Source organism: Methylomonas lenta (genome assembly GCF_001644015.1).
In the GTDB taxonomy this organism is placed as follows: Bacteria; Pseudomonadota; Gammaproteobacteria; order Methylococcales; family Methylomonadaceae; genus Methylomonas; species Methylomonas lenta.
On record NZ_LUUI01000111.1, the window covers coordinates 57,672 to 115,342 of the forward strand.

The 57,671-nt window shown below is 46.9% G+C and carries 48 protein-coding genes (2 of these 48 cut by a window edge); 15 read left to right on the forward strand and 33 right to left on the reverse strand.

The genetic code is table 11. From position 1 onward, the window contains the following. Positions 1–1,840 carry the 5' portion of a phosphoenolpyruvate carboxylase gene (gene ppc / locus A1359_RS12560; RefSeq protein WP_066983291.1) on the reverse strand. 959 nt of this gene lie to the left of the window's left edge, so 1,840 of the gene's 2,799 nt are visible here — the first part of the coding sequence; the start codon lies at positions 1,838–1,840; its stop codon lies off the left edge, out of view. 109 nt (positions 1,841–1,949) lie between these two features. Between ppc and nhaR the strand changes: the two genes are divergently transcribed. From nhaR to A1359_RS12575, 3 genes are all read left to right on the forward strand, one after another. Continuing rightward, positions 1,950–2,870, forward strand: a complete 921-nt coding sequence (gene nhaR, locus A1359_RS12565) for a transcriptional activator NhaR (RefSeq protein ID WP_066983294.1) — start codon at positions 1,950–1,952, stop codon at positions 2,868–2,870. A gap of 253 nt (positions 2,871–3,123) precedes the next feature. Then, positions 3,124–5,538: an EAL domain-containing protein gene (locus tag A1359_RS12570; RefSeq protein ID WP_066983298.1), complete on the forward strand. Its 2,415-nt coding sequence runs from the start codon at positions 3,124–3,126 to the stop codon at positions 5,536–5,538. A gap of 222 nt (positions 5,539–5,760) precedes the next feature. Further along, positions 5,761–8,694 (forward strand): bifunctional diguanylate cyclase/phosphodiesterase, encoded by a 2,934-nt coding sequence (locus A1359_RS12575; protein WP_269747919.1) that lies wholly within the window; start codon positions 5,761–5,763, stop codon positions 8,692–8,694. Positions 8,695–8,701: 7 nt separating this feature from the next. Here A1359_RS12575 and A1359_RS12580 read toward each other — a convergent pair whose 3' ends face one another. The 9 genes from A1359_RS12580 to A1359_RS12620 form a co-directional block, all read right to left on the reverse strand. Next, positions 8,702–9,202 carry a phosphatidylglycerophosphatase A family protein gene (locus A1359_RS12580; RefSeq protein ID WP_083960621.1) on the reverse strand — a complete coding sequence of 167 codons (501 nt, stop codon included), beginning with the start codon at positions 9,200–9,202 and terminating at the stop codon, positions 8,702–8,704. Further along, positions 9,186–10,121: a thiamine-phosphate kinase gene (gene thiL / locus A1359_RS12585; protein ID WP_066983304.1), complete on the reverse strand. Its 936-nt coding sequence runs from the start codon at positions 10,119–10,121 to the stop codon at positions 9,186–9,188. The genes A1359_RS12580 and thiL overlap by 17 nt, the downstream gene beginning before the upstream one ends. Then, entirely contained in the window at positions 10,121–10,564 is a 444-nt protein-coding gene (nusB, locus tag A1359_RS12590; protein ID WP_066983307.1) for a transcription antitermination factor NusB, read from the reverse strand. Before nusB ends, thiL begins: the two co-directional genes overlap by 1 nt. Then, entirely contained in the window at positions 10,564–11,040 is a 477-nt protein-coding gene (gene ribH, locus A1359_RS12595) for a 6,7-dimethyl-8-ribityllumazine synthase (RefSeq protein ID WP_066983310.1), read from the reverse strand. The genes nusB and ribH overlap by 1 nt, the downstream gene beginning before the upstream one ends. A gap of 58 nt (positions 11,041–11,098) precedes the next feature. Next, positions 11,099–12,211, reverse strand: coding sequence for a bifunctional 3,4-dihydroxy-2-butanone-4-phosphate synthase/GTP cyclohydrolase II (ribBA, locus tag A1359_RS12600; protein ID WP_066983313.1), 1,113 nt, complete (start codon positions 12,209–12,211; stop codon positions 11,099–11,101). Continuing rightward, positions 12,208–12,864 carry a riboflavin synthase gene (locus A1359_RS12605; RefSeq protein WP_066983317.1) on the reverse strand — a complete coding sequence of 219 codons (657 nt, stop codon included), beginning with the start codon at positions 12,862–12,864 and terminating at the stop codon, positions 12,208–12,210. Before A1359_RS12605 ends, ribBA begins: the two co-directional genes overlap by 4 nt. Positions 12,865–12,881: 17 nt before the next feature. Next, the gene (gene ribD, locus A1359_RS12610; protein WP_066983320.1) at positions 12,882–13,970 is read right to left on the reverse strand and encodes a bifunctional diaminohydroxyphosphoribosylaminopyrimidine deaminase/5-amino-6-(5-phosphoribosylamino)uracil reductase RibD; all 1,089 of its coding nucleotides are present in this window, start codon (positions 13,968–13,970) and stop codon (positions 12,882–12,884) included. Next, complete coding sequence (gene nrdR, locus A1359_RS12615; protein WP_066983323.1) at positions 13,967–14,419, reverse strand: transcriptional regulator NrdR; 453 nt, start codon at positions 14,417–14,419, stop codon at positions 13,967–13,969. The genes ribD and nrdR overlap by 4 nt, the downstream gene beginning before the upstream one ends. A gap of 85 nt (positions 14,420–14,504) precedes the next feature. Further along, positions 14,505–17,897, reverse strand: coding sequence for a mechanosensitive ion channel domain-containing protein (locus A1359_RS12620; RefSeq protein ID WP_066983326.1), 3,393 nt, complete (start codon positions 17,895–17,897; stop codon positions 14,505–14,507). 33 nt (positions 17,898–17,930) lie between these two features. On the opposite strand from A1359_RS12620, the gene A1359_RS12625 reads away from it, so the two are divergent. Beyond that, on the forward strand, positions 17,931–18,590 hold the full coding sequence (locus A1359_RS12625) for a class II aldolase/adducin family protein (RefSeq protein WP_066983329.1): 660 nt from the start codon (positions 17,931–17,933) through the stop codon (positions 18,588–18,590). Positions 18,591–18,625: 35 nt separating this feature from the next. Further along, entirely contained in the window at positions 18,626–18,880 is a 255-nt protein-coding gene (gene grxC, locus A1359_RS12630) for a glutaredoxin 3 (RefSeq protein WP_066983332.1), read from the forward strand. Positions 18,881–18,886: 6 nt separating this feature from the next. On the opposite strand, the gene A1359_RS12635 is transcribed toward grxC, so the two are convergent. From A1359_RS12635 to dmeF, 7 genes are all read right to left on the reverse strand, one after another. Beyond that, positions 18,887–19,465: a PilZ domain-containing protein gene (locus A1359_RS12635; RefSeq protein WP_066983335.1), complete on the reverse strand. Its 579-nt coding sequence runs from the start codon at positions 19,463–19,465 to the stop codon at positions 18,887–18,889. A gap of 161 nt (positions 19,466–19,626) precedes the next feature. Then, positions 19,627–20,814 carry a primosomal protein N' (replication factor Y) - superfamily II helicase gene (locus A1359_RS12640; RefSeq protein ID WP_066983339.1) on the reverse strand — a complete coding sequence of 396 codons (1,188 nt, stop codon included), beginning with the start codon at positions 20,812–20,814 and terminating at the stop codon, positions 19,627–19,629. After that, on the reverse strand, positions 20,815–21,921 hold the full coding sequence (locus A1359_RS12645) for an SPFH domain-containing protein (RefSeq protein ID WP_066983457.1): 1,107 nt from the start codon (positions 21,919–21,921) through the stop codon (positions 20,815–20,817). Between the two features lie 21 nt (positions 21,922–21,942). Next, a complete protein-coding gene (locus A1359_RS12650) occupies positions 21,943–23,115 on the reverse strand; it encodes a toxic anion resistance protein (protein ID WP_066983342.1) in 1,173 nt (390 codons plus the stop codon). 32 nt (positions 23,116–23,147) lie between these two features. Continuing rightward, complete coding sequence (locus A1359_RS12655) at positions 23,148–24,005, reverse strand: 5-bromo-4-chloroindolyl phosphate hydrolysis family protein (RefSeq protein WP_066983345.1); 858 nt, start codon at positions 24,003–24,005, stop codon at positions 23,148–23,150. Beyond that, positions 24,005–24,148, reverse strand: a complete 144-nt coding sequence (locus A1359_RS22815; RefSeq protein ID WP_198159344.1) for a hypothetical protein — start codon at positions 24,146–24,148, stop codon at positions 24,005–24,007. The genes A1359_RS12655 and A1359_RS22815 overlap by 1 nt, the downstream gene beginning before the upstream one ends. A 79-nt stretch (positions 24,149–24,227) precedes the next feature. Then, positions 24,228–25,187, reverse strand: a complete 960-nt coding sequence (gene dmeF / locus A1359_RS12660; protein WP_066983460.1) for a CDF family Co(II)/Ni(II) efflux transporter DmeF — start codon at positions 25,185–25,187, stop codon at positions 24,228–24,230. Positions 25,188–25,336: 149 nt separating this feature from the next. Here dmeF and A1359_RS12665 point away from each other — a divergent pair, with 149 nt between their 5' ends. From A1359_RS12665 to A1359_RS12680, 4 genes are all read left to right on the forward strand, one after another. Continuing rightward, the gene (locus A1359_RS12665) at positions 25,337–25,768 is read left to right on the forward strand and encodes a YeeE/YedE family protein (protein WP_066983350.1); all 432 of its coding nucleotides are present in this window, start codon (positions 25,337–25,339) and stop codon (positions 25,766–25,768) included. Beyond that, a complete protein-coding gene (locus A1359_RS12670; RefSeq protein ID WP_066983353.1) occupies positions 25,765–26,178 on the forward strand; it encodes a YeeE/YedE family protein in 414 nt (137 codons plus the stop codon). Before A1359_RS12665 ends, A1359_RS12670 begins: the two co-directional genes overlap by 4 nt. Positions 26,179–26,180: 2 nt before the next feature. After that, complete coding sequence (xseA, locus tag A1359_RS12675) at positions 26,181–27,524, forward strand: exodeoxyribonuclease VII large subunit (protein WP_066983356.1); 1,344 nt, start codon at positions 26,181–26,183, stop codon at positions 27,522–27,524. A 610-nt stretch (positions 27,525–28,134) separates the two neighbouring features. After that, complete coding sequence (locus tag A1359_RS12680; RefSeq protein WP_066983359.1) at positions 28,135–29,316, forward strand: pyridoxal phosphate-dependent aminotransferase; 1,182 nt, start codon at positions 28,135–28,137, stop codon at positions 29,314–29,316. A gap of 59 nt (positions 29,317–29,375) precedes the next feature. Here A1359_RS12680 and A1359_RS12685 read toward each other — a convergent pair whose 3' ends face one another. Together A1359_RS12685 and folP are read right to left on the reverse strand one after the other, a co-directional pair. Continuing rightward, complete coding sequence (locus A1359_RS12685) at positions 29,376–30,308, reverse strand: 1-aminocyclopropane-1-carboxylate deaminase/D-cysteine desulfhydrase (protein WP_083960622.1); 933 nt, start codon at positions 30,306–30,308, stop codon at positions 29,376–29,378. Then, entirely contained in the window at positions 30,284–31,102 is an 819-nt protein-coding gene (folP, locus tag A1359_RS12690; protein WP_066983361.1) for a dihydropteroate synthase, read from the reverse strand. Before folP ends, A1359_RS12685 begins: the two co-directional genes overlap by 25 nt. A 111-nt stretch (positions 31,103–31,213) precedes the next feature. Here folP and A1359_RS12695 point away from each other — a divergent pair, with 111 nt between their 5' ends. After that, positions 31,214–32,872: an ATP-binding protein gene (locus A1359_RS12695; protein ID WP_066983364.1), complete on the forward strand. Its 1,659-nt coding sequence runs from the start codon at positions 31,214–31,216 to the stop codon at positions 32,870–32,872. Positions 32,873–32,879: 7 nt separating this feature from the next. Here A1359_RS12695 and nqrM read toward each other — a convergent pair whose 3' ends face one another. From nqrM to A1359_RS12735, 8 genes are all read right to left on the reverse strand, one after another. Beyond that, on the reverse strand, positions 32,880–33,089 hold the full coding sequence (gene nqrM, locus A1359_RS12700; RefSeq protein ID WP_066983367.1) for a (Na+)-NQR maturation NqrM: 210 nt from the start codon (positions 33,087–33,089) through the stop codon (positions 32,880–32,882). Between the two features lie 98 nt (positions 33,090–33,187). Beyond that, on the reverse strand, positions 33,188–34,408 hold the full coding sequence (gene nqrF, locus A1359_RS12705) for an NADH:ubiquinone reductase (Na(+)-transporting) subunit F (RefSeq protein WP_066983370.1): 1,221 nt from the start codon (positions 34,406–34,408) through the stop codon (positions 33,188–33,190). A 10-nt stretch (positions 34,409–34,418) separates the two neighbouring features. Further along, entirely contained in the window at positions 34,419–35,027 is a 609-nt protein-coding gene (gene nqrE / locus A1359_RS12710) for an NADH:ubiquinone reductase (Na(+)-transporting) subunit E (protein ID WP_066983373.1), read from the reverse strand. After that, positions 35,027–35,695: an NADH:ubiquinone reductase (Na(+)-transporting) subunit D gene (locus tag A1359_RS12715; RefSeq protein WP_066983377.1), complete on the reverse strand. Its 669-nt coding sequence runs from the start codon at positions 35,693–35,695 to the stop codon at positions 35,027–35,029. Before A1359_RS12715 ends, nqrE begins: the two co-directional genes overlap by 1 nt. A gap of 22 nt (positions 35,696–35,717) precedes the next feature. Next, entirely contained in the window at positions 35,718–36,581 is an 864-nt protein-coding gene (locus tag A1359_RS12720; protein ID WP_066983380.1) for a Na(+)-translocating NADH-quinone reductase subunit C, read from the reverse strand. Then, complete coding sequence (locus A1359_RS12725) at positions 36,574–37,773, reverse strand: NADH:ubiquinone reductase (Na(+)-transporting) subunit B (RefSeq protein WP_066983382.1); 1,200 nt, start codon at positions 37,771–37,773, stop codon at positions 36,574–36,576. The genes A1359_RS12720 and A1359_RS12725 overlap by 8 nt, the downstream gene beginning before the upstream one ends. Then, positions 37,774–39,120 carry a Na(+)-translocating NADH-quinone reductase subunit A gene (locus tag A1359_RS12730; protein ID WP_066983385.1) on the reverse strand — a complete coding sequence of 449 codons (1,347 nt, stop codon included), beginning with the start codon at positions 39,118–39,120 and terminating at the stop codon, positions 37,774–37,776. 175 nt (positions 39,121–39,295) lie between these two features. Then, positions 39,296–40,024 carry a metallophosphoesterase gene (locus A1359_RS12735; RefSeq protein ID WP_066983388.1) on the reverse strand — a complete coding sequence of 243 codons (729 nt, stop codon included), beginning with the start codon at positions 40,022–40,024 and terminating at the stop codon, positions 39,296–39,298. Between the two features lie 102 nt (positions 40,025–40,126). Between A1359_RS12735 and ispG the strand changes: the two genes are divergently transcribed. Then, positions 40,127–41,347, forward strand: a complete 1,221-nt coding sequence (gene ispG / locus A1359_RS12740) for a flavodoxin-dependent (E)-4-hydroxy-3-methylbut-2-enyl-diphosphate synthase (RefSeq protein WP_066983391.1) — start codon at positions 40,127–40,129, stop codon at positions 41,345–41,347. Positions 41,348–41,806: 459 nt separating this feature from the next. Here ispG and A1359_RS12745 read toward each other — a convergent pair whose 3' ends face one another. Continuing rightward, a complete protein-coding gene (locus tag A1359_RS12745) occupies positions 41,807–42,982 on the reverse strand; it encodes an NnrS family protein (protein ID WP_066983394.1) in 1,176 nt (391 codons plus the stop codon). After that, positions 42,975–43,778 (reverse strand): ferritin-like domain-containing protein, encoded by an 804-nt coding sequence (locus A1359_RS12750; protein WP_066983396.1) that lies wholly within the window; start codon positions 43,776–43,778, stop codon positions 42,975–42,977. Before A1359_RS12750 ends, A1359_RS12745 begins: the two co-directional genes overlap by 8 nt. A gap of 446 nt (positions 43,779–44,224) precedes the next feature. Between A1359_RS12750 and A1359_RS12760 the strand changes: the two genes are divergently transcribed. From A1359_RS12760 to A1359_RS12770, 3 genes are all read left to right on the forward strand, one after another. Beyond that, positions 44,225–46,654 carry a tetratricopeptide repeat protein gene (locus A1359_RS12760; protein WP_232322201.1) on the forward strand — a complete coding sequence of 810 codons (2,430 nt, stop codon included), beginning with the start codon at positions 44,225–44,227 and terminating at the stop codon, positions 46,652–46,654. A 381-nt stretch (positions 46,655–47,035) separates the two neighbouring features. After that, positions 47,036–51,316 carry a PhnD/SsuA/transferrin family substrate-binding protein gene (locus A1359_RS12765; protein ID WP_066983402.1) on the forward strand — a complete coding sequence of 1,427 codons (4,281 nt, stop codon included), beginning with the start codon at positions 47,036–47,038 and terminating at the stop codon, positions 51,314–51,316. Positions 51,317–52,065: 749 nt separating this feature from the next. Continuing rightward, entirely contained in the window at positions 52,066–52,302 is a 237-nt protein-coding gene (locus A1359_RS12770) for a DUF4398 domain-containing protein (RefSeq protein WP_066983405.1), read from the forward strand. A gap of 107 nt (positions 52,303–52,409) precedes the next feature. On the opposite strand, the gene draG is transcribed toward A1359_RS12770, so the two are convergent. The 4 genes from draG to nifL all read right to left on the reverse strand — a co-directional run bounded on the left by draG (position 52,410) and on the right by nifL (position 57,370). Then, positions 52,410–53,294, reverse strand: a complete 885-nt coding sequence (draG, locus tag A1359_RS12775) for an ADP-ribosyl-[dinitrogen reductase] hydrolase (RefSeq protein ID WP_066983409.1) — start codon at positions 53,292–53,294, stop codon at positions 52,410–52,412. 8 nt (positions 53,295–53,302) lie between these two features. Continuing rightward, positions 53,303–54,112, reverse strand: coding sequence for an NAD(+)--dinitrogen-reductase ADP-D-ribosyltransferase (locus A1359_RS12780; RefSeq protein WP_066983412.1), 810 nt, complete (start codon positions 54,110–54,112; stop codon positions 53,303–53,305). Positions 54,113–54,204: 92 nt separating this feature from the next. Continuing rightward, positions 54,205–55,740, reverse strand: coding sequence for a nif-specific transcriptional activator NifA (nifA, locus tag A1359_RS12785; protein WP_066983415.1), 1,536 nt, complete (start codon positions 55,738–55,740; stop codon positions 54,205–54,207). After that, complete coding sequence (gene nifL / locus A1359_RS12790; protein WP_066983418.1) at positions 55,733–57,370, reverse strand: nitrogen fixation negative regulator NifL; 1,638 nt, start codon at positions 57,368–57,370, stop codon at positions 55,733–55,735. The genes nifA and nifL overlap by 8 nt, the downstream gene beginning before the upstream one ends. Positions 57,371–57,658: 288 nt before the next feature. On the opposite strand from nifL, the gene rsxA reads away from it, so the two are divergent. After that, positions 57,659–57,671: the beginning of an electron transport complex subunit RsxA gene (gene rsxA, locus A1359_RS12795; protein WP_066983421.1), read on the forward strand. It continues 569 nt past the right edge of the window; the window shows 13 of its 582 coding nt (coding positions 1–13); its start codon is at positions 57,659–57,661; its stop codon lies off the right edge, out of view.

Genomic DNA, 57,671 nt, shown 5'->3' on the forward strand with positions numbered 1-57,671 from the left:
CGGAAATTTTTACCACCTGTTGCTGCGCCCGATACAAGCCCCAGGCGGAAGCAAGCGTGCCGCCGTCTTTACAGGAATCCGAATAACCCAGCATGACTTCCTGACGCAAGTTGGAGGCTTGCAACAAAGCTCTATAAACCGGCTGTGACAAAAGGCCTCGCAGTACGCTATCAATATGGTTGAGGTCATCGATAGTTTCAAATAATGGACTGACACCAATATGGCAATACCATTGTCCACTGATGCGCCCGGCCAGGCCGTTTTGTGCCGCCAGCAGTAACACTTCCATGATATGGCTGGCAGAGTGCGTCATGGAAATCACATAACGACTAAAGCAGTCGTGGCCAATCTCACGCCGCATCTGCGCCATAATCTGAAACACTTCCAGAGTCTCCGCGGTGACAGGGCTCAAAGCACTGGCGTCATAACCCAGACCACCCGGAATCGCTATCGCTTCACTCAGCACTTGCAAGCGCTGGGTTTCGTCCAGATTCATGTAGTCGATATTCAGCGCTGCCGATAGAATCTCCGCTACCGCCTGACTGTGGCGAGTCGATTCCTGACGCACATCCAACTGCATCAGGTAAAAACCAAACACATCAACCAAACGGATTAAATCCTGTAAATCGCGATTGGCGAGCGCTTCATCACCATGACTAATCAGTGACTCTCTGATCAATATCAGATCGGCATGAAAACTTTGAATGTCATTGTAGGCATGGGCGTCGGTTTGCGAACTATCGCCTACGATACGCTGTTCGATTAACTCCAGGCGCTTATGCATGCGCAGCTTCATTAATGAAAGCTTGTGTCGATAAGGTTCCTGCAAGCAGTTACGTTCAATTGCAGCTGCACTTTCGCCCAGCATCTCCCGGTCATTTTCCAGACTGTGCAAAAAAGCCTCAGTGGGTTGACACAAGCCATGAGAATACGCCAACTGCTCGCGCAACAAATCAATCCGGCGTAGATATTCCTGCGTAATGGTGCGAGCTTGCAGGCGAAGGGCCAAGGCGGTAGTTTGCGGTTTGACATTAGGGTTGCCATCGCGATCGCCGCCAATCCAGGAACCAAAATTCAAAAAGCTGGGAATATGTACTTGCGCTGCGGCGCTACTACCATAGACATCTACCAGCGCGCGCTGCAGATTTCGATATACCTGAGCGGTGGCTTCGAATAAGGAGAGCGGAAAGTAAAACATGCCTGAGTCGATTTCATCGATTACGCCCATGCTATGTGCGCGCACTTCGTCGGTTTTCCAAAGTAATTGAATTTTGTTTTGCAAACGATCAAGTACTTCCTCGCGAAAATAGCCTTTGATACCGGTGTTTTGCAGCTTCTCATGACTGATAAACACACTACGCAGGGCGCCGCGTACGGTGCGACGCTTGGCTTCAGTCGGGTGAGCCGTCATCACCGGCAAATAATGCAGATCATCCAGCAAGGGCTGCAATTGCTCGACAGTCACGCCGGATTGCTTGAATGCCAGCAGCGTGTCATGAAACGATCCTCGCCAATAATGCTTGTTTTTTTCAATTTGTCGCCGACGATGTTGCAGTTGAGTTGATTCTTCAGCGATATTCAGCAAGCTAAAATATAAGCTGAAGGCACGTATCACTTCGCTTAAGGTTTCTGCTGGCAAGTCTTCCAAAGTCTTGAGTAATTGCTGGCGACGAGCTGGATTACCGTCACGTTGCAAGGCAGAAAACTGACGTTGCAATTGTTCAACAATGGCCGCCACTCTTGGGCTGGCCTGATGCTTAAGCACTTTATCCAACATCACTTTTAATAAGCGGATATTGGCACGCAAGGTTTTGTCGTCGTATTCAGCTGTGCGGGACATAAAGACTCTCTAGGGTTTACAGATGCTGAATAAATTACATCAGATGCAAACAATAGTAAAATAGAATAAATAAATATTTAATATAGTTTTTTACTATACATAAAGCAGCATGGAACGAATCAATTACCAGCATTTATATTATTTCTGGACTGTGTCCAAACAAGGTAGCATCAGCGCAGCCTGCGAAATCTTACACTTGGCCCAACCGACTATCAGTGCGCAATTAGCCGTTTTCGAGCAATCTGTGGGGGCTAAATTAATCCGCAAAGAAGGTCGAAAGTTGGTGCTGACTGATACCGGACGGGCCGTATTTCATTACGCGGATGAAATTTTTACTTTAGGCCGCGAAATGACGCATATGCTAAAAGGTCGCACCAGCGAGCGTGGCCTGCGATTAAATATTGGCATCAGCGATGCTCTACCCAAACTAATTGCCTACCGCTTGATAGCACCCTTATTAAAGATAGCGGAACCGGCGCAGATTCAATGCCTGGAAGATAAAACAGAGCGCCTGCTTACAGAAATTGGCTTACATAATATAGATATGATGCTGTCTGATGTACCCGCCACACCAGCCAGTGGCGCCCGAGTATTCAATCATTTTTTAGGCGAATCGGCAGTAGCGATTTTTGCAGCACCGGAATTGGCTAAACGTTATCAGCAGGATTTTCCGCGCTGCTTGAATGGTGCGCCATTTTTGTTGCCCACGACTAATACCGCATTGCGTCGATCGCTGGATCAATGGTTTGATACCCAGCAAATCAGCCCTGTGATTCAAGCCGAAGTAGAAGACAGTGCTTTGTTGAAAACTTTTGGCGCCGCTGGTGCCGGGCTATTTTTTTCACCACACACGGTGGCAAGTGAAATCCAGCGTCAATACGGCACCCAGATGCTAGGGCCAGCGGCGGGGGTGAGCGAACGTTTTTATGCCATCACCGCACAAAGACGCATGAAACATCCTCTGGTATCAGCCATTTTAGAAAATGCTCAGCATGGCTTGTTCGATTTACTGAACAAGCCGAAAGTTTAACAAAATCCAGCCAGCTCAATTCAGCGTATTCAACAACGCTGAATATTGCCTGTTATTACTTCAGATTTGGAGTACCCTCTTCTCAGCTAGAATAAAAATGAGATTCCCTGAACAAAAGATGCAGCCCCATCCAACCTTCTATGAGTTGCTCAATATTTGGTAAGGATTCTAATTCAAATGATTGCTATCCTTAGCGGTTAGTTAAAGGGATGTTGCAAAAAAGTGACTAAGAATATCAATTATTTAGCTTTAAATGACTAAACAAAAACCAAACATGGACGCACCTTTTCATGCCGACTTTTACGGCTTTGTCATTGACAGCGAGAAAGGCTTAACTTTCGCAGGCAAGCCCGTTAGCCTACATCCCAAAGAATTTAATCTGCTGCTTGAATTAATCAAGCAAGCCGGCAATCGGGTTTCAAAAGAAGACTTGATTGCTACTGTTTGGAACAATGTACCCACTTCCGATGAGAGTATTTCCCGCTGCCTATCGATTTTAAAATCAACCCTGCGCCAGGTCAGTCCGGGCACGGAATTGCTAATAAAAACCGAATACGGCCAAGGTTATCGATTTATTGGTCAAATCGGGAAGCCGGCAACCTTTGTCAATGAAGAAAACTTCTTTTTACTTATCAACACTACTCGCAATTTAGTAACCTTACAGGATGGCCAGAATCGATGGCAAATTGCCAACAACGCTAGCCTCAAGCTTTTTGGATTAGTCGCCAAACCCTGGCAAGGGAAAACCTATGAAGAATTGACTGCACTTTGTGACGCCCATTGTCGCCAACATTTTGAAACCTGCATGCAAATTGACGAGCAGGCTTGGCAATCAAAACAAGTAATTGAATTTATCGTAAGCACAGAAACTGAGAAACACAAAGGCCAACAAAGACGTGTTTTTGAAATCACCAAGACACCTATTTTCGAAGCAAACGGCAGCCGAAAAGCCTTAATTACATTGGGGCAAGAAATTACCGATCGGATTGAAAACGAAAGACAGGGCCGATTGATTAGTCAAGTACTGGCCAATAGCGATGAAGCGGTTTTAATCAGCGACCAAAATAACAATATTGTCTATGTGAATAATGCTTTTACGTGTATCACAGGCTACACGCTTGAAGAAGTCGCAGGACAAAACCCGCGCATACTGTCTTCGCAACGTCACGACCTAGCTTTTTATGAAGACATGTGGCATCAGCTCATTAATGAAGGTACTTGGCACGGTGAAATATGGGATGCACGAAAAAATGGCGAAATTTACCCTAAATGGCTAAATATCAGCACTGTGCACGACAGTGAAGGCGTCATATGTAATTTTGTGGCTATTTTCAGCGATATTTCCAAACGTAAAGCCGATGAAGAGCTGCTGGCCTTTCTGGCCTTTCATGACCCACTGACAAAATTACCCAATCGATTATTATTAAAAGATCGATTTGATCAGGCCGTCGGCCAATCTCATCGACAATATACCGGGTCGGTTGCCTTGTTATATTTAAACATCGATCAGTTTAAAAAAATTAACAACACATTAGGGCATGAAGTGAGCGACCGCTTCCTTGTCGCGGTCGCCAAACGTTTAGAAGCCTGTCCGCATGAAATCGATACAGTTAGTCGATTAGGCAGTGATGAGTTTGTCGTCGTGCTAAATGACATACCCGATACACATGCCGTTTCTTTAATCGCTCAAACCATCCTGAATCATTTAGCCGAGGTATTTGAGATTGACGACTACCGACTAACATCTTCTGCCAGCATAGGCATCGCGTTATATCCCATTGATAGCGATAATTTTGAAACACTTTTAAAGCTTGCCAATAGCGCCATGTATCATGCAAAAGATAGCGGTTGTAATACTTATCGCTTCTACACCGATAAAATGAATATCGATGCCATGGAGCGTTTACGTATGCGTAACAGCCTGACTGTTGCGTTACGTGAACAAGAATTCGAATTATTTTATCAACCGCAGTTCGACTTGATTTCTTCCCAATTAACCGGCTTAGAAGCATTGATTCGTTGGAACCATCCCGAAAACGGATTAATGCAGCCCAGCAAATTTATTCCAATTGCAGAGCAGACTGGACAAATTGTGCAGATTGGGGAATGGGTCATTCATGAGGCCTGCCGCCAAGCCAAGGCATGGCAGCAGCAGGGTTTTCAGCCAGTAAGAATTGCCGTTAATCTGTCATGCATGCAATTTAGGCGCGGCGACATCCTCAAGATGGTGACCGACCTTACCGATGAACACGAACTTGATCCTAAATATATCGAACTGGAACTCACTGAAACGATACTTTTGCAGGATGTTGAGCATATTCTTGAGGTTGTGGAAAAGTTTAAAAACCTTCGATTTACGCTATCTATTGATGATTTTGGCACCGGTTATTCCAGTTTGGCTTATCTCAAACGTTTCCAGGTGGATAAACTCAAAATTGATCAATCGTTTATCCGCAACCTGGAGGTTGATCGACATGATTTAGCGATTGTGCGTTCCATTATTCAACTGGCGAGCGGCTTTGAGATGAAGACCATTGCTGAAGGCATAGAAACTCAAGGACAGCTTGATCTATTGCGTAAGGAAGGATGCCATGAAGGGCAAGGTTATTTCTATAGCCATCCATTACCGGCTGATCAAATCGTTCAATATCTACCAGCCTCAGCTTAGGCCAATAAAACCTGCTTGCTAACAATCCTAACATTGCGTTTATTACTCTAACTTTTATTTAGCTTGTACCGGCCACTTTTCTAGCTAACGCCAGAGAATGAGTGGCCTAGAAATGCTTGCTAGCAATTTCCATGTATAGAATAATGTAATGATTTCGTAAGTATTCATGCAGGCAAATGCCTACCGATACTTACGCGTATTCATTTAGCTTAAGCATTCATTTTGAATCAGAACCGTTTCAATCCGATAGAAAGCATATCTCGATTTTTTGGGTTATCGGCATTCTACGCGCTTAGCGCATTACTAATGTCTGTCCTATCAGCAGACAACGAGTATGTCTCTGTCTTCTGGCTCCCAAGCGGTATCGCATTTGCTTATTTATTGCTTTGGGGCAAACACTACTGGCCCGCCATTGTGATCGGTTCATTGGCATCTGACCTGGTAATGCACCACCCGATGCACTCATCCGTATTCCTGGCTTTTGGCCATGCACTATCAACTTATTGCGCAGTCTGGGTATTTTGCAAACTAAAGGATGACTTGGATAATCTGTTGAATGACAGCAAGGATTTTTTAATAATTTTGGCTATTGCAAGCATAACTTCCTGCATCAATGCCTTATTTAGCGTTCTATCAGATCATTATTTTGATCCAAACAATATTACCAACTCTAACGGCTATGGCTTTCAGGTCTGGCAGGCCAACATGCTGGGTATTACGGTAGGCACGCCTTTAATTTTAATTTGGCAACAGTTACCACGAGGATGGTTTAGCCAGCCCAAACGTATTCTGGAAACCTTGGCTTTCTTATCCCTAACAATTTTGCTGACATCAATAGTCTTTTTAGGCGTTTTCCATGAATTAATCGGCTGGATTGCAAAGGGATACTGGATATTTCTGTTGGCTATTTGGGCCGCATTTCGGTTTGGCTGTCACGGTATAGTATTGCTAATACTTTACTGCTGTTTAACAGCCATTTGGGGGACCGAACACGGGAAAGGGCTATTTGGCAGCGATATCCAAATCGGTTTACAGAATGTTTGGCTATATCAACTAAGCCTTACCCTATTCGGTCTTTTGACTGCCCTAAATTTGCGTGGTCGCCAACAAATCAAGCAGGCACTTCTGGATAAAACAGAAGAATTAGACACCTATTTCCACAATGCTTTGGATTTATTTTGCATTGCAGATATGAATGGCTATTTCCTTAAAATGAATCAGCAATGGCAAAATTTCTTGGGCTATGACCTCGCTGAACTAGAAAGCAAACCCTTTCTTGAATTTGTGCATCCAGACGATATTGCCGCCACCAAACAGGCTATGGCTGATTTAATGTCACATCTTCCGGTTAAAAACTTTGTCAATCGCTATCAACATCAAGATGGTTCATGGCACTGGATACAATGGAACTCCTGCACCAAAGGCGACCTCATCTACGCGGCAGCACGCGATATCAGCGAGCAAAAAAAGACCGAAGACGAGTTACGCTTAGCCGCGCTGGTATATCAAAACAGCAGCGAAGCCATGATGATTACCGATGCTGAAAATTGCATTATTTCGGTAAATCCTGCGTTCACCCAGTGTACTGGCTACGCCCCAAATGACGTACTGGGCAAGAATCCCAAAATATTGAGTTCAGGTAGACAGTCGCCCGAGTTTTATCAAGCAATGTGGCATGCACTTAACACCACCGGCCGCTGGCAAGGCGAAGTCTATAACCGTCGCAAAAACTCCGATATTTTTGTTGAATGGGTCATCATCAATACCGTTTTTAATCAGGATGGCTCCGTACAGCGTCGAGTAGCTTTGTTTTCGGATATTTCGGAGAAGAAAAAATCCGAAAAATTAATTTGGTTTCAAGCCAATTATGATCCATTGACCAAACTCCCAAATCGTCGGTTATTTGTTGATCGATTGCAGCAGGAATTAATTAAAGCCCAGCGGGATCAGTTATCAATAGGATTATTGTTTATCGACCTTGATCGCTTCAAAGAAGTAAATGATGGCTTGGGTCATAGCATGGGTGATGAATTACTGATTAAGGTCGCCAACCGGATCAGCAGGTGCGTGCGCAAGTCGGATACTGTAGCCCGTTTGGGCGGCGATGAATTTACCGTGATCGTGACTGAATTAAAGGACAATACCGATATCGATAAAATTGCCAAAAACATACTCACCGCCTTGGGGCAGCCATTTAGCTTAGGTAACAGCCAGGCTTACATTACCGGCAGTATTGGGATTGCCTTATCTCCCGTCGATGCGGATAATTTTGAGGATTTAATCCGCTACGCCGATCAAGCCATGTATGCCGCCAAAAACAAAGGCCGCAATGCCTATTGTTATTTCACGCCGTCGATGCAAGTCATGATGGAAAAACATTTGCATCTTACGCAGGATTTGCACATTGCAGTAACTGAAAATCAATTTATTGTGCACTATCAGCCCATTGTCGATTTAAATAAAAATCAAATTGTGAAAGCGGAAGCACTCATTCGCTGGGCTCATCCTGTTCATGGCCTGGTGATGCCGAATGAATTCATTTCGGTTGCCGAAGAAACCGGACTGATTAACGACATGGGCGACTGGATTTTTAAACAGTCGGCAATTCAAGCCAAGCGCTGGCGCCAACATGACCCGGATTTTCAAATTAGTGTCAATAAGTCACCCGTACAATTTCACACGCATGACAACGTTCATAATCATTGGACGGATTACCTGAAAAACATGCAGTTACCCGGTGATTGCGTTGTGATTGAAATAACCGAAGGCTTATTATTGGAGACGGCAACTCAAGTCACAGAAAAACTTTTACATTACAGAGACTGTGGCATCCAAGTGGCTATTGACGATTTTGGCACCGGGTATTCCTCGCTCGCCTATCTTAAGCAGCTGGATATTGATTATCTAAAAATCGACCAATCCTTCACTCGAAATATAGCAAGCCATACAAGTGATTTAGCCTTGTGTGAAGCTATCATCGTGATGGCGCACAAATTGGGTATTAAAGTTATCGCTGAGGGCATAGAAACGCCTGCACAATGCGAACTACTAATACAGGCAGGTTGTGATTATGGACAAGGCTATCTATTCTCCAAACCAGTAGCAGCTGCTGAATTTGAAACCTTATTGACCCCTCGTGTTTCAGCTGACAGTTAGAGGGTTTTTATAAAAACCAAAAATACATCAGCAAATTAGCAAAAATACCTGCCACCACATCATCCAGCATAATGCCGAACCCGCCCTCAACATGCTGATCCAGCCATTTGATGGGCCAGGGTTTTAGAATGTCGAAAAAACGAAACAGCGCAAAACCCAGCAGCAGACTTTCCCAAGAAAATGGGATCCAGCACATCGTGATTAAAAAGCCGGCAATTTCATCCCAAACGATGCCGCCGTAATCATGCACTTGCAGCTTTTCAGCAGCTTTATCACAAATCAGAATACCCACGACTATGCTAATCAAAGTGATCGCCAGATAAATCCAGTCAGAAGCTTGAACAAGCGCCAGATAAAGCGGTATTGCTGCAAGCGTACCCATGGTGCCCGGCATCTTTTTTGACAAACCGGAACCAAAGCCAAACGCCAGCAGCAAGATAGGATCTTTAAGAATTTGTGTCGCTGTCAACCGACTATTACCGTAATGCTCTCTAAGAAAAATGCTCAAAACCTTTCGCCTCAAATACTTCAATCATGCCAGCCCGATCGACACGCAAACCCGGCTCAGCTTCGATCACGCCAACGCACTGACAGCCCACGGGCAATTTCGGCACAAACTCGGCTGGCACGGTAAAACACAATTCATAATCATCGCCTGCTATCAATGGCATACGCCAATCGCCGGTTTGCTCGATATAATCCGATACTTGCGCTGAAAGCGGCAATTGCTGCCAATCCAGACAAGCACCGACTTGGCTTTGTTGCAGAATATGCCGCAAATCTGCCGCCAGACCATCGGAAATGTCGATGCAGGCATTCGCTATACCGCGCAAGGCCAAGCCTTCAGCGATACGCGGTTGAGGCTGATTAAACCTGGCCAAGGCTGACTCAGGATCGTTGCAAGCATAACCTTGGTTGATTTTCAGCCCTAAACCGGCGTTACCCAATTCGCCAGTAACACAAATCAGATCGCCCACTTTGGCTTCTGAACGCAATAGCGCCCTGCCCTGTGGCACAGTCCCCATGGCCTGCACTGTTAGCGTCAATGGGCCAGAAGTGGTATCACCACCGATCAAATCCACATGAAATTGTTGGGCTAAACCAATAAATCCGGCAGCAAAAGCTTGCAGCCAGGATTCGTCCACTTTAGGCAAAGTCAAAGCCAAGGTCACCGCAAACGGCTCCGCACCCATGGCAGCCAAATCACTCAAATTGACTGCCAGTAACTTATGACCCAACTGCTGAGGGTCCACATCGGCAAAGAAATGCACGTTTTCCACCATGGTATCGGTGGTAACGGCCAGCTGATGATTAGCGGGTAAACTTAACAAAGCGCAATCATCGCCGATGCCCAGCTGATTAAACGGATGCTGCGGCTTATGCAGCGCAAAATAGCGCTTGATCAGATCAAATTCCGCTAAAGCCATTAACTTTGTGACTTTGCCTTTTTAGCAGCAATTTCAACCGCACGGTGTTTCTGAGACACTTTATCCAGGATGCCGTTGATGTATTTATGACTGCCTTCGGCACCAAAATCTTTCGCCAAGTTGACGCCTTCATTGATAATCACCTTGTAAGGTGTTTCCAATCGTTGCATCAATTCATAAGCGCCGATGCGTAAAATGGCCCGCTCCACCGGATCGATTTTTTCCACCGGTCTGTCAACAAACTCGGCTAACGCTGCATCGATCTCAATCAATTGCTTGGGTACGCCATGAAAAAGCTCTGAAAAATAGGTTTTTTGCGCACCTTTTAAATGCTCTTCTTCCAGAAAATAGGTTTCGATGCGCGTCAGACTATCGCCGCTCATTTGCCATTGATACAGTGCCTGCACGGCACATTTGCGGGCATTGGTTTTAGCTTGACTCATTAAACACTCATATTTTTGAAAAGACTGACCATTTCGATCGCAGACAACGCCGCTTCGGCGCCTTTGTTACCGGCTTTGGTACCGGCGCGCTCAATGGCCTGTTCAATGCTATCGACGGTTAACACACCAAAGCTGACTGGAATATCGTACTGCAAAGCCACCTGGGCAATACCTTTTACACATTCGCCCGCCACGTATTCGAAATGCGGTGTGCCGCCACGAATCACAGCACCCAAGGCTATGATGGCATCGAATTTATTGCTGGCTGCCACACGCTGCACCACCATAGGCAACTCGAATGCGCCCGGCGCTTTCACCAAAGTAATCTCATTTTTATCGGCGCCATGTCGTACCAAGGCATCGATAGCACCGCCTTCCAATTGTTCGACGATAAAACTATTAAAACGGGATGAGACGATGCAAAATTTGCCGCCTTGTGCGGAAAAATGACCTTCCAGGGTAGTGACTGCTGTCATAAGGTTACCTTCGATTAATGGTTAAAATGATTAAATGAATGAGCTAGCCGGTATATTTTTAATGGGTGGTGCCGATATGTTCGACTACTTCCAAATCAAAGCCCGACAAGCCGATATATTTTTTCTGAGTGCCCATGACTTTTAACCTATGCACACCCAAATCGGACAAAATTCTGGAGCCCGTGCCCGTGGTACGCCAATCTGCGTCGGCCGTCAGATCGTGACTATGTTTAATACCGTTATCCTGCATCTGATAAGCGTGTATCAGTTCGACCAAGGCCTTGTTATTCTCTTTTTGCCGAATGATCACCAGTACACCACAGCCGGCTTCGGCAATTTTCTCCATGGCTACACGCACCGGCAAACTGCAATCGCTACGCTGCGAAAAAAACAAGTCGTCTACTAAATTACGCGCATGCACCCTGACCAGTACTGGCTCTTCACCCGCCACATCACCCATCACCAGGGCCAGATGCACATTATCATCGTTGCGATCCTGGTAAGCATATAGCTTAAACTCGCCAAACTCGGTCGGATAGGCGCATTCACTGATGCGTTCCAGAGTGTTTTCGTGTTTGATGCGGTAATGAATCAAGTCGGCGATGGTGCCGATTTTTAAATCATGTTGCTCGGCGAACACCTCCAGATCCGGCCTTCGCGCCATCGATCCATCGTCATTCAGAATTTCGACAATCACCGCCGCCGGTTCCGCGCCTGCCAGGCGCGCCAAGTCACAGCCGGCTTCGGTATGTCCGGCTCGATTCAATACTCCACCCGCTTGTGCCATCAATGGAAACACATGCCCCGGCTGTACCAGATCGCTGGGTTGCGCATCTTTGGCTACCGCAGCCTGTATCGTCAAAGCACGATCCGCCGCCGAAATACCGGTGGTAACTCCACTAGCGGCCTCAATCGATACGGTAAAATTAGTGGTATAAGGCGTATTGTTGTCGGCAACCATCAAGGGTAGCCGCAGTTGCTGACAACGCTCGCGGGTCAAGGTCAGACAAATCAAGCCCCGGCCGTATTTAGCCATGAAATTGATATCTTCCGGGCGGGCAAAAGTTGCCGCCATCAATAAATCGCCTTCGTTTTCTCTATCTTCATCATCCATGATGATGACCATTTTGCCTTGGCGCAAATCGTCGATGATCTCTTCTATGCTATTCATTTAATAAAGCCTGCGTTTTGTAATAAGGCCTCGGTGACACCAGACGCACTGTGCGCGGCTGCTTCACCTTGCATCAAGCGCTCCAGATAGCGGGCCAGTAAATCCACTTCCAGATTCACGGCAGAACCCACTTCGGTGCTGCCCAAGGTAGTTTCCTGCAAGGTATGCGGCACAATGTTGACGGAAAAATGAGCACCATCGACACGATTGACGGTCAAACTGATGCCGTTGATGCAAATCGAACCTTTTTCGGCGATATATTTTGCCAAATTATCCGGGGCTTTGAATCTAAACCGAATCGAGCGTCCATCGGCTTTTTTTTCCACCACATGGCCGATACCATCCACATGGCCACTGACGATATGCCCACCCAGTCGGCTGGATGGCGTCATGGCCAGTTCCAGATTGACAGCCGTACCCGTGCGCGCTGTGCTTAAGGTCGTGCGTGACAAGGTTTCGTTGGAGACATCGGCGCTAAAACCATGCTCACCCAGCTCGATGGCCGTAAGGCAGACGCCATTCACAGCGATGCTATCGCCCAACGCACAATCAGCCAGCGACAACTTGCCGGTATTGATTTGTAAACGACAATCGCCACCGCGCGGCTGAATAGCGGCTATGCTGCCGACCGCTAAAATGATGCCAGTAAACATCGGCTTCCTCTGTAAGGTTATCGTGACAATGTCAGACGCAGATTGGGACCCACCTGTCTGACAGCATTAAATTTAAAAGCTTTTTTCTCCGCCATCGCTTGCAACTCGGCAAAATGAAACAAGCCTCGGGCTTGATCACCCAACACACAGGGAGCAACATACACCAGCCACTCATCGACCAAATCGGTATCAAGCAACGCCCCATTCAAGGCGGCGCCCGCTTCGACCCAGACGCTATTGATCTGCTGCTGCGCCAGATATTTAAAAGCCTGTAACAGATCAACCCGCCCATTATCTGACACCACTTGCACTACTTTACAACCGGCATCCCGCAAAGACTGCTGTTTAGCCTGATCGCCATTACAAGTCATCAGCCAGGTTTCAGCGGGTAATTGCAGCATTTTAGCATTCGGCGACATGCGCAAATTTGAATCCAGAACCACGCGAAGCGGCTGTTTCACAGCAAAATCAACCCTGGCATTCAAAGACGGATCATCCGCCAACACCGTGTCGATACCGGTTACGATGGCACTACTTTCCGCCCGCCATTTCTGTACATCCTGTCGTGCTTGTGGAGAGGTAATCCATTGACTTTGGCCATTGGCCAGAGCGGTACGTCCATCCAGACTCATCGCCAGTTTGCTGCGTACAAATGGCAAACCGGTCAGCATACGTTTAATAAAGCCTTGATTTAACTGTTCGGCATCTGCCTGTAACAAGCCACAGCTTACTTCGATGCCGGCATCACGCATCTTTTTTAAACCGTTACCGGCTACCAGTGGATTAGGGTCCTGCATCGCTACAACTACCCGAGTAATGCCGGCCGCAATCAAAGCCTCGCAGCAAGGACCGGTGCGACCATGATGACTACAAGGCTCCAGCGTCACATAAGCGGTTGCGCCGTGGGAAAGATCAGGATTGGTGAGTTTTGCCAACGCATCGACTTCGGCATGCGCCTGTCCGGCTTCTGCATGCCAACCCTCGGCAATGATTTGATTATCTTTAACCAACACACAGCCCACGCGCGGATTAGGATCGGTGGTGTAAAGACCGTTTCTAGCCAGCTGCAAAGCCCTGGCCATAAAAGCTGCATCCTGATCGCTCATGTATTTTGCATTTTTTCGATCATATCGGTGAACTCGCTGACATCTTCAAAGCTGCGATACACTGAAGCAAAGCGCACGAAAGCCACATGATCCAGGGCGCTGAGTTCTTTCATCACCAATTCGCCCAGGTCGTTGGCATGTACTTCACGTTCGCCCTTCCCGACTAAACTTTTCTTGATCCGACTGATAGCGACTTCCACTGCGTCAACCTCGACAGGTCGTTTTTCCAAGGCTCGCTGCATACCTGCGCGTAACTTAACTTCATTAAAAGCTTCACGTGCTCCATTGCGTTTGATGATGCGCGGCATTGTCAGCTCAACCACTTCAAAGGTGGTAAAACGCTCTTTGCATGCCACACACTCACGCCGGCGCTTGACCTGGTCGCCGTCATCGGCCAAGCGAGTATCGATCACCCGCGTATCTTGTGCTGAGCAAAATGGACAACGCATTTACCAATCCTGTTAAAACCAAGCGTTTGTAAAACCGGTTATTTTATTACAGATTGGTTTTTTAATGAAATCGTCGACTTAGCCATCAAACTGAAGCTGGCGCAACACCATCGACAACTGAGCGTAAATGAAGGTCGCGTTGCGGGAATGGAATTTCTATATTATGTACCTGCAAGGCCTTATAAAACTTTTTGTGTAAGATATGCGTTATTGCCATGCGGTCGCCCAATTCGCGCACGAAAACACAAACTCTAAAATCCAGCGAACTTTCACCAAAACTTAAAAAACTGACCATGGGCTCCGGATCACGCAGCACTATCTCTTCCGTAGAGATGACATCTTTTAAAACCTTTTCCACCAAATCAACATCACTACCGTAAGCCACTCCGACCATCAAAACGACCCGCGTGACAGTATCGCTCAAGGTCCAGTTCACCAACCGATCAGTGATTATGGTTTTATTCGGCACCACCAACTCTTTCAGATCCCAGTCCAGAATATGAGTGGCACGCATTTGAATCCGACAGACTCGACCTGTAACATCACCCACTGTCACGGTATCGCCAACCCGAATCGGTCGTTCAAACAATAGAATGACGCCGGAAACCATGTTGGCAAAGATTTCTTGCAGACCAAAACCCAATCCCACACTCAAGGCTGCCACCAACCATTGCACCTTAGCCCAGCTCCCGCCTAGCTCATTGGCCACAGCCAAAAATGCCACAGTTACAAGTAAATAGCGCGACAATTGGATTAAGGCATAACGACTGCCCGCCGTTAGAGAAAATTTACCCACCGACATCAAATCTACCAACGTAGGAAAGTTACTTACCAATACGAAGGCCAAACCAGCATAAAAAACCCCTATCATTAAATTAATCAATGTGACGGGCATCCACACTTCTTTACCTTCCTGCATTTCACTGTATTGCCATAGCTGCACCTGATTAAATATGGAAAAAGCTGGCACGATATCCCGCCAAACCATCCACGTACCAACCACCAACATTAAAACAATCAGAGTAGTTAGCAATTTATCGCTTTGCTGATTTATTTTGGAAATATCTAATAAGGTTTCTTCCGGCAAATAATTACCTTCTGCTCCTGCACTCACATTAGCCTGTTCAACGGCTTGCTTGCGCTTTTGCCGCGCATTTTGCAAAGCAAGTTGCCGCTTGGTCACGTTCAACCATCGTAGCGTCAATGCATGAATCAAGGCGATGAAAAACGCTAAGCGCAAGGTCATAACTAGCTTGGCTTGCAATTCCAGAGCGCTTTGATAATAACCAGCAACAGAAAAACCAATAACTACCCAAGGCGCGAGCACCGCCATTACATACCAAACATAACGTAGTTTACTGATCCAACCATTTGTAGACAGGTAATAATCTTTAGCCAAACCCGTCAAAGGATGACTCATGCGATGCAGCAAATAAGACATCGTCAACATCAAAATTATTTGCGATGTTCGCCCTAACGTAATGCTGTTCTCTGAAAACAGATTGGTGTTAGCCATGCCAATAATAAAAACACACGGAATAATAATAAAGCGAGACCATTTAATCTGACTATACAAAATTTGTACGCTGCTTTTTGACCAGTGAAATAAAAGCTCGGCCACGCCGTCAGGCTTAAATAACCTATAAAAAAACTGCAATATAGCGAGCGAGACCCCCGCAGCCAGCAGCCCGGAAGCAAACGCCCGACTGAAGCCTTCGGCGTTTGGAGTGAGCTTTATCACCGCTACCAGCGAAGCCATTATCAACGGCGCGGGTAAAGACAATAATAATAGAATCGCCAGGGCGCCCAGAGTCTGATTAAAACTAACCAAATACAATTTGGCTGTACTTTTATTTAGCAGGGTTGTCAGATAGTTTTTAATCACCGCTTTATAGCGCAAACGTAACGCAATAAAGCCCAACATCAGTGCCGAAAAATACCCCGGATAAGTTAAAAATCCTTTTAGTAAACTGTCACCCACCTTAAGCCAGTTGGATGGATCTGCAAACCACACAGCAGATTGCATAATATTGGATAAATAGGCATGAGAAATCACCGGTGCACTAGGCACCCATAATAAATGTTGATCCAGATAATCAATAAACTGGTCGGAACTGTTCAGCATTTGCTGCAAGGTAAAATCCACATCACCCAACACACGAGCATATTCGCTATAGGCGGTCGACAGCCGACCTACCAAATCTTTTTGCTCGTTAAGCAATATGCGTAATTCGGTGCGTATCTGCATCACCTCGCCGGCGCTCATACCCGCAGGCAACTCTTTCTCCAACCGCGAATATACGCTTTGGTTAGGATCCAGTAATTGATTCTGAACTTCATCCAGTTTGAATGTTTCCAAACTTACTGAGGCAATTTCATTCTGAATGGCATCCAGGGTGGCAGTATATTGCTTGCGCTGAGGCAAATTCCGCCGCTGCTCACGTAGCAAATTACCTAATGCAGGACTTAATCCAGCCAAATTGATTTTCTTTTCAGCGCTTTGAAAATCTTTTTCCAGCTGTTTAAAGCGGGCATCTACTGCATTTTTTTTCACCGTATATTGCTCGATGTTTTTATTCACATCTTGTAGCTTACGACTATAATTCATATTGTCTGCGGTAGCTTCACGAATTAACGAATGCTTACCTTCTGCTTCTTTTTCGGCCTGCAATAGTGCCGCATGCTCTTTATCAGCTTCTTGCTGCCTTTTATCAATCAGATAATTATCCAATTCGGCAATCAATAAAACCTGATGCTCTCGTTGTAAATTCAGTAATTGGCTGTGATCATTTTGCAATTCAAGCTGCATAGGGCTACTGATACTTTCCAGCTCAAGCGCCTTCAAAGTGCCGTTAAGCAAGCGAAGACGCGTTTCCAACAGAATTTTTTTGGCCTCTATGACATGCAGGTTTTCGCCGTTTTTTCTAGCAATATTTTCCTGATCTTGCTGTGTAGCTAACTGCTTAGCTTTAGTCTCGGCAATTTTTTCGCGAATTTTTTGCGGACTACGGCTCAATTCATTAATCCGGTTTTGATTTTGGACAATCTCCGCATCCAAATCGCTAAGCCGTGTTTTTTCGATGATTTTACGCTGTTCGAGTTCAGCGGTAGACAGCATTGCTAACGCTTCCGGTTTCCGGTTTTTCAGATTATTCTCGGCAGCTTGCAGCTGAACAACGAGCTTCTTGCTTTCTTCTTGAAAATGCGTGGTTAAGCGTTTAAAAGAATCAGCCAGGCTCTCTTGATTGGTCAACTCCCGCAGATTATCCTCACTTTCTTGATAGACTGTCAGAATCTGGGCTTTTAATTCGTCAGATAAATTCTGCCTGTCTTTAATGGATTGGCTTCGTTGCTGAATTTCATTCAAAGTAACGCTTTTTACCCTTTGCTTTTGATTTGCTGCTTGCGCTAGGTTTACACTGAGAAAAAGCAGTAATAGCCAGACGGTAAGAAAAGATTTGCAGGTATTAAATTTCATGTATAAAAAACAAAGAATAAATCAAAATAAAGCATGAATAGCGACAACGAACTTGAAGGCGTCATCAAATATCATCTGGATCACCATCCCAGTGAGTTATCGCATGCGGTCGATATTAGCCAGATAAACGCATGGCGTAGCTTGTTGCTTAGATTAAAGTTAATTGGGCAGTCTGTAGAAAAATACAATGGTTTGGGATATGGAAATATTAGTCAGCGTTTACTTTTTGGGAAGCCGGGCTTTTTAATTTCCGGTACACAGACAGGGCATCTGTCTCAATTAACCCCAGAGCATTTTGCTATTGTCGAGTCCGCTTCACCTAAGCGCAATTCCATCATTTCCAGCGGCCCAAGCCAGCCTTCATCAGAAGCTTTAACGCATGCCAGCGTCTATTTACACGACAACAGAGCCAACGCTGTGATCCATGTACATAGTCCTGAACTTTGGCGCAACACCCAAACTCTAGGCTTACCCCATACATGTGCCGAGATAGCCTATGGTAGCGTGGAAATGGCCGAGGCAGTAGCTGAATTATTCGCCTCCGGCCAATTAAAGCCCTTACCGCTGTTCAGCATGCTAGGTCATGAGGATGGTATAGTAGCTTTTGCTGACTCTCTACCCTCAGCGGCTACGATCTTAATCACTCAGCTTGCAAAAGCACTGGCTATTGAGCAAACAGCATTCGCTGGTTAGAATAGCCGCTTTATTAGCATATATTAATTCATACCATGCCCGAAATCATTATTTATACAGGTAGACTTTGCCCCTATTGCACCATGGCTAAAAGGCTTATAGAACGCAAAGGTGTCAGCTATACCGAAATTGATGTCGATTCAGCGCCCGGCCTGCGCCAAGATTTAATGGAAAAAACCAAACGCAGAACAATACCGCAAATTTATATCGGCGATCGACATATAGGTGGATTTGATGATTTACAAGCCATGGATTACCGAAACGAGCTCGACCCGTTACTGCAAGCCTGAGGTGATTTAGCTAATCGGTACGATTTGGATACCCACCAAGGTAGATTCTTCTTCTTGGGTCACCCACGCCACCTTACCCAATGCAGCCAAGCCAAATTCTTTGATTTGCAACTTTACCGGGGCGTTCAATTTAACAGCAGGATGATGGACTTTCAATCTGACACACAAACCTTTGGTGGAACGATTAATACCCTCAACATGCAGCCGGTCTTTTTCCACAAATAATTCTGCGGAAAATGGCGCGCTTTTCCGATAGCCACGGCGTTTAAGCCATAGCTTTTCGGCATTGTGAACCACAGTTTCAAATTCCAATCCCATCAGAATCCGACCGCGTTCCTCACGTACCCAGGCAATTTTCACCTCACCGGCCAACATTAATTCCTCGACGAAAATTTCTGCCTTATCATCTTCAAAAAGTAGTGCTTCAAAATCGGCCGCAGTTGCCAGCAATTGCCCCGGCAATAATTCCACCATAGCGCCCTTAACAGAAACATCGTAACAATTGAATTGTAAAATCTCACCGCCTACATTCAACAGACCGATAGCGTTGAAGTTTTTTCTGTACTCTTTTCTTTCTTGAAACATGGTGAAAATCTCGTATAAATCGAACGGTAGGTCAAAGATAGCTTATTTTTTCATTTCTAGCTTTAAAACAATCAGCAATTGGGATTGACTACAAAACAAATCGAGTTATTTAAAAAATCGCGGACGCATAAAGCACTTTTTGCTTTACTGAAGTTTTAGGCTTAATAATTTAGCGGCTGCTGATATTGATAAGGATGAATGGTCAATTCTTCCGGTTGCCTATTCTGCAATGCGCCGGATTGTTCCAGATAATAGTATCCAATTGCCGCCAAAAACACCCCAACCAAGCAAGCAAAGGCAATTTTCCAGATACTGTAAGGCCGTTCGCCTTGCACTTTTCCGGTTCGTCCGTTGACAACAAAGCGGTAGGACTTGTCCCGATAACGGAAAGCAGCTGACCACACCGGTAATAGGCAATGTTTATAGGTGGTATCACTGTGATGGGTGTTCACTTGATGTATTCGCTGATGATCGCCGCCAATATCATGACAAATATCCTGATAAATCTGGTTATCCATAATTTGTCGAGCGTGATCAAAACCTTCCGTTAATTCGACTTGATAGTACTCACTACGAAAACCACTCAAGTAATTTTCGTCATAAGGAATCAATCCGTGTAAATCCCAAGGTTGTAGCGCATCCAGAATTTTGCGCGGCAATGAGTGACTCGCGCCGACCAGCACGTCATCAAAAAAACGCCTTACTTGACCATTGACCAGCGTCCAACGAATTTTAGGCACCTGGCGCATTTCGGTTACCACCCGGTTATTTCTAACGACTTGTACTGCCTCCTGTACGTAATAGACATCCCCTCGCTCACCGCTGTAATTAGTGACGGTATGGCTATCGAAAGTCCAAAATGGCAAATAAACCCCGGTTAGTTTGGTATCGCTACGAGCATATTTTTTAACTGCGTTGGGGGCAAACCAAAGGTTTTTAATCCATTTTTGAAAGCCTTGCCGAGCGCGAGTTTCATCGACACTAAACGGTAACAAGGATTTAGGCTGAATAGGCTTGATTTGCGCGGTACTTGTGACGATAGGTGCGCCGCAAAAGGGACATTCTCCAGCATGATTTTTAGCTTCAAACTGAAAACCTGCACCGCATTCATCGCAATGAATACTGGGTGCGGACGATTCCACACTAGCTTTTGTCAACTGTTGCAGAGCCTGATTGAGATCGTATTCTTCAATCTTGCCCGTACGCAGTTCAATCAGGTTTTCCGTACCACAATGATCGCAAACCAAGTGTGCTGTTCCTGGTGCGTATTTAAGCACCGCACCGCATTGTTTGCAGGGAAATTGCAGCGTGACCGGCTTTGGGCTATTGGTTTTAAAAACAGCAGACATTTAGGTTTTTGGCAGTGGTGGTGGCATTTGTGCAAAAGCATTGCTCAAATGATCTACTTTTGCCGCTACGGTCCATTCGACCAGACCCTGGCTCCAAACCAAGGTTTCTCGGCTTACTTCACCGACATTGATTTTATTCATCAACTCATTCAGCTTAAACGGCCCCTGTTGCTGACCATCAAGCACAATGAAATAGGTTGCGCTGCCTGGAATGGGTGGCGGCATGGCCGAATTAGATGCTTGCGAATTTGCCTGGTTTAAGTTTTGTGCTAAATTTTGTGCCATCGCAAAACCCATGCCCATGCCAATGCCTTCACCGGCACCACCGGATGGATTGTTTGCTGCCGCCGATAGCGCTTCCGCTGTCTGAAACTGGGTATATCGTCCCAAATCGCCGATGATGCCCATACTGGTACGCTTATCCAAAGCTATTTCCACCTCCGGCGGCAAGGAGATATTTTCCACCAGCATTTGCAGCACATCCAAGCCATAGGCAGCAAACTCGGGCCTGATTTTTTGGGTGATAAAATTGCCCAGTTCATCGTAATTGGCCGCCAGATCCAGCAGCGGAATACCGGATTCGCCCAGAATATCGGCAAAGCGAGCCACAATCAGATTACGTAATTGATCAGCAATGTCGCCAGTCTGAAAATGACCACCGGTACCGACGATTTCTGTCAGAAAAACCCGTGGTTCACTGACACGTATGGTGTAAGTGCCAAAGGCACGCAAGCGCACCGGGCCAAATTCCTTATCCCGCAACATCAACGGATTTTTAGTACCCCATTTCAAATCGGTAAACCGGCGCATATTAATGAAATACACTTCGGCTTTAAATGGACTGGAAAAACCATGCGGCCAGCTTTGCAACGTGGTCATGATGGGCATATTACGCGTTTCCAGCTGGTATAAACCGGGCTGGAAAACGTCGGCAATTTGGCCTTCGTTGACTAAAATTGCCGTTTGCGACTCTCTAACCGTCAGCATGGCACCGTATTTAATTTCGTTGCCATAGCGTTCAAATCGATACAGCATAGTGTTTGACGAATCGTCGGTCCATTCAATGACGTCGATAAACTCGCCGAACAGTTTGTCTAAAATACCCACAGCCACTTCTCCCGCTTCAAATTATGAGCTTTTAGTCGTTGTGCCTGACTGCGCCGAAACCAGAGTTTTTCTGAGTTCATCTTCGCATTGCTGTAATTGCACTACGGCTTCGCTGCGCATTTTTTTACCTTGATCGGCGATTTGCAAGCTTTCTTCTATGGTAGCGATTAAAGCTTGATTGGCTTGTTTAACCACCTCGATATCAAAAACCCCACGCTCAAGTTGTTTACGAGTCTCGGCGTTGGCTAATTTGAGATTTTCTGCGTTAGATGCCAGTAAATCATTAGTCAGATCAGTGGCCGATTTAACCGTTTCAGCCGCTTGCGATGATCTAAAAATCGTTACGGCGGTAGCCAGTTGTTGGCGCCACAAAGGGATAGTATTGACGATAGTGGAATTGATTTTATTGACCAAGCCTTTATCGTTTTCCTGCACCAAACGAATGCTGGGTAGACTTTGCATGGAAACTTGCCGGGTTAAGCGCAAGTCATGCACACGTCGCTCAAGATCGTCTCTGGCGCTACGTAAATCACGTAAATTTTGCGCAGCTATCACATCCTGACTAGTTTCAGCCGTAGTACTATGCTCAGGAATCACCACCTCATCCAATTCGCGCAATTTTTCATCGCCGGCGACGATGTAATCTTCCAGCGTATGGAAATAATCCAGATTGGCCTGATAAAGCCGATCCAGAGAAGCTATATCGGTTAGCAAACTGGATTTATGTTTTTCCAGCTTGTCGGTAATCGTGTCTATCTGCTTGCGTACTTCTTCGTACTGCTGGATAAATTTGACCACCGGTTTGGTTTTGCCCAGCATTTTGGCAAAAAAACCCTGTTTTTTATTAGGATCCAACTCATCCAGATCAAAGCCACGGATGGTGGCAACCATGTCATTCAAATCGTCCCCGGCCGGACCTATGTCTTTATTTTTAACGCCCTCCAGCATTCTGTCGGACACGGTCGTTAATTGCTCCTGAGCCTTGCTACCGAAGAACATGATCGACTGGCTGTCTTTAATGTCAATTTCTTGAAATAGCTGACGAATTTTAAGCTGTTGTTCCGTTGGAGCCTGCGACAAAGCCACAACTTCAGTTTGTACCCCGGGTACAATGTCCTGTTTAGCGGATTGCTGAGTCGCTTGCATCAATGAAGTTTCGGCTAGTCGGGTGATCGATGTTTTTTGTGTACTCATAACGGGTTTTCCCTTTTAGTAAAAGTGCGAAATCATAGGATGCCTTCGCGTTTGAGTTGCGCAGTCAACACTTCAATTTTTACGTCTAAATCAAACAGGTCTTCTTCCAGCAGTTTTTGTTGTTGCTCTTGAAAGGCGGACTCGATCGTCTCCAACGCCTGTCTAAAATTTTGCTCAAGCGCCTGTGAACTCGACTGCTGATGGGTGTTAGCATAGCCCTGAACAACCTGTTGTACGTTTTCCAGATAGACATGTAAAAATTTGCGTGCCCGACGAATACCGCGCGAGTCGGCTTCCAGCTCTGCAATGATACCGTCAGCAATCTGGCAAATGCCATCAATACGCTGATTGAGCTCTCTATTGCCAATTTTATGATTAGCTTGCTCAATCTGTTTGATAATGGCAAAAGCGTCAGCCAAGGTTTTTCTGACTTCATCACCCGAATAACCGTGCGCACCTGCTATTTGCCTGCTTTTAGCTTGGTCAAAGCCATAGCTGAAATACATGCCTAAAAATGCCCCGCATGCATAAATTGCGGCCATCACCAAGCTTTGCTGCGCAGCCAATACTGCCAACATACCGGTAGTGAACGCCACCAACACAGCCGAGAATAGTTTTAACGGCCATTTTGATGGGCTTTGTAGGCGATCTTGCGAGCTGGGGTTTTCCGCTTGCAGGCCTTTGCGCAACCAAATTGCAGCCAGGCAATACAGCGTAAAGGCGCTCGCATTGACGATAACCGTCATAACCTGACCTTTGCTGAGGCCAATCACTACCGCCGGAATCAGTGCCAACGACAGTACATACAATAACAAACCACGCGGCGAATATTGACGCAAGGTATCACCGGTAAAACGTTTGGCGGATTTTAGTGTCGGCAGTTTAGACATTATTCATTACCTGGTAACAACTGATCGGCCAGCTTCGCCGGCACAAAAACAGGCTCTGCTTTAACCACCGACTGACAGGTGGTCAAACCCATCGTCGACAGCAGCAAAATAAACCCCAATAACCTTTTAAAAAATGTAGACATGGTTATAAACCTTTTTGGCAATAAATGGTTGGGCAAATATGCAACACTCTAACTGATTAATGGTATGAGAAAAAAGCATTCAATCAGTATCCATAGCGATACACTGATCACCCTTACAGGCATTAACTTCGATGGTAAGGTGGTCAAGATGTACAAAATTGGCGAGTAATGCTTTGTAATGTGAAGGCGATTTCGGAAACTGCGTCAGTAGCACAATAATCGCTGCATGATGTGACGGACTGATACGCCAGATATGTATATCGCTAACTCTAGACTCTCCATCTTCTTCCAGCGTATCCTGAATGGCTTGCAGGTAATGCTCATCAATGCCTTGGTCCATTAAAACCGGGCTGGTTTCTTTGATCAAGCCCCAAGCCCAGCTTAAAATTACCAGCGCACCGACAAAACCCATCACGGTATCCAGCCAGTTCCAGCCATAATATTTGCCTGCCAACAAAGCAACGATTGCCAACACCGATGTTAAAGCATCCGCCATCACATGCATATAAGCTGCGCGCAAATTATGATCATGATGATGGTGGTGATGTGTGTGATCATCATGATCGTGATGGTCGTGGCCATGTTGATGATCGCTCAGCAGCAAAGCACTCAATAAATTGACAACCAATCCAGCGACAGCCACGAAAATCGCATCATCAAACTCGATCACTTGCGGCAAAATCAGTCTTTCGGCAGACTCTGCTATCATCATAAAAGCCACAACGGCTAATGCTACGGAACTGGCAAACCCTCCCAAAACACTGACTTTGGCCGGACTGAAGGCAAAAGTTTTATCCTGCTCGTGGATGCGACTATATCGATAGGCAAAGATAGCAATCATAAACGCCAGCACATGCGTGGCCATATGCCAGCCATCGGCCAGCAAAGCCATGGAATGAAATCGCATACCTGCAACAATTTCTACCAGCATGGTGGTAAATGTCAGCAACAGTACCCATTTGGTGCGCCTTTCTCCTTTGCGATTGATGCGAGAAAAATTATGTGCGTGTTGCCAATTACTTAATTCATGTTTGTGCATGACCATCCTTTTATCCCAAGCAAAACCGTTTTGATAGGAATGATTTTAACTCAAGCAGTAAGTTCCGCAGGCATGTATCTGAAAACACGCTGCAATCCTTGTCAAACAGCCGTAAAATAGCGACTTTTTAATTTTCACGAGTAGCGACTTTGCAAAATTTCACCCCTATTTCCGCATTACTGGGCGGTGCATTAATTGGCTTCAGCGCATTTTTATTGCTCTGGTTTAACGGCCGCATTGCCGGCGTCAGCAGCATCATGAGCGGCCTGTTCACAACCCAAGGCGCCAATAGACATTGGCGCATCGCCTTTTTGATTGGCCTGATGCTGGGAGCCGCAAGCTGGCAATTTTTTGCAACCGAAGCCATAACATTTCGCCAAAATTACCCGCTGCCTTTAATGATTGTGGGCGGCTTTTTAGTTGGATTAGGCACCCGCCTTGGCAGCGGCTGCACCAGCGGCCATGGCATCTGCGGCAACGCCCTGCTATCGCCACGCTCCATGGCTGCCACTTTAACCTTCATGGCTAGCGGCTTACTGACCGTCTATCTTATTCGTCACATCTTTCATATTAACGCATGATGAAACTCGTTTTGGCATTAATCGCCGGTATTATTTTTGGTTTAGGCCTGTCGGTGTCGCAAATGATCAACCCGGACAAAGTATTGGGGTTTCTCGACATTAGCGGCAACTGGGATCCCAGTCTGGCTTTGGTCATGGCTGGTGCGCTAGCCGTCGCAATCCCTGGCTTTAAATGGGTAAGGCGACACGACAAACCGCTACTGGGCAGTCGTTTCCATATCACCGTAAAATCACTACTCGATAAACCCTTAATCAGTGGTGCCGCCTTGTTTGGCATCGGCTGGGGCATGACTGGCTATTGTCCGGGCCCGGCTTTTGCCAGCCTGTCATTAGGTAATCAAGAGGCTGTCATCATGGTTGTGAGTATTTATGCCGGTTTTTGGGCCGCAGGCTTTTTGAACCGTAACTAGCCGTGATCACATCGGAATTGATTTACAGCGTTTCCCAGCTCAATCGAGAGGCCAAACGCTTACTCGCCACGCACTTTATGTCAGTCCGCGTGGAGGGTGAAGTCTCTAATTTCAGCGCCCCTTCTTCCGGCCATTGGTATTTCACTTTAAAAGATGCCCAAGCTCAAGTTCGCTGCGCCATGTTTCGTGGTCAACAGCAACGACTTGGTTTCAGACCAGGTAACGGTGATCTGGTTATAGCCAACGCGCAAGTCAGCTTATACGAGCCGCGCGGCGACTATCAACTGGTGGTCGATCACATGGAACAAGCTGGTGATGGCGCGTTACGCCAGGCTTTCGAGCGGTTAAAAAACAAATTGCTCAAAGAGGGTTTATTCGATGAAAGCCGCAAACAGACTATCCCTTTGATACCGAAGAAAATCGGCGTCATCACCTCTGCTAGCGGTGCGGCAATACACGATATTCTGACAGTTTTACAACGACGATTTCCGGCGATTCCTGTCTTGATTTTTCCCGTTTCAGTACAAGGCGAGTCTGCCAAATTTGAGATTTGCGCTGCGCTGCAGCAGGCTAATCAACAGGCCGAGATGGATGTCATCATTCTGGCCCGAGGCGGTGGTTCACTTGAAGATTTATGGGCCTTTAACGAAGAAATGGTCGCCCGCGCCATTGTTGCCAGTGAAATCCCGGTGATCTCTGGCGTCGGTCATGAAGTTGATTTCAGCATAGCGGATTTTGTCGCCGATTTACGCGCAGCCACACCCTCAGCCGCAGCTGAACACGCCGTGCCACACCAGAGCGAATGGCTAAGCGGTTTTAAATTTATGGAAAACCAGTTAATTGAAAAGCTGCGTCGCCAATTGAACCTACAGCAGCAGCGCTTAAGCTGGCTAAATAAATCACTACATCGGCAACATCCAGGTGAAAAACTACAACGCAACGCACAACGTCTGGACGAACTCGAACAGCGATTGAATAAATCCATCAAGCAAACCTTTACGCAGGGCCAGCAGCAATTAGCCCTCAACAGCCAAAAACTCAAGCAATTCCAACCTACAGACAAAATCCTCCAACACAGACAAAAGCTAGTTTATTCTCAGCAACGTCTGCAGCGTGCGATGCAACTGAAATTATCGACCCTGAAACAGCAGCAAATCGGCGTCAGTCAAACGCTACATGCGGTTAGTCCGCTCGCTACGTTGGATCGCGGTTATGCCATCGTGCAACACCAAGGCTCGCAAAAAATTGTCAAATCCATTACCGATATTGCGGAAAACGACTTGCTAGACATTCGACTCGCCAAAGGCCGTATTGTCAGCCAAGTCAAGTCGGTTATTCATGATTAGATTCTGGCTGATTAGCTACGATTAATCCACACATAAGCCAAGCCCCAGAACCTCAAGTGATTAAAGACTTTTACTGAGTACTATGCAGATTTTGCCTGGCTTGCTCAGTAATATCATGGTAGAGGTTTATCACTTTTCCTACCAATTCTAGATATTCGGGATGCCGCTGAACCTTGGGCATTACATTTTGGACATCAGAAAATATGTCCTTCAAAAAGTCGATATCAAAATCTTCCAGGCACTGAGCATTACATTTATGGTTGGTAGGCTTAAACCCTGGTGTGCTTGAAGTTGTACGAAAGGCCGGGCTCGCCGGCCTGCTTGGTCGTGAACGCATGCTGTTTAACACCCGCGCCGCGATCGAACGTTACCAGATGCTACAAACACAGGCAGAAAACAGGGCAGATTCGTGAACAGCCCAGCCCTGCTTCCACGTTTTGAAGTAATCACCAACCTTAACTTCATAATATGGAAACAGTTTAGGCGTCGTTTAGTCGACAATTATCCTGACTTTCAAGCATTATAAATACCGACAGAATAAGCTGATTATTAGCTTATACCGTATAATATTCGCCAGTTTTCCAGCCTACTCCTATTCAATCGAGGAACTATGAATATCTCACTGTCCAACCGAGTCAAAGCCGTCAAACCTTCGCCGACTTTAGCTATCACCGCCCGCGCTGCAGCCATGCGTGCTGCGGGTACCGATATTATTGGCTTGGGCGCTGGCGAACCCGACTTTGACACACCTGACCACATTAAAGCAGCTGCCGTTAAAGCCATCGATAATGGTTTTACCAAATACACCGCAGTTGACGGCATTCCCAGCTTAAAAAAAGCCGTCGCGGAAAAATTTAAACGTGATAACGGGCTGGATTACGACTTAAAACAAATTCTGGTATCCAGTGGTGGTAAACAGAGTTTTTACAATCTGGCACAAGCTCTGTTAAACCCCGGCGATGAAGTTATCATTCCAGCGCCTTACTGGGTTTCCTATCCAGACATGGTGTTACTGGCTGATGGCGTGCCGGTCATTGTAGAAGCCGGCCAATCGCAAAACTTTAAAATCACGCCTGCCCAGCTACGTGCGGCCATCACCGATAAAACGCGTTTATTCGTCATCAACAGCCCATCAAACCCGACCGGCGTAGCCTATAATCTGGACGAATTGAAAGCTCTGGGTGAAGTGCTGCAGGATTATCCTGACATTCTGATCGCCACCGACGACATGTACGAGCACATTCTTTGGAACAAAGGCGAGTTTGTCAACATACTGAATGCCCGCCCGGATTTTTACTCCCGCACCATCGTACTAAACGGCGTATCCAAAGCTTATTCCATGACAGGCTGGCGTATTGGCTATTGCGCAGGACCTGCAGAGTTGATCAAAGCCATGGGAGTGATTCAATCGCAAAGCACGTCTAACCCAACCTCGATCTCGCAAGTCGCAGCAGAAGAAGCCATCAACGGTGACCAAAGCTGTATCGATATCATGATGGTGGAGTTTAAAAAACGTCATGATTATGTCGTTGCAGAACTGAATACTATAGACGGCATAGAATGCCTGCCCACCGACGGTACTTTTTATGTATTCCCTAACATAGAAAAACTGTTACCAAAACTGGATGGTATAAGCGACGATCTGCAATTTTCCGAATATCTGATCGAAAAAGCCGGCGTAGCCTTGGTGCCTGGATCAGCTTTCGGTTGCCCTGGGCATATCCGTATTTCTATCGCTACCAGCATGAGCAACCTGGAAAACGCTTTAAGCCGGATTAAGCAGGCGATTTAAAGCACAACCCGTCACCGACATAAGCCTCATTTCGCCTTTGCGAAATGAGGCTTCAAAGCTCAATCTCTTGCACCCTGCAAACCGCCGGTGTGCAATAGCAAAATGCGTTGTCCAGGCTTAAAATACCCCTGATTTAGCAAATCATAAAAAGCAAATAGTAGTTTACCGGTATAGATAGGATCCAAAGCTACACCATGTTTGGCGGCAAATTGGTGCATGAAAAGCTTCAATTCGGGGGTATATTTAGCAAACCCGCCAAAATGATAATCCAACAGGATTTGCCAATTTTGCTGGGTTATCGCTTGAGGTAATAACTGTTTTACATCTGCATTCAGGAAGTCCCCGCCCTTTAAAGCCGCCACCCCGAGAATTTGCATATCAACCGGTGCTGCCGTTATCAGTCCGGCCAAGGTAGCGCCAGTACCACAAGCGACCATCAACAGGTCGAACTGTTGTTTTAGCTCCGACATAATTTCTGCGACACCCTGCAAAGCCAAGTCTGACGCACCGCCTTCGGGTAGCCAATATTGTCCAGATACCAAATCGGGCAAACTGTGGTAATTTTTATACTGCCTCAATTGCCGATAATCACTGCGGGACACAAAGTTTAATTGCATCCCCCATTGCTGCAGATCAATCAGGGTTGGATTGAGCTGTGCCGGCCTCTCCCCTCGCACAAAAGCTACTGTTTTCAGACCTAATTGCTGGCCGGCAAATGCCAAAGCATGCAGATGATTTGAATAAGCCCCGCCCATGCTGATAAGAGTGTCGGCTTGGTTGTTAAGCGCGTGATTAAGGTTATATTTTAGTTTGCGCCATTTGTTACCGGAAATAATCGGGTGTAATAGATCGTCACGTTTAATCCACAATTCAACGCGGCGGGCACTTAGCGCCTGATCTAAAATTTGTGTCAACGGCGAAGCTGAAAATTTCTTTTCCAGTGCTTCAAGTCGAGGATGTAAATTGATCACTGCGCCTGTTTGATTGCCCAAGCCACATCAGCCGCTTGCCGATTGGCCTTCACATCATGCACTCTAAACATGTTCACGCCGGCTATCACACCCAGCGCAGTGGTGACTGCGGTAGCTGTTACTAATTCCTCAGGCTCTGACACATGACAAATGCTTCCCATAAAACGCTTGCGACTGGTGCCTAATAACACCGCATAGCCCATATCCACAAACTGATCCAGATGCGCCAATAAATCTATATTGTCTCGTGTACGTTTGCCAAAGCCAATACCGGGATCAATAGCAATATTGCCTGGCTGAATCCCTGCATTTAAAGCCGCATCGATACGCTGTTGCAGTACACGTTTAATATCGGTAACCGCATCCTGGTATTGCGGATTATCCTGCATGGTTTTGGGTGTGCCTTGCATATGCATCAAAATAATCGGCATGCCGCAACTCGCCACCAGCGGCAACATTTTAGCGTCACCTAAACCTGCTGTAACATCGTTAATAATCCTGGCACCTGCTTGCAGAGCAGCATCGGCCACTGAACTCAGCGTTGTATCAATACTGATCAATAAATCAGGAAAATCTGTATGTATGGCTTTGATTATTGGGACTACTCGGTTGATTTGCTCATCCGCAGATACCGGATTGGAGCCGGGCCGGGTTGATTCGCCGCCGACATCGATAATATCCACCCCCTCTTCCAGCATAGTTTTAACCTGACGCAATGCAGCATCAAGCGTGCTGTAACGACCTCCATCTGAAAAGCTATCCGGCGTAACATTAAGTATGCCCATGATTTGCGGCGTGGCATTGCGGTTGAACATCTGAAATCCCTGGCAAAAATAAAGCGGTTAAACAGTTTTGTTTGCAAACTTACTACTGGCTAAAAAATCGACTAAGCTTATCTAGTCAATTTTATCGCAGGCAGAGTAACGATGGCAGATAACGAGCACATTTTGATTGGACATTTGGTTGAAGTGCGAGGCAATGGCATGGATGCCCGCATCATAGAGGAACATTCTACTGCTTCACCTATTATCAAAGTGGGCGATGAAGAAATCCTGGCAGGAAATTTGGGCTCTTATGTCGTTATTCGCCAATCGAATATAGGTGTATTGGCTTTGGTGTTCAAAATGTGGGAACGAGATCGTTTCGACAGCTTGGGCAACCGTTTCAGCGATAGGTTTATTTCTTTGATTCCGGTTGGGGAAATGAACGAAAACAATGTATTTGCTCGCGGCGTTCGCCACTACCCTACCCCAGGCGCCAATGTCTATGCAGTAGGCATGAATGAAATCAATGCCATTTTTGTCAAATTCCGCGAATATCAGTTTTTCATCGGTCAATTGGCATCGCATAAAGATTATCATTTAAGCCTGGACCCACGGGCATTGTTTGGTCGCCATTTTGCCATTATCGGTCAATCCGGTTCTGGTAAATCCTGGACAGTAACCAGCCTGATTCAACACACTATCAAAGCCATGCCTAAGGCGCATTTAATCATGCTTGATCTGCATGGTGAGTATTGCTGGAAGAATGATACCGGGCATATTGAATCCGCATTTCCTGAAGAGCTGGTTAATTATGTCGATGCCATGGAGCTGGAAATGCCCTACTGGATGATGACTTATGCCGAATTGGTGGATTTGTTTATCGATAGAGATGACAAGGGCGCTTCATTACAAATGGCTTTTATGCGCGAAGTGCTGCAACAGCTAAAACGTAAGGAAGCCAAGCAAATTGGCCTTGGCATGGTCTCCATCGATACCCCCATCTATTTTTCTTTGGCAGAACTTTATATGCAATTTAAAGCGGCCAATGAAGAACGAAAGGATTTTGGCAAAACCTTTGGTGCCTTGTTTGGTCAATTCGACGAGTTTTTAATCAGAATGCAAAGCCGATTCAACGATGTCAGGTACGATTTTTTGTTAAAGCCTAAAAAACGTAATAACTCGGCCAGCATGGCGGATTTACTAAGGGAATTTATTGGCCTGGGTGAGAAAAAAGCCAATATCACAGTGGTGGATTTAAGCTCTGTACCGACGGATGTAAGACCTGCAGTCTCTGCACAAGTCGGCCGCCTAGCCTATGAATTTAACTATTGGAACCCCAAACGACGCGAGTTTCCAATTACTCTGATCTGCGAAGAAGCCCATGCCTATATCCCTCGCGAAAGAGGTGGCCAGTTCGAAGGCACCAAAAAAATTATGGAACGGATAGCCAAGGAAGGTCGTAAATATGGGGTCTCCATTGGCGTAATCAGCCAAAGACCTACAGAACTATCAGAAACTATGCTGGCGCAATGCAGCTCGTTTATCTGTTTGAGAACCACCAACCCGGATGACCAAGCTTACATCAGGGGTTTGGTACCCGAAGCGGAAGGTGATTTGACAGACATACTTACCTCTCTGGGTCGTGGTGAGGCACTCGTTCTAGGAGAAGCAGCGCCTTTACCGACCCGGGTACAGATTTACCGGCCAAACCCAGAACCCAAAAGTAACGACGTCGATTACTTTACCGGTTGGCGTGAAGGACCTGACGACCTGGATGTCGAAGGCATCGTCAATAACTGGCGCACACAAACACGCCAGTAATTCAGTTCTAAACTTTCAGATCACGCCGAATAGTGATGACCTGTTCGGCTTGTTGCTCGGCTTCAAGTTTCTTCCTTTTATCGCACTTTTCAGTGCAAACGCAATCGCCTGTGCCTCCGCAAGAGCCTTTAATGGCGTTGCGACCGAAGATAACCCCTACCGCCATGATGGCGATCACAATCAGCATAAAAACAAATGTCGCTAAAAAATACACCATTTTCGTTTTCCTTTTAAACGCTTTTGTACCACTTATACCAAAAAAAACGAGGAGAAATCAAACGATCGCTCCTCGTTCCTTGTCAGCAAGATGCTTAATTAACCGCCAAAATCGTCCAACATAATGTTTTCAGGATCGACGCCATTAGCCAACAACATATTGATGACTGATGAGTTCATGATTGGAGGTCCGCACATGTAATATTCACAGTCTTCAGGATTCGGATGATTCTTCAGAAACTCTTCGAATAAAACGTTGTGGATAAAGCCGGTATAGCCTTTCCAGTTGTCTTCAGGTAAGGCATCCGACAGCGCTACATGCCATTCAAAATTATCATTTTCTTTGGCCAGCATATCGAAATCTTCCACATAGAACATTTCGCGCTTGCTGCGAGCACCATACCAGAAAGTCATTTTACGTTTGGACTTCAGTCTACGTAATTGATCGAAGATATGTGAACGCATCGGCGCCATACCGGCACCACCACCAACAAAGACCATTTCCGCATCAGTTTCTTTAGCGAAAAACTCACCATAAGGACCTGAGACAAAAACCTTATCACCGGGCTTCAGATTAAAGATAAATGAAGACATGATGCCAGGCGGGATATCATCAGACGCGCCAGGCGGTGGCGTAGCAATCCGCACGTTCAACATGATTTCTTTTTCTTCAGGATAAGAAGCCATGGAATACGCCCGCAAGGTAGGCTCTTTCACATCCGACACATAACGCCATAGGTTGAACTTATCCCAATCCGGGCGATATTCCTCAGCAACATCAATATCTGCATATTTAGAAACATGCTCGGGACATTCGATTTGGATGTATCCGCCAGCACGGTAATTGATAGCTTCGCCTGCAGGCAATTCCAGTACCAGTTCTTTAATGAAGGTAGCCACGTTGTCATTTGACTTAACGGTGCACTCCCATTTTTTAACGCCGAATACACTGTCCTCAACTTCAATATCCATGTCGTGTTTGACAGACACCTGACAAGCCAGACGCTCACCATGCGCAGCTTCGCGTTTGGTGATATGCGACATTTCAGTGGGCAGAATATCGCCGCCACCGCTAAGCACTTTGACTTTGCACTGCCCACAAGTACCGCCGCCGCCACAAGCAGAAGAAACGAATAATTGATTGTCGGCTAATGCCGTTAATAATTTGGAGCCTACCGGCACATGAATTTTCTTCTCGTCATTGATCAGAATTTCCACATCCCCAGAGGCTACCAACTTGCTTTTTGCGCCGATGATTAAAAACACCAGCGCAATCACGATAACCGTGAAGAAAATAACACCTAATGCAATTTCCAGCATTACGATACCCTTATAATTGAATTCCAGAGAAAGCCATGAAGCCCAGAGACATCAAGCCGGCTGTGATAAAAGTGATGCCCAGGCCTTGTAAGGCAGCAGGAATATCACTGTATTTGAGTTTCTCGCGTACTCCGGCCATGACAGTAATCGCCAATGCCCAGCCAAAACCACTACCAATACCGTAGACTACACTTTCGTTGAAATTGTAGTCGCGCTCGATCATGAACAAACTACCAGCCAGGATCGCACAGTTCACGGTAATTAATGGCAGGAAGATACCCAGAGCGTGATATAGCGCTGGAAAAAATTTATCCAGCGTCATTTCCAAAATCTGCACGATAGCCGCGATCATACCGATACAGCTCAACAGACTCAAAAAGCTCAAATCCACACCGGTAATACCTAACCAGGCCAGTGCATCTTCTTTCAGCAAAGTTTGGTAGATAAAGTTGTTGGCTGGCACAGTTAGAGTCTGCACCACCATCACCGCAATACCTAATCCCATCGCTGTGGAAATCTTCTTGGAGACCGCCAGGAATGTGCACATTCCCAAGAAAAATGACAAGGCCAAGTTTTCAATGAAAACCGCTTTTACAAATAAACTGATATAGGCTTCCATTAGTGGTGCCCTCCTTCACCATGTGAAATCGACATAATTTTAAATTCGTCGTGTTCAACCTGCTTAGGTTTCCAAGTACGAAATCCCCAAATGATCAAGCCAATCAGAAAAAATGCACTGGGTGGCAACAACATCATGCCATTAGGCACATACCAACCACCATCTTGAACCAATGGGAATACATCAAAACCCAACAATTTTCCGGAGCCTAATGTTTCTCTGAAAAACGCCACAATGATCAGTATCAAGCTATAGCCTAAACCGTTACCCACACCATCAATAAAGCTTTGTAAGGGTGGGTTTTTCATTGCATAGGCTTCAGCACGACCCATGACGATACAGTTGGTAATGATCAAACCAACAAAAACCGATAACTTTTTGCTGACATCAAAAGCAAAGGCTTTTAATAATTGATCGACCACGATGACCAATGAAGCAATGATGATCATCTGCACGATAATCCGAATACTCCCCGGTATATGATTACGAACAGCACTGATAGCCGCACTAGAGCAAGCTGTTACAGAGGTTAATGCCAACGCCATGATTAGCGAGGTCGACATTTGTGAAGTGACCGCCAGCGCAGAACAAACCCCAAGCACCTGTAAGGTAATCGGGTTATTGTCCACCAACGGCTCGAATAACACTTTTTTAGTTTCTTTATCCATGATTAGCCCTAACTGGTTTGTATTAATTGGCTGATTTAATTTTATTCAGGTAAGGGGCGAAACCTTCTGCACCCATCCAGTACTGGACCAGGTTGCTGACGCCACGACTGGTTAAGGTTGCACCGGCCAGACCATCCACTTTATAAACTGCATCGGGACGACTGGTATCAACAGTACCTTTAACCAAACCCAGCGCAACTTCACCGTTTTCTGAATAGACTTTTTTGCCTTTCCACAGCGCACGCCAGTTGGGGTTAACCACTTCACCACCCAAACCTGGGGTTTCACCTTGGTCATATAGGTTAATGCTTTGCACTGTTTGACCGTCGGCATCTAATGCCATAAAGCCATACATAGTGGACCACAAACCATAACCATTGACGGGCAAAATAATAGATTGCAACTGATCACCATTTTTAACCAAAAAAATCTTGGCATACTTGGCTTTGAAACGAATGCTGGCAATATCTTTCTCAACAGGAATCACTTCATTTTGAGCAGGATCTTTGGCTGCCTTACGTTGGTCATATTCATCAGCATCGATGTTGTCAACATAATCACCGGTTTTCAAATCCACAATTTTAGCTTCGATACGCTCTTTAAAAGCTCCATCGATATCAGTATCGTCAGCTAACAAGCCTGCGACATCAAGAATGTTTTTCTTCATGTCCAACGCTTTGTTGTAGTTTTGCAAAGGTCTTAAAGCTACCGTCGCAAGCGATACCAACACGGCACAAACCAAGCATAAAGCTAATGCCACCGCTACCGTTTTTTCCAGACTGTCGTTGCTTAACGCCAGAACCTTGTCACGGTAAACTTTAAATTGTTCGTAATACTTGCAGAGATGCTCGTTATATTTGCAGGTTTTTTTCTCGGCATTAAGCATGGCGTCTGATCCTTCTTCTAATATTTGCTTGGACAACAAAGTAATCAATCAATGGTGCAAACATGTTGGAGAAAAGAATTGCAAGCATCATGCCCTCAGGGAAAGCAGGATTCACAACTCGGATAATCACAACCATAAAACCAATCATGACACCGTAAACCCAGCGACCTGTATCAGTTACAGCAGCAGAGACCGGGTCGGTAGCCATATAAACAGCACCGAAAGCAAAGCCGCCCATCACCATGTGCCAATACCATGGAATGGCAAACATTGGATTAGTGTCACTACCTACAACATTAAACAGCATAGACATACTGATCATACCAATCATGACACCTGCCATAATTCGGTAGGATGCAACGCGTGTATACAGTAGGAATACAGCCCCAAGTATGCAGGCCAAAGTTGATGTCTCGCCCATCGAGCCAGGAATAAAACCAAAAAAGGCTTGAAACCAGCCAAAAGTAGCCTGAATATTCTCCAGACCACCAGCTGACGCTAACGATAATGCCGTTGCACCACTAAAACCATCAAGTGCAACCCATGCGGCATCACCAGAAATCGAAGCGGGATAAGCAAAGAACAGGAATGCACGACCAGTCAACGCAGGATTTAGGAAGTTTTTACCGGTACCACCGAAAACTTCTTTACCCATCACGATACCAAAAGAGATACCTAACGCAACTTGCCACAAAGGCATATCGGGCGGCATGATCAAGGTATACAGCATGGAAGACACTAAGAAGCCTTCGTTGACTTCATGCTTGCGCACCGTTGCAAACAAAACTTCCCAGATACCACCTACCGCCAGGGTAGTGATATAAATCGGGAAGAAATACAACATGCCGTGAACCATGCAAGACAATGGATTGTAGGGATTGTAACCAAACAACGCCATCGGGATGCTGCGCCAGTTGTCGATAGATTCGACACCCATCGCCTGCATTGCCATATTTGCTTGGTAGCCAGTGTTGTAGAAGGCCATCAAAATACAGAACGCAGTGGCAATCACTACAAAAGTCATGGTGCGCTTCAGGTCGTTACCATCACGAACATGAGTTTTACCGCGTGTTACATCAGCCGGTGTATAGATAAAAGTATCCACCATCTCATAAAGACCGTAGTACTTCTCTAATTTGCCGCCTTTTGTAAAATGCGGCTCTATGCTATCTAAAATATCTCTAGCCGACATTTATCCTTCCTTCTCAATTTTAGTTAAGTTAGCTCTGAGCACAGGTGCGAAATCGTGTTTGCCGGGATCGACGAAGGTAAACAAGGAAACATCTTCCTCGTCCAACTCCAAACAACCCAAAGACTGCGCCGTATCGCTATCACCCACTACAATCGCCTTAAGCAACGGGGTAGACAATATATCCAGTGGCATGACTGACTCATAAACACCTACCGGCACAATGGCTCTATTACTACCATTTTTATCCGTAGTTAACGGAAACTGGCGGCCGGTTTGGCGATCTTTACTGGAGACATAAACATTCATCGCTGAATATTTATTAGTCCCCGGCACAATCCAGCCAAACAACTCGCGATCACGTCCTTCTTTGATTACGGAAACTTGCAAGGCGTTGGCAGCCAAATAAGCCATAGGACCTACAGCTTCGTGACCATACAGCACAGACCCGGAAATCACACGATTTTCAACATCTTGCAATTCACCTGCCACCAAATCTTCCAGATTGGCCCCGACACGGGTACGAACCAAACGCGGATTATTAACAGTAGGCCCCGCCAAAGAGACCACTCTCTCCACATTAAGCTTACCGGTAGTAAACAGTGCTCCGATTGCAATGACAGCTTGATAATCGATATGCCAGACAAACTTATTCACATTGACAGGGTCAATGAAATGAATGTGTGTGCTTGGCAAACCTGCAGGATGTGGACCAGAGAATTCAGCAACTTGAACAGCAGCATTGCTGACAACATCGGCACCTGTAGCCTTACACAGATAAGTTTTACCTGAAGTTAGCTTGGAGATGACACTCAAACCATTAGCAAAGTCGCTTGCACGTTCTTTGATGATGACGGAAGGGTCGGCTGCCAAAGGTCGTGTGTCGATGGCTGTAACGAAGATTGAACTCGGGTTACTATCAACAGCAGGTACTTTTCCATAGGGACGGGTTACAAACGAAGTCCATAATCCGGATGCCAGTAAGTTTTCCTTGACCTGATCGAGTGATAAAGCAGCTAATTCGGCTTCAGCATAACTGGCGAAAGATTCCTGTTTGTTACCTTTCAGCTCAATCACGACAGATAAAAGCGCTCGCTTATCACCACGATGAACGGCTGAAACGATACCCGCACCAGGTGCAGTAAAATTGACGCCCGGATTTTTTTTATCAGAGAACAAAACCTGGCCTAATTTGACCTCGTCCCCCTCCGCGACCATCATTTTCGGCTTCAGCCCCACATAATCGCCACCCAACAGGGCAACCGATTTGATGCTGTTACCATCGGTTATGTTTTGTTCAGGCCTACCCGTCAAGGGCAAGTCCAAACCTTTTTTAATTGTAAATTGCATAATTGTTACGCCTGCTCTCCAGACAAATTGCAGCCAAAAGCCCTTTAAGAACAACAAAAACTTAAAGGGCAGTTCAAGACATAAAACCGCGTCATTACATCACAAGTCACAGGCTTACTCAACGGAAAATAACCCACTTAAACCATCTAAAGCTGCTGCCTTGTCGTCATGGTTGTTAGATTTCGATGACCTTATTAATATCAAAACCTGCAACCATTCTACGTCCTACATAACCTCGAGTATTGCTTAAAATTCGCGCATCCGCGATGCGGTAATCACCCAGATTATGCACATGCCCATGAAACCAAGCCGCGATTTCGTATTCATGAAACAAGGGCTTTAAATCGTTGCAATAGGCCATTTTTTTTAAAGCGTTAGGCGTATCTATCCAACTCCATTCTGTTGGCGCATGATGGGTGACTACCACCGTTTTCCCTTTAAAAGGCAGCGCCAGCTGCTTTTCCAACCAGGACTTTGATTCCTGATGTAAGGCGGAAAAATGGGTTTGATTAAAAGCTTCTTCTTTAAAACGAACTTTTCTAAAGTCATTTAAGGTTTTGCCGATCGCTACTGACTTCTCCTCGCCTTGAATGAACAAATCAGACCACAAGGTGCAGCCCAAAAACCGCACACCCTGGAAAATAAATTCATCTTTATCCAAGAATTGAATATTGCTGCCGGCACACTCTTGGCGCAGCATTGCCATAACTTGATGATATTCGCTATTATAAAATTCGTGATTGCCGGCAACATAAACCACGGGCTTGTTAATGGCCTTCAACCAAGTCAAGCCTTGATTGAACACACCAATGTCGCCAGCAGCCACCACTATATCCGCATCCGTATCCGGCAAACTTTGCTCGCCAAATTCCAGATGTACATCAGAAAAATAATTTATCCGCACAATTTGCTCTTTCGCCTTCCAGCTTAGGGGGTATAATTCTTAATACTAAGTGATTTACTTGGTATTTTCAGATAACTTTGATTTTTTGCAAACAACAATTCTATGTCTATTAGCCCCAGAAAACACACTCAACAAGTCTTGGTTGGCAACATTAAAGTGGGCGGTGGCTCGCCTATCGTCGTGCAATCCATGACCAACACTGACACCGCTGATGTCGCAGGAAGTGTTAAACAGATTATGGAATTATCGACGGCCGGCTCAGAATTAGTCCGCATCACCGTCAACACAGAAGAAGCGGCAAAAGCCGTCCCGGAAATCGTCAATCAGCTTGCGCAAAAAGGTTTTTCGGTACCTATTATCGGTGACTTTCATTTCAACGGCCATAAGTTATTAGAAAAATACCCTGACTGCGCACAAGCGCTTGCCAAGTATCGCATCAATCCCGGCAACGTCGGCAAAGGTAAAGCTCGAGACCCACAATTTCAACAAATGATTGAATTTGCCTGCCTATACAACAAACCTGTTCGGATTGGCGTTAACGGCGGCAGTCTCGATCAAGCCGTTTTAACGCGTCTTTTAGATGAAAACAGAAAACTAACAAACCCAAAAGAATTACCTGCCATTACCCGAGAAGCTATTGTCCTTTCAGCACTGGAAAGTGCCGCCAAAGCACAAGAGCTAGGCCTGGGCAAAGACAAAATCATCTTATCCTGCAAAATCAGCAATGTACAAGAATTAATCAGCATTTACGAAGACTTGTCCAACCGCTGTGATTATGCTTTGCACTTAGGCTTGACTGAAGCCGGCATGGGCTCAAAAGGCATCGTCGCCTCGTCTGCAGCACTCGGCGTGCTGATGCAACAAGGCATAGGTGACACCATACGCATTTCACTGACACCAGAACCCGGCGCAGCACGCACCAAAGAAGTCATTGTTGGTCAGGAAATATTGCAAACCATGGGATTCAGATCTTTCACCCCGATGGTTATTGCCTGCCCTGGCTGCGGCCGCACCACCAGCGATTATTTCCAAAGACTGGCGCAAGACATCCAAGCTTTTTTACGTGACCAAATGCCGATCTGGAAAGACAAATACAAAGGTGTCGAGACCATGGAAGTGGCTGTTATGGGTTGCGTGGTTAACGGCCCTGGCGAAAGTAAAAATGCCAATATCGGCATTAGCTTACCCGGCAGCGGCGAATCCCCTGTTGCGCCCGTGTATGAAGATGGCGTAAAAACCGTCACCTTAAAAGGTGATGATATTGCCGGTGATTTCCAAGCCTTGGTCGAGCGCTATATAGAGTCGCATTACAGCTCACACTAAGGTTTTCGCCAAAATTAACTTCCGCTTATGGTTCCCATGCTTTGCTCTGATCGTTATAAACATCTCGATTTACACTGGGTAATCCTTTTTCATGCTGGAACACTTTAATGTGATGGTGTTGTGCCCCCTCTCCTGATGGAGAGGGCGGGGGTGAGGAGAATTTGAATCACCAAAATGCTTCATTTTGATTCTCCTCACCCAACCCTCTCCAACAAGAGAGGGGTTTTGAGGGCTTCGCCTGGATTCGAGTGACTTGTGTATAACGATGAGTGCTTTGCCTGGGAACTCTGTCGGGGGCGCTCCAGCACCCAGAACCGCAAAATCGGTTCAGTTTGCATTTCCACGCGATGCATAGGAACAATGCACTTGGGTTTCATGAAGTTATTTCCAACCATATCCTAAGCACTTCACCTACAAAAAAGGCGGCATTTTTAAGCCGCCTTTTTTATGCGCTATGGGTTACCCTGGCTCACCGTCACTTCGTGGGGCCACCAGAATTGGCAGATAATAAAACGCAAACAAAGAGAATGCCGCCAGCCAGGCATACGTTGAAACCAGCACAAATCCGCCGTACCAGGCAGGCAAAATCGCCGGGAATAAAACCCGCATGATGGCCGCTAAATTAATCAACAAAAACGCAATAGCCATCACATTAGAAGTCTTAAGCGCCCTACCCGTGTGCCCTAAAGCCACCCGCGCCATCATACCCAACGTTAAAATCCCAATACCACCCACGGTAAAAGCATGCAATGCCACAGCCGGCAATACAAGTGCGTAAGCTGAAAGCGCCAGCATGACAAAGCCCAGGATCAACCAACCATAACCTACATATAACACCCACAGCAGGGGCACAAACCATATACGACCATCATACCAACCGGAAACCCGCATAACATTCAACACCACTGCCGCGAGTGCAACCAGCGCCAGCAAAATTCCGGAAACATCCAGCATCATCAGTACAAAAACCGTCATGCTGATGACTATAGTGACAATATCCAAACCTGGATTACGGATACAAATCACCCCGGACAATCCGCGTTCGGTAAAAAATGGAAACACGCGACCGGCAATCACTAAAATCATCATCACAATAATTGCCACCAACATATCCAGCCCTAACATAACGCCAGTTTCAGAAAAGCCTAAAATTTGCGCATGTATCAGACCATTTGCCACAGTCAACAGCAGCAGCAAACCGGTGAAAATCAAATTTTTATAATGGCCTGTTTTCAACAAAGGCTTGCTGATGAAATAAGTTAAAGCCGGCAAAAATGCAAAATCCACCGCAGCAATGAAAACATCCGGCACCAGCTCTGAATAAAACGGCAAAACGCGACCATAAATCCACAAAAAACATAATGCGGCCAATTGATCCGGATTAGCCGTTTGCATCCCAGTCCAGTTTCTAACCGCTGTTAATAAAAAGCCGGCAATAACCGCCACCGAATAACCCAATAGCATTTCATGTGCATGCCATTGAATCGCTGGATAATAATTATCTAAATGTAATGAACCATTGGCCATGGCATTCCAAAGTGCAATCAATGCCAAAGCCGACAATCCCGCCAGTGCAAAAAAAGCCCTAAATCCCATGGCAAATAGCGGGTAATCAAAAACCGGTTTGTTATTCATGCAACCTTTCCTCCAGCCAGTCAATTTCGTTATGCGTGAAGCCAGCGATTATACGCACATCTCGGTTAAACGGCCCTTTGGGTTTCCCCTGATAACAAGCCAGGATTTTATCTTTAAAGGTTTGCTCGGGATCCAGACCATGCTGTTTCGAGAAATAATTAAACCAAAACGAACCGCGTTCCACATGCCCTACTTCATCCTGATAGATCCGTGTCAGAATCGCCACTCCCGCTTCATCGTTCATTGCTTTGAGTTTATCTATCATGACCGGCGTCACATCCAGTCCGCGCGCTTCCATGCAACGCGGCACCACAGCCAATCTAGCCAACAAATCATCTGCCGTATCTTCCGCATGCGACCACAAGCCTTTATGGGCGGCTAAATCTCCATAACCGATACCCAACGTTAAAAGATGACTACTCAGCAACTCGAAGTGTTGCGCTTCCTCATCGGCAATTTTTAACCAATCCCGATAAAACTGTTCCGGTAAACCGCGAAAACGGTAAATGATGTCCCAGGCCAGATAAATCGCCATGAATTCGATATGCGCCAATGAATGAAAAAACGCCGCTTTACCTTCGATAGAATGCAGCCGCCGACGTGGCATATCGCGTGGCATCAATAACAGCGGCTTATCGGGAAACAGCGTATCGGCAATAGGCCTTGGTGGGTGGGTTTCAGCAAAACTCAATTGTCCAGCTTTTGCCAAGCGCTGGGTCTGATGGGTTGTTTCCAATTTACGCACAATGTCGGCATCGAATAAACAGCACTCGGCTGAATCAAAAATAGTGTTCAAGTTTTCTCCATAAATTGTCGTAAATGCCAGTCAAATAACTAAGACTTCCCGCTATTTTTCGATTTGCGTTAGATTGTTATAAAATCATAACCCAACATGCAGCCGGTGGTATCCATCAAATTGACTGAGGACCTTAACCTGATTACGCGCACTATCCTGCCGGTGGTTGACCAATCTGATCCGAACTCTGTCACTGATCAGTTCGAGTTTGGCAGTCTCAATACGACCTTATTCCTGTCACCGTCAAAGTCCAAGGCGGTCACTTGGGGCGTCGGACCTATCTTCGGTTTTCCGACGCAAACCAATGACCTACTGGGTTCAAACCGACTCAGGGGTCAGAATGGCAGCGCCGTTTCACGGTGGCACTCATATTCCCAAAGTGAAGAAATTACAATCCACTTTCAGCAAAATTAACAGCACCCCAAAATATTAACCATGGACGCACAATGACCCGCCGCAACATGCCAAAGCCTGCCAAACCAGTCGCCAAATACGTGCCTGAAATTACCGCAATTGCAACCGGCAACAGAAACCTCGTTTTATTGCTGTCAATTTTTATGCTGGCGGGATTGGTTATCGGCGGCGTTTACTTTACTCGCACACTTACTCCCGTCGCTGTGGTTTTGCCCTCTCCCCCGCCAGTAGTGAAGCCGGAACCGGCAATTCCTGTTGTGACTAAAGATTTCGTCGGTGCCGGTGCATGCAAGCAATGTCATCAAGCCGAAGTTTTGGCTTGGCAGGGCTCAGATCATGATCTGGCGATGCAGGTGGCTAATGAACAAACCGTACTGGGTGACTTCAACAATGCAAAATTCAAACACGACAATGTCGAGTCGACGTTCTTCAAGCGCGATGGCAAGTTCATGGTACGCACCAACGGCTCTGACGGAAAATTGACTGATTACCCTATCACTTACACCTTCGGCGTTAAGCCGCTGCAACAATACCTGATCGCGTTCCCCGGAGGCCGTTATCAAGCGCTCTCTATTGCCTGGGACAGCCGCCCAAAGGCCGAAGGCGGGCAACGTTGGTTTCATCTTTACCCGAAAGACAAGATGGATCACACCGATCAGTTGCACTGGACCGGACGTTACCAGAATTGGAATATGGAATGCGCCGAATGCCACTCGACAAACCTGAAGAAAGGCTATGATGCGGCAACAGATAGTTACAAAACGACTTTTAATGAGATTAATGTAGCTTGCGAAAGCTGCCATGGCCCCGCGTCACAACATGTCGAGTGGGCAAAACACGCCCGACCGCCCTATTCGGACGATGATAAAGGCTTGGCAGTGAAGCTGCAAAGCCACTGGCAAGCCGCATGGAAGTTTCCTGATGGCAACATGATTGCGCAACGTGAACAGCCTGCTAATGATGCATTGATGAATACCTGCTGGGCTTGCCATGCCCGCCGTTCAACGCTGATTGAAGGCAGCTTGCCCGGTTTGCCGCTGGAAGATTCGCATCACCCGTCTTTACTCAGGCAACCGACCTATTATGCCGACGGACAGCAGCACGACGAAGATTACACCTGGGGTTCCTTCCGCCAAAGCAAGATGTTTCAGAACGGCGTTACCTGCATGGATTGCCACGAGCCACACTCGCTTAAACTTCGTGCCGAAGGCAATGCACTGTGTACACGCTGCCACAATGCCGCGAAATTTGACACTGAGCAGCATCATTTCCACAAACAGGACTCAAAAGGAGCGCAATGCATGGACTGTCATGCGCCTGAACAAAATTACATGGTGATTGATGGCCGGCACGACCACAGTTTCCGTTTGCCGCGGCCGGATTTATCACTGTCATTGGGTAGCCCGAATGCCTGCACGCAGTGCCATCAAAATCGCAAACCCGCATGGGCTGCTACAGCACTGGATAAATGGTACGGCACAAGCTGGCGCAATCGTCCGCATTACGGAACGGCATTACAAGCGGGTGCGACGCAAGGTTTAAAGGCATTGCCGTCGTTACTCGGACTTGCCCAGGATTCAGCCAGTCCCGCCATTGTGCGCGCAACCGCGTTAACCCTGGTTGCTCCATTGATGGGGCCGGAACTTCTAGCCTTTGCGCGTCAGCAACTGAAAGATCCCGATCCGTCGGTGCGTATCGCCGCTCTAGGATTGATTGAATCCGTCGATACGATCAACCGTGTACTGGCAGCTACGCCTTTGCTAACCGATCCGGTCCGCGGTGTTCGCATAGAAGCTGCCCGTATTCTTGCCGATGTGCCGGATAGCCAAATGACGTCTGGCGGGCTCAGCGCTCGCAAGAGCGCGATGACAGAATACCTGGATTACTTGAAACTCAATGCCGACTGGCCGGCGGAGAACGTCAATCTGGGGAATCTTTACCTGCGTCAACATAATGTCGAAGCGGCTATTACCGCCTATCTACGTGCAATCGAACTTGACCCGCGTTTCGTCGGAGCTTACGTCAATCTCGCCGATGCCTACCGTCAACAAGGGCGCGATGACGAGGGCGAAAAACAGTTGCGCCTTGGCTTATTATTATCACCCAACGCGGCTGATTTACACCACGCGCTGGGCTTGCTGCTGGTGCGCAAAACCGATAAAACGACCGCTTTGCAGGAACTTGCGCTAGCCGCTAAACTGGCGCCGGATAATGCCCGCTATGCGTATGTTTATGCCATAGGATTGAATTCCGCCGGAAAACAACGCGAGGCGTTGGCGGCATTAAAAGCTGCCGATGCGCGTCAACCCTACAATCTCGATATACTCAGCGCACTCATTTCGATGCAGCGCGAGTCGGGTGACAACAAAGCGGCGCTTGTTAACGCAAGAAAAGCCGCTGAAGTGTTGCCGGACAATAAAGAAATAATTCAATTGATCACGGAGTTGGAAGGTGTGAAGTGACCAATTTATTGGATCAAAGGGGTGTGAAGCCACAATCATGCCTCCATGATCCTAATTTCCGCGCATCCAGGCTCATCTCATGCTGGAAATACTATCCTTTGCTCAGGCTCATGTGTCATTGGACAAGGCTCGCTCGTCGAGAACGATCCCGGATCGGCAGGATCATCGACAAAGTTCGCGGATTCGGTCTCGACAAGAATACCTACATCTTCTGAACTACCGGCATGACGTACTTGGATAGCGGGAAATTATTTATGACCCAATCCTTAGCCTATGAATCCTGGGCTTGCAAGTAACTTATGATTAGTGATGCCCTACAAGGTATATTAGGAGCTATCATTTAGATTAAAAATATTTGGTTATGCCCCTTTTCGCGTCGGATTGTTTGTATTTTTATTACTTGCCTGGAGTCTGAATCCTGTTCAAGCGGAAAATACCCTTGTGCGCATAGGCGTGTTGGCTAAACGTGGAGAGCAAACCAGCCTCAATAGGTGGCAACCGACCGCCGACTATCTGAGCCAGCATGTGCCTGGATACCAATTTAGCGTGCTGCCGCTGGCTTTCGAACGCATAAGCCAGGTAGTGGCTGCGGGTGAAGTGGATTTTGTATTAACCAACCCGGAATTGTATGTCGAGTTCGAAATGCGTTATGGCGCAGGCCGGCTCGCCACCTTGCGTAATCTTATTAACGGCAGCAGTTCTAGCTTTTATGGCGGGGTGATATTTACCCGCGCCGAGCGGGAGGACATTCGGAATCTAACCGATTTGAAAAACCAACGCTTCGCGGCAGTCGATGCGAATTCTTTGGGTGGTTATCTCATGGCTAGCCGGGAAATGCAAAGCCTAGGTATAGAGCCCAGCGAAGACACCATTCTCAGCTTTACAGGCACCCATGATGCCGTTGTGCTTGCGGTACTGCAAAAGCAAGCCGACGCCGGCACGGTACGTACCGATACTCTGGAACGCATGAGCGCCGAAGGCAGCATCGACCTGACCGAAGTAAAACTGCTGAACCCGCAACATTACCCAAATTTTGATCTTCTGGTCAGTACCCGGCTGTACCCGGAATGGCCATTTGCCAAGCTGCTAAACACCTCCGACTCGCTCAGTCACGCCGTGGTTTCGGCGTTGATGCGCATGCCAGCCGACAGCCCGGCGGCTAAGGCGGCCTTAATCGCTGGCTGGACCGTGCCGGGCAATTATCAACCCGTACATGATTTGCTGCGTGAATTACGCGCCGGCCCTTATGCCGATCTGGGCAAAATTAGTTTAGCCGAGCTATGGCGCCAATACAGCTATTGGCTTTCGCTGCTGCTATTGGTTTTATTATTGCTGAGCACCGCGATTGCCTATGTACTGCGTCTAAATAGACGTTTGCGGCAAACGGAAACAGACTTGACCCATGCCAGGGACAATCTGGCGGAAAAGGTACGCGAGCGCACCAGCGATCTGGAACAAAGTTACCGACAACTGGAACGGCTTAGCCAACATTGGAACGACGCGTTTGATGCCATCAGCGACCCGATTTTCATCCATGACGCTCAAATGCACATCCTGCAAGCAAACCCAGCCTATTGCAAGCAAGCCGGTTGTAACCTGGAGCAGATGCGCGGACGTCCTTATTACGATTTTTTTCCTCGACAGGACGGCCCGTTAGCGGCCTGTCGTGATTTTCCGGAACATTTATATCCGGAAGGCAATGAATTGCAGTTGCCTAATGGGGATATTTTCGTGTCCCGCTCCTTTGGCATCCGTCAAACCGATAAAAGCCTACACTATGCCATACATATCCTCGAGGAGGTGACAGACGTGCGCCGGGCAGAATCGCGTCGACGCATCCTGAGCCGAGCGGTGGAACAAGCAGGAGAAGGCATTTTAATTCTGGAGCCGGATAGGCAAGTCATGTACTGCAATCCTGGCCTTAAGCAGTTACTGGGCTGCGAGCAGGATAGCGAAAATTGCCGGCCTAAGCTCGAAAGCGTCGCAATGCGTTTAGTTGCGCCCTATTTCACTCATCAATTTCTACAATTATTTGATGATGCAGACCGGAATAATAGCGCCAGCGCAGAAATGCTACTGGGTGGCACACTTGGCGCCGGAGAACCCGTTTTTATCACGGTAAGTGTCATCCGCAACCAAGACAGCGCAATCGACGGCTATGTATTGACCGTGCTCGATCTCAGCAAAGTGCGGCAGGCGGAGCAGGCGCTGACCTACCGCATTGGTTTGGAATCCATGCTGGCCGAGGTAGCTTCCCGCCTGAGCAATGCAAACCCTGAGGACATTCAGGCCGAGATTGACAACGCGCTATGTCGCTTAGCGGAATTTGCCGGTGCCGATCGCGCTTACCTACTAGATTACGATACCGCTGACGCGACCCCATATAACGCTTACGAGTGGTGCGCCCAGGGTATTGAATTTTCCTGGAAAGACTCATCGCAACCCGCAAAACTGGACCGTCTGCCATGGCTGCGAGACAAACTCAGCTCCGGTCAGGCGATTTCACTGCAGAGCTTGGCCGAGTTGCCGGAACAAGCCGTAGCGGAACGCACGGCATTTCAAACGCTGGGTATTTGCTCCTTGCTCAACGTATCCATTCATTTCAATGGGGTTTTTGCCGGTTTTATCGGTTTCGACAATATCAAGCATACACGCAACTGGGCAGAGGAAGATGTGCGCTTGTTGCGGACTGCCGGCGAGATCATCATCAACAGTCTCAGACGCATCAAAGTGATGCTCAAACTGCAGCGTAGCGAGGCAAGCTTGGCCGCTGCACAGCACATCGCTCACATGGGCAATTGGGACTGGAATATCGTTACCGACGAATTAATCTGGTCCGATGAAATTTACCGTATTTTTGGTCTGCAGCCGCAACAGTTCGACGCCACCTACCAAGCTTTTCTGGATGTGGTGCATCCGGATGATAGAGCGTATGTCATCAGCGAAGTGAATAAGGCGATCGCCGGAGAAACGGATTACGTTATCGATCATCGTATCGTCCTGCCTGAAGGCAGCGTGCGCGTGGTTCATGAAGTTGGCGAGGTTCATGTCGGCGAGACAGGCCAGGCCTTACGTATGATAGGCAGCGTGCAGGATGTCACCGAATTGCGCCAGGCGGAAAGCGAGTTGAAAAGACTCAACCGGGCGCTACGCACACTGAGTCTGTGTAATACCACCCTGGTACATGCGGTGCAGGAAAAAACGCTGGTGAACGATATTTGCCGCATTCTGACTGAAAGTGGCGGCTATCGCTTTGTTTGGGTTGGCTATGGCCAAAACGATGCACAAAAAACCATTCATCCCGTCGCTCATGCCGGCTATGAACATGGCTTTCTGGATATTTTGGCTGTCAGCTGGTCTGAAGAACCAAGCGGACAAAATCCTGCGGGTTATGCCATTCGCAGCCGGGAAACCTTCATTGCCAGGGATATCTTCCACAATGACCAAGGCTCGGTAGAGTGGCGCACAGCTGCCATGGAACGTGGTTATGTCTCCGTCATTGCCTTACCTTTACTATCGGAAGGTGAGGTTTTCGGCGCAATTGTTATCGATTCGGCTGACGCCGAAGCCTTCGATGAGGCAGAACTGTTGTTGCTGATAGAGATGGCGGGCGATCTCGCCTTCGGCATTCGCACCCTGCGCAACCGGCTTGAACGCGAACGAGCCGAAGCGGCACTGAAGAAGACAGAAGAGCGCTACGAAGATCTGTATGAAAAAGCCCCGAATGCCTATGTTTCAGTGTCTCCAGCAGATGGCAGCCTGTTACAGTTCAATCAAGCTTTGTGCGGTTTACTGGGATACGATCGCCAGACATTGGCTAACAAAAATGTTTTCGATCTGTATGCCGACACCGAGGCCGGCTTGAGCATGGCCAAACAAATTTTTAAGCGTTTCACGCAAGGCGAAAGTGTGCGCGATATCGAACTGCAGATGCGCCACCGCGACGGCCACCCCATCTGGGTGACCATCAGTGTCGATCCGGTGCTTGATGCCTCCGGCAAGGTGATCGAAAGCCGATCCAGCATTATCGATATTTCCACACGCAAGCGAGCCGAGGAAGAAGAACGCCGGGTTACAGAACAATTACAGCGTTCGTTGATTCAAACCATACGCGCCATTGCCATCACCATCGAAAAGCGCGACCCTTATACGGCCGGCCACCAGGAACGCGTTGCGGAGTTGGCGGTACAAATCGGCGCTCGAATGGGCTTGGATCCGTTTCGCCTGGAAGGTTTACGCCTGGGTGCGACCATACACGATATCGGCAAGATAGCCGTGCCATCTGAAATTCTCAATCGTCCCGGTAGGCTCGATCTAATCCTGTTCAACGTCATCAAAGCCCATCCAACGGTGGGCTACGACATTATCTGCGGCATAGAATTCCCCTGGCCACTGGCGAAAATGGTGGTTCAGCACCACGAACGTCTGGATGGTAGCGGTTATCCCTATGGACTTAGGGACGGGGAAATCATGCTCGAATCCCGCATATTGGCAGTAGCGGATGTGGTTGAGGCGATGGCTTCGCACCGTCCTTACCGTGCCGCGCTGGGCTATCAGGCGGCCCTGGATGAAATTGAGCGCGGCAAAGGTACGATTTACGATACCGAGGTTGTGGATTGCTGTCAGGCACTCTTCCTTGAAAATGGCTCTCCGTGGACCTGACGGGCAAAACAAACATGCGATCGGGCAAAGTGCTCGCTACGCGCCCTGACTGGCTTTACTGTCGATTGTCGCCAAATAGTCCCTTGTGCCGGCCACGCTCGGGCGAAGGGCAAAGATTAATTTTTGCCACAGTCGGCACTAGAGAAACCTGTCCATTGGGTAAAAGGTGCTTATCGGAAACCATAGATCATTACGCCGGCATCGAGCATCGCATATTGTTTGGGGATAACACAATTCAGCTGTGGCGTTGAAAATCTCTGCATTGCATCGGCAAGTAAGTAAACCGTCTACCCTTAGGAACCTATTTTCTGGAGAGAATTTTTTCTGCTTTCAATGAACCGTTTGTTAATTTTTTGGGAGGCGGACAGCATAAACATCACTTCCGGCAAGCTATTCGAATCGAATCTTTTTTCGCTGTTATTGTGTGCGGTAACGTACAGACGAGCTGTGAAGTTACAGCTAGACTACGCCCAAATGCACTATAACCGCAAAGGGTTTCCTGATTAGCAAGCTGTTTCAGCTAAAAGATAAAACACTGATTCGTGACCATCTTTCCTGTATGGACTGCCGGAATCCAGGCTTCAGGACGGATCGAAGTTTACCATCTATGTCACTTGATTCGGCAATTGCTCTGTGCATTGCCCTACCTCCTACGTCCAGGCAGCCGACCCACTTCCAGGCAGGTATGACGGCCATTTTTTATTAATTGAATTCACAGCAATTAACCATCACAACAAGAGGTATCTAGTATGAAAACTGATCTAAACACCATAAAGACAAGCCTAAGCGGGTTAGCTTTTGCCGTTACAGCTTTTATCTTGCAAGGCTGTTCTGGAGTTCCACCCCATGAAGAGATAATTCATAGCACCTATTTAATCAAAGAAGCGCAAGAAGACGGTGCCAGACAACTTGCTCCGTTAGAACTGAGAAACGCAAGCTTTTTACCACATCTTGCTCCTGATCTCAGGAGCATCCCGGATTGCTAAACGGGATATGCACTTATGATACGAATTCGCCTTTTGCAATTAGATAGCAATTACGCAAAATCTCTTTTTGGTCCAAACGACACCAAACGACTCCCTGAAGCAAAATCTTAAACAAAAGCCTTTTGGATCAATGCCAAAGTCTGTGCACGAATCTGTTTGGCAACACGCGGATCCAACTGCGCCAGCCAACGCTCTGGAATATTGACCAAGCCATAATGAGCCCCCGCCAACATGCCCGCCAATGCGCCGGTGGTATCGGCATCGCCGCCCTGATTGATGGTGGCGATAACACAGGATTCAAAACTATCCGTGCTATGGAAATAGTGCAATACCGTTTGCACGGTATCCACAATATAACCACTGGCTTTGCCTGAATAAGGTTGAAAGCGGAATTGCTCAAACTGCTCAATCAGCCGATCAGACTCTTCTAGACCAGCGCTAACATTCTCGCCGTTGATTAGTCGTTGGGTCATGTTTCCCAAGGCCAAAGTGGCCGCATCGGATAACGGGTTATGGTGGGTAATGTGACTTTGCTGTATTGTCCAGCTGACCAACTCATCCGGTTTGCCGAGCGTAGCCAACACTACGGGTAAATTGCGCATACAAGCGCCATTGCCGGCATCATCCTCGCGCGGCTCACCTTGTAATAGGCCAAAATCGCAATAGCGTAAGATACCACGACGGCAGGTGTTGCCAATATCCGGCGGCTCGCTTTCCAGCCAAGCGACAAAATTATCCGCCACTGCGGTTAAGTTCCAGCCTGAGTTATCAATAATGGCCTGCCCCAGCGCTAAAGCCATTTGCGTATCATCGGTCACCTGGCCGGCTTCCAATCCCAACCAGCCGCCCCCTATCATTTCTGTATGTGTGCCGTAACGGCTGTGAATTTGTTTAGGCGTCATAAACTCCACGGTCGCGCCCAGAGCATCGCCGCAGGCAAACCCCAAATAAGCACCCAAAGCCCGATCAATGATTTGCGCCTCCACCCTCATTGTTGCCTTTACCGCCGCACCTTGACTTGATAGTCACCGCCGATCACTAAATATTCCGCTTCACCGTGCAAGGCATGATGCTGTAGTAATTCATTAAAAAACAGCAACTTCACCATCGGCACCTCCACTTCCAGAATGTAAGCTCCAAATTCGCTGGCGATACTACGCCGATCAGTAAATGACACCAGATTATTGAAACGCATGATCATTCCTGCATTATCCAGGCTGGTATTTACCGTAGAGTCGTTCAGACTATTCACACCGCGATATAAGGTTTTATGCCTCGCCGCCGGCCATTGAAAATGCTCGATCATCCACTGGCAATATTCATACAGCAAATCCAGCTGCATAAAAATGCAGTTGTTGTGATAGCGGCTATTCATTTTTTCTTCAAGATAAATGATCCAGTCCTTGTTCATAAAACCGGATAAGGATTGTTTATGAAAATTAGGAAACAAACCGAAGCGACTCTCCACCCAGCCCTTCAAAACCGCGCCCTGTGCATTGTTTGAGTCCCGCCCCCAATCCTGAATAAGCTTGAGATAGCTATTACGATAACGCCGTCGCCCCTGTTTATCCACACCCAAACGCTGTTCTGTTTCAAAACCAAATACGACGCACATATAGTCCTGAAACACCCGACTACAATCTTCTCGGCTTGATTGAAATGCCAATTTCTCGAACAAGCCCGCAGCCGACTCGCGGGTGCCAGCAATACGCAAGATTTGGGGGTTTGCATTAAAGCGATGACTGGCTAGACAAGCCGCCGGGATACCAATCAAATTTGTGCTATGGCCATACTCTCTAAGATGTGGCATCCCTCAACAAAAACCTCAATTAGAAATCCGGCACTGTAAGTTATCTGGTCGGATCACATTCGAATAGGCAACACTAATCGTACCAACAGCTGTCAAATCTGCTTCACGCTGATATTCAAAGTCTGTATTCGATAAGCAATCTGCCGCGGTGTCATGTCCAGCAATCTGGCGGCTTTGGCTTGCACCCAGCCGCATTGCTCTAATGCCGCAATGACTTTTTCGCGCTCATCCAGGTCCTCGTCGTGAAAGTCCGTCATCCGAATAGCTACCGCTGACGGTTGCGTACGGTTTAGACTGATTTCATCTTCCAGACCGGTATTGATAATGACATCCCTATCGATGATGCCGTCATAACTCATGATGGCTGCGCGTTCCAGACGATTTTCCAATTCTCGTACGTTACCGGACCAGTTATGTTTCATCAAAATACGCAGCGCGCTTTCTTTTAGTTCCAGCGGCCTACCACCTTGCTGCTTGGAAATACGGTTAAGCAGAAATATCGCCAGCTCAGGCACATCTTCAATGCGGTCACGTAAGGGTGGCATCGTGATAGGCATAACGTTAAGGCGGTAATACAAATCTTCACGAAACAAACCATCCGCTACGTCTTTTTCTAAGTTGCGATTGGTGGCCGCAATAATGCGTACACTGACTTTAAGTGTTCTGCCACCACCGACGCGTTCGAATTCTCCCTCTTGCAATACCCGTAATAATTTGGCCTGAAAGGAGGCTGAAATTTCGCCGACTTCATCCAGAAACAAGGTGCCGTTGTCAGCCAATTCAAAGCGACCTTTACGCTGACCAATCGCGCCGCTAAAAGCACCTTTTTCATGGCCGAATAATTCCGATTCCAATAAGGTGTCGGGTAATGCTGCGCAATTCAGTTTTAGAAACGGACCATTGGCGCAGGCAGAATTAAAATGTATGGCATTGGCAACCACTTCTTTACCGGTACCGGATTCGCCGCGGATCAATACCGTGGTATGCCATTTTGCCACTTGGCGAATAATGTCAAACACTTTCAACATCGGCGCTGAATGACCAATTATATTTTCGAAGCGATAATTTTTAACCAATGTTTGTTTCAAAAAATCACGTTCGTTAAGCAACTCAGACTGTTTGCGCTCCATCACGCGTAGGCTGTTGACGCATTGCGCAATCAAGTTGGCAACCATCTCCAAAAACCGAGCACGCTCGCCCAAAAACGTCGCATCGCAAGGTTGCGCAGCAAGAATACCAACCACTTCGCCTTGCTCAATTGCCAAGGGCGATCCAATGAAAGGCAGCTCTGGTTTATAAACCCCCAGCCGACTCAAAAAGCGCGGCTCATCGGCCACACGTTCTACGACGATGGTTGCACCTTCATCAAGAATGACACCCATCAGGCCTTCGCCGGGCTGGTAACGTACCGATCGATCTACATCATCGCCATAAACTTCGCAAATGCTCAAGCTATCGTCATCAAGATCGCGTAGTGTGATCATGCCAAAATGCAAGCCGGAACGTTTATGCAAAATTTCCAGGATGCCTTTTAATTTCATGCGTAAATCATGGGTGCTATTCAGCAACTGACTCACCAGAAACAGAGTATCCAGTTCCGATTCGACCAGTAATAAGCGCTCACTCATGAATAATTGCCCCGGTAGTTTGCAGCTTGCACGGAAAGTGAAGTATAACCCGACAACCCTTCTGGTAATCCGGATCAATTTCGATCATACCACCATGTTGATTGAGGATTTCTTTGGCCATCACCAAACCCATACCTGCTTGAACGCCACCGATATTTTGCTGGGTGGTGAAAAAGGGCTCGAACACTTTACTGCGTTGATTAGCTGGTATACCGGGACCAGTATCGGCAATAGTCACACGCACCCAGTTCTGTTCAATAGCGGTACTGATATTGATTTCGCGCAAACGGCTACTCACCCGGTTCATGGCGTTCACTGCGTTATCAATCAATTGTTTAAACAACATACGCAATTTGTTTTCAGAAGCCATGATAGATGGCAGTACCGGATTGGGTAGCCAATCTACAATTACCCCGTTTGCCAGAAATTTTTGATGCTGCAGCAACATGACCTCGTGCAGCAGTTGATTGAGGTTGACGGGTGTGACAGCGGTTTCCGGAATTTCCGGCACACAGCGTTGTAGAGTTGCCAGCGTTTCCACCCCCATGGATTGCACCTGACTCAGCAAGTCTCGTAAAGGCTGATTTTGGGTATCGTTCCGATGGGTCATCAGCTGTATCGCCGCCTGAATTTGATTCAAGGGCTGACTGACTTTATGCATGGCTCCCAGCAAAGTTTCCCGAATACCTCGTATATGCTCCTCTTCTGCCATTAAGCTGCGCAAGGTTTGTAGATGCATTTTCTCCTGCTGGCGGCGTTGCAGGGTTATATCGTTGATAGTCAGCAACAGGTAATCAGTTGATTGCTTGGAAAAAAAACTGTCGACACTGGCATCGCCTTCACTAAACCAATTACCTGAACAGGAAAACCATCGAGTACCGCGTTGACCTAAACCTTCAACCCGGACTTCTTTATTACTAAAACCGCGCGGCTGATCTTCATTTTTTTCCCAGATATTGCCCATATCATGCTGCAAAGCATCCAGGAAAAACAAAGCTGGTTCCTGAAATCCCAGTTCGCTGATCAGCATTTTGTACATTTGATTATCCAGTACGATCCGGTGAATACTATCCAATACCACCATTGCGACGGGTGAAGCATTCAGTACAGATTCGATCAGTTGCTTTTGATTCTTAACCTGTTGTTCGGCAAGTTGAGCGTCCGTGATATCGCGGTGCATGCCTATGTAATGACTAATATTGCCCTGCTCATCCAGCATCGGCGCAATGGTCAGATCGGCCAAATAGCGCTGGCCAAATTTTCGCCGATTAACCAATTGGCCTTGCCAGACTTGCTTACGTGAAATGGTATGCCAAAGATCGTAATACACCTGCCTGGGAGTGGATTTATCGGATAGCATAGATTCGTTCTCGCCCAGTACATCTTCAGCCTGATAACCCGTGATGTCGGTAAAGGCCTGATTGACGTACAAAATTTTGGCTTTTTTGTCGGTGATGGAAATAGCAATGGGTGACTGTTCCACCGTGGTGATGAAGGTAGACAAAGGCAGAAACTGATATTGGCTAAGGCTTATTGTTTTTAACAAGTCTAGGGTTTCGCTTGGCAACAAAGTATCAACAAGACCATCAATCGGCTGGTTTTGTAAAAATTTCCGTGTAGTTTTACTCATGGGCGCGCTCTACTAATTTTTATGCTTAATTAAATGCATGCAAATTAAACGCCAGAATTGAATCTAGCGGCTGCATCCACCCCGCTGCAAGGGCGAAGACCTAGTCTGCACTGATTGATTGTCGCATTTACGACAATTTTTAAGTGTGTATTTTGCTTAGTGTACCTTTTAGCACAAAACATTTGCACCATAAGCACTGAGCAAATGCACTAAATCTGCAATTTCAACCCTAAAAAAACTATTGGCATAGAAGATGCTCAATTGTTTACAAACAACTGGGTGAAGGCAATGGGCGAATACT

Excerpts from the sequence above, each read along its gene's own strand:
- A1359_RS12680 (WP_066983359.1), top strand. The coding sequence starts at position 28,135 with ATGAATATCTCACTGTCCAACCGAGTCAAAGCCGTCAAACCTTCGCCG.
- A1359_RS12745 (WP_066983394.1), bottom strand. The coding sequence starts at position 42,982 with ATGAATAACAAACCGGTTTTTGATTACCCGCTATTTGCCATGGGATTT.
- A1359_RS12725 (WP_066983382.1), bottom strand. The coding sequence starts at position 37,773 with ATGTCGGCTAGAGATATTTTAGATAGCATAGAGCCGCATTTTACAAAA.
- A1359_RS12570 (WP_066983298.1), top strand. The coding sequence starts at position 3,124 with ATGACTAAACAAAAACCAAACATGGACGCACCTTTTCATGCCGACTTT.
- A1359_RS12655 (WP_066983345.1), bottom strand. The coding sequence starts at position 24,005 with ATGTCTAAACTGCCGACACTAAAATCCGCCAAACGTTTTACCGGTGAT.
- ribBA (WP_066983313.1), bottom strand. The coding sequence starts at position 12,211 with ATGAATAGCATAGAAGAGATCATCGACGATTTGCGCCAAGGCAAAATG.
- A1359_RS12695 (WP_066983364.1), top strand. The coding sequence starts at position 31,214 with ATGGCAGATAACGAGCACATTTTGATTGGACATTTGGTTGAAGTGCGA.
- draG (WP_066983409.1), bottom strand. The coding sequence starts at position 53,294 with ATGAGGGTGGAGGCGCAAATCATTGATCGGGCTTTGGGTGCTTATTTG.
- ribH (WP_066983310.1), bottom strand. The coding sequence starts at position 11,040 with ATGACAGCAGTCACTACCCTGGAAGGTCATTTTTCCGCACAAGGCGGC.
- nhaR (WP_066983294.1), top strand. The coding sequence starts at position 1,950 with ATGGAACGAATCAATTACCAGCATTTATATTATTTCTGGACTGTGTCC.
- A1359_RS12780 (WP_066983412.1), bottom strand. The coding sequence starts at position 54,112 with ATGCCACATCTTAGAGAGTATGGCCATAGCACAAATTTGATTGGTATC.
- nusB (WP_066983307.1), bottom strand. The coding sequence starts at position 10,564 with ATGAGTCAAGCTAAAACCAATGCCCGCAAATGTGCCGTGCAGGCACTG.
- A1359_RS12760 (WP_232322201.1), top strand. The coding sequence starts at position 44,225 with ATGACCCGCCGCAACATGCCAAAGCCTGCCAAACCAGTCGCCAAATAC.
- nifL (WP_066983418.1), bottom strand. The coding sequence starts at position 57,370 with ATGAGTAAAACTACACGGAAATTTTTACAAAACCAGCCGATTGATGGT.
- nqrE (WP_066983373.1), bottom strand. The coding sequence starts at position 35,027 with ATGGAAGCCTATATCAGTTTATTTGTAAAAGCGGTTTTCATTGAAAAC.
- grxC (WP_066983332.1), top strand. The coding sequence starts at position 18,626 with ATGCCCGAAATCATTATTTATACAGGTAGACTTTGCCCCTATTGCACC.
- nqrF (WP_066983370.1), bottom strand. The coding sequence starts at position 34,408 with ATGCTGGAAATTGCATTAGGTGTTATTTTCTTCACGGTTATCGTGATT.
- A1359_RS12670 (WP_066983353.1), top strand. The coding sequence starts at position 25,765 with ATGATGAAACTCGTTTTGGCATTAATCGCCGGTATTATTTTTGGTTTA.
- A1359_RS12640 (WP_066983339.1), bottom strand. The coding sequence starts at position 20,814 with ATGTCTGCTGTTTTTAAAACCAATAGCCCAAAGCCGGTCACGCTGCAA.
- A1359_RS12720 (WP_066983380.1), bottom strand. The coding sequence starts at position 36,581 with ATGCTTAATGCCGAGAAAAAAACCTGCAAATATAACGAGCATCTCTGC.
- nrdR (WP_066983323.1), bottom strand. The coding sequence starts at position 14,419 with ATGCGTTGTCCATTTTGCTCAGCACAAGATACGCGGGTGATCGATACT.
- A1359_RS12620 (WP_066983326.1), bottom strand. The coding sequence starts at position 17,897 with ATGAAATTTAATACCTGCAAATCTTTTCTTACCGTCTGGCTATTACTG.
- A1359_RS12625 (WP_066983329.1), top strand. The coding sequence starts at position 17,931 with ATGAATAGCGACAACGAACTTGAAGGCGTCATCAAATATCATCTGGAT.
- A1359_RS12650 (WP_066983342.1), bottom strand. The coding sequence starts at position 23,115 with ATGAGTACACAAAAAACATCGATCACCCGACTAGCCGAAACTTCATTG.
- A1359_RS12770 (WP_066983405.1), top strand. The coding sequence starts at position 52,066 with ATGAAAACTGATCTAAACACCATAAAGACAAGCCTAAGCGGGTTAGCT.
- dmeF (WP_066983460.1), bottom strand. The coding sequence starts at position 25,187 with ATGCACAAACATGAATTAAGTAATTGGCAACACGCACATAATTTTTCT.
- nqrM (WP_066983367.1), bottom strand. The coding sequence starts at position 33,089 with ATGGTGTATTTTTTAGCGACATTTGTTTTTATGCTGATTGTGATCGCC.
- ispG (WP_066983391.1), top strand. The coding sequence starts at position 40,127 with ATGTCTATTAGCCCCAGAAAACACACTCAACAAGTCTTGGTTGGCAAC.
- A1359_RS12605 (WP_066983317.1), bottom strand. The coding sequence starts at position 12,864 with ATGTTTACTGGCATCATTTTAGCGGTCGGCAGCATAGCCGCTATTCAG.
- ribD (WP_066983320.1), bottom strand. The coding sequence starts at position 13,970 with ATGAGCGATCAGGATGCAGCTTTTATGGCCAGGGCTTTGCAGCTGGCT.
- A1359_RS12715 (WP_066983377.1), bottom strand. The coding sequence starts at position 35,695 with ATGGATAAAGAAACTAAAAAAGTGTTATTCGAGCCGTTGGTGGACAAT.
- A1359_RS22815 (WP_198159344.1), bottom strand. The coding sequence starts at position 24,148 with ATGTCTACATTTTTTAAAAGGTTATTGGGGTTTATTTTGCTGCTGTCG.
- A1359_RS12635 (WP_066983335.1), bottom strand. The coding sequence starts at position 19,465 with ATGTTTCAAGAAAGAAAAGAGTACAGAAAAAACTTCAACGCTATCGGT.
- nifA (WP_066983415.1), bottom strand. The coding sequence starts at position 55,740 with ATGAGTGAGCGCTTATTACTGGTCGAATCGGAACTGGATACTCTGTTT.
- thiL (WP_066983304.1), bottom strand. The coding sequence starts at position 10,121 with ATGGCTTTAGCGGAATTTGATCTGATCAAGCGCTATTTTGCGCTGCAT.
- folP (WP_066983361.1), bottom strand. The coding sequence starts at position 31,102 with ATGTTCAACCGCAATGCCACGCCGCAAATCATGGGCATACTTAATGTT.
- A1359_RS12730 (WP_066983385.1), bottom strand. The coding sequence starts at position 39,120 with ATGCAATTTACAATTAAAAAAGGTTTGGACTTGCCCTTGACGGGTAGG.